Source organism: Microbacterium lushaniae, from assembly GCF_008727775.1.
Classification (GTDB): domain Bacteria; phylum Actinomycetota; class Actinomycetes; order Actinomycetales; family Microbacteriaceae; genus Microbacterium; species Microbacterium lushaniae.
This window is the reverse complement of the sequence record NZ_CP044232.1, coordinates 3,502,669-3,560,339: the sequence shown is the minus strand read 5'-3', so window position 1 is coordinate 3,560,339 and position 57,671 is coordinate 3,502,669. Positions and strand designations below refer to the sequence as shown.

Sequence of the window (57,671 nt, the reverse complement as noted above, 5' to 3'; positions counted from 1 at the left end):
CTCGGCGCCGGAGAGCAACGTTCTGTGCAGGTCACGAAAGCCCTGACGACGGAGGAGCAGGTGATCCTCGTCACGTCGGGCATAACCGGTCTCGAGACGAAGCGCGACAACCAGGACTTCTTCGGGTGGTTCGACATCCCCTTCAGTGACCGGGAGATGTTCATCCAGTACGACTTCGACGCGAAGTTCGGCATCGAAGGTCAGGACGTGCGGATCGAGCCGACCGGCGACAAGCAGTACACCGTGTCGATCCCCGACTTCGTCTTCCTCGGTTACGAGAACCCCGAGTTCAGCGTGGCGACCGAGTCCAACGGGATCCTCAGCTGGACGACGCCGCAGATCGACACCATCGCCGCCGTCGAGGAGATCCTGACCGAGGAGGTCATCTCCGAGCACCTTGAGGGCGTCCGCCCGCTGCTCGAGGTGCAGGCGACGACGTTCTACGAGCGCATCGTCTCCAGCATTGACCCCGACGTCGTGCTCACCTTCGAGTTCGCCGCCAACTGAGCCTCACTGCAGAGGAACGAGAGAGCCATGACCACCGAACCGACAGCCAAGCCCACCGAGAGCACCCCGACACCCCCGCTCGACGAGAAACCCTTCCTAGACGCCCGCGCTGAGGCGAAGTCGCGCTACGGACGCTTCAACCTCGCCATCATCGGCAGCTCCGGGGTGGGCAAGTCCTCCCTTGTGAACGCGGTGTTCGGCCGCGATTGGGCGAAGGTCGGCACCGGGCTGCCGGTCACCCGTGGGGTGCAGTACTACCACGATGAGTCCCTCGGCATCTGGGACGTCGAAGGCTTCGAGATCGGGTCGAAGCTGTCGCCCGCGGTACAGCTGCGCGGCCACCTGAAGATCATCTCGGAAAGACCCGCGAACGAGCAGATCTCAGTCGTGTGGTACTGCGTCAACGCCTCCTCGGCAAGGCTGCAGCAGCCCGAGATCGACATGATCCGCGAACTCGATGCGCAGGGTCTGCCCGTGGTCCTCGTGCTCACCAAGGTTGACTGGACGAAGAACCCCATCACGGGAAAGCGCGACGTTGCGCACGCCCTGAAGGAGTTCGTCGAGTGGCTCGAACAGCCGGTCGACGAGCGTGGAGAGCCGCTCGCCATCCCGTATGAGCGGGTCATCCTGACCTCCACCACGGATCGGCATGGGAAAGGCAAGGGGCATGGACTCGGTGAGCTCGTTGCGGAGACCCTCGCCCTGTCGCCCGAGAACGATCAGGATGCCTTTCGCATCGCGCAGCGCCTCAACCTCCCCTGGAAGCGGGAGCTCGCCCGACCCGTCATCACAGCAGCCGCGACGGCCGCAGCTGCTGCAGCCGCGGTTCCGATTCCGGTGGCGGACGCCGTGGCGCTCGCGCCGATCCAGCTCGGAATGATGGGCCGGATCGCCGCGATCTACGACCTGGAGATGAAGACGATGATGTCGGCGGGGGCCATTGCTCAGCTGGGCGTGCAGTTCACCGGGCAGGCCCTGGCCAGGAGCGCCTTCAAGTTCATCCCGGGCGCCGGCAGCGTCATCGGAGCCTCCGTCGCCTTTGCGCTGACCGTGGCGACGGGCGAAGGCTGGATGCGTCTCTGCGAGCAGGTGCACACGGGCAAGCTCGATATCGCCAAGGTGTCCGAATCGTGGGGCGATTACGCTCCTGGATTCCTCGACATCATCCGCAAGATGACGATCGAAAAGGCCGCCGGTGGCGCGGGAGGCGGTCGGTGAGCACCCTGACCGAGGCCGATTGGGAGCAGGATGCGCTCGACCTCCTCGCCGAGCCGCTCGACTGGCGGCCGCTGCGTGGTGAGGACATCGCACCGGGCACCGGTGAGCGCGATACCTGGGACGACCTCCTCATCCGTCCTCGCCTGCTCGACGCGCTGCGCCGACTGAACCCGGGCGTCCCGGCGCACTACCTGCAACAGGCGGCGGCCGAGATCGCCTCGCCCACCTCGCAGGACGCGATCACCGAGAACCACCGCATCCATCAGTACCTCGTCGGCGGATACCCGATGAGCTACCTCGATGCCGAGGGCGTGGAGCACAGCCCGCGCCTGCGTGTGCTGAGCACTGATCCCGCCGAGAACGACTGGCTCGCCGTGAACCAGGTGACCCTCCGCCGGGGCGACCTGCACCGGCGGTTCGACATCGTGCTGTTCGTCAACGGGATGCCGCTGAGCATCCTCGAGCTGAAGCGTGCGGGGTCGGCATCCACCGGGGTCGCCCCTGCCCACGCGCAGCTGCAGACCTACCTGCGCGAGTTCGCGATGGCGTTCCGGTTCTGCGTGCTCACGCTCGCGAGCGACGGCCTGGATGCCAAGTACGGGACGCCGTTCACCCCGCTGAACCACTTCGCCCCGTGGAACGTCGACGACGACGGTGCGCCCCTCGCGCAACCGCGCTTCGAGGATGGCGCATCGGTCCAGCCCATCGACGACGCGCTCAACGGCCTTTACAACCAGGAGCGCTTCCTCCAGCTCGCCCGCAACTTCACCGCGTTCGACGAGAGTGCCGACGGGCTCACCAAGCGGATCGCCAAGCCGCACCAGTACTTTGCCGTCACGAAGGCCGTCGGCTCGACGGTGCAGGCGGTCGAGACCAACGGCAAGGCCGGCGTCGTGTGGCACACGCAGGGGTCGGGCAAGTCCATGGAGATGGAGCTGTACACGAACCTCGTGTCGCGGCATCCGAAGCTCAAGAACCCCACGGTCATCGTCGTCACCGACCGCACCGAGCTCGACGGGCAGCTGTTCCAGACCTTCGACCAGAGTCTGCTGCTCGCGGAGAAGCCCGTGCAGGTGCGCGAGCGCGCCCAGTTGCGTGACGAGCTGAGCAATCGCATCACGGGCGGCATCTACTTCACCACGCTGCAGAAGTTCGGCCTGACCGAGTCCGAGAAGCTGGCCGGCAGGCAGCATCCGCTCCTCACCGACCGCCGCAACGTGATCGTCGTCGTCGACGAGGCGCACCGCAGTCACTACGACGATCTCGACGGCTACGCGCGACACCTGCGCGACGCGCTGCCGAACGCGACGCTCATCGCCTTCACGGGCACGCCGATCTCGTTCGCCGAGCGCGACACCCGCGCCGTCTTCGGCGATTACATCGACATCTACGACCTCAGCCGCGCCGTCGAGGACGGGGCGACCGTCCCGGTGTACTTCGAGCCGCGGCTCATCAAGGTGTCGTTCGCCGACGGGGTGGCGCAGGAGGACATCGACCGCGTCGCCGACGAGGTCACAGTCGGCCTCGACGACACCGAGCGGGCGCGGCTGGAGGCCTCCGTCGCCGTTGTGAACGCGGTCTACGGCGCACCGGAGCGCATCGAGGCGCTCGCCGCCGATCTGGTGCGGCACTGGGAGGAACGCCGCGAGCGCATGAAGGAGTTCGTGCAGTCGCCGGGCAAGGCGCTCATCGTGGGCGGCACCCGCGAGATCTGCGCGCGGCTCTACGACGCGATCATCGCGCTCCGCCCCGACTGGCACTCCGACGCACTGGATGCCGGACGGGTCAAGGTCGTCTACTCCGGATCGGCGACCGACCAGCCGCCGGTGAGCGACCACGTGCGCCGCAACTCGGAGAACAAGGCCATCAAGGCGCGGCTGAAGGATGCCGATGACAAGCTCGAACTGGTGATCGTCAAGGACATGATGCTCACCGGGTTCGACGCGCCGCCCCTGCACACGCTCTACCTCGATCGGCCGCTGAAGGGCGCGTTGCTCATGCAGACGCTGGCGCGCGTGAACCGGACGTTCCGCGGCAAGCAGGACGGCCTGCTTGTGGCGTACGCGCCGCTCGCCGACAACCTCGCTCAGGCCCTCTCCGAGTACACGGCCACGGACCAGGCGAACATGCCGGTGGGTCGGGACGTCGATGAGGCGGTCGCCATCGCCACGGAACTCGTGGCGCAGATCCGCGAGATGCTCGCCGACTGCGACTGGCGGGCGACCGCTGCGAAGGGCGGCTCCCGCGCGTGGCGGGACGCGGCCACCCAGACGACGGACTTCCTGCGCAAGCCAACGAACCCGCTCAATGCTGAAGAGCTCGGGCCGGAGCGACTCTCGTCGCGGTTCCGGTCGGCGGCCGCGCGGCTGGCGCGGGCGTGGGCCCTGGCATCCGGCCGTGACGGACTCGCGGAGCTGCACGACGAGATCGCCTTCTACGAAGAAGTGCGCGTGTGGATGGCGAAGTACGACGCCGCCGATCGGCAGGCGCGGGACGAGCCGATCCCCGAGGAGATCTCGCGGCTGCTGAGCTCCCTGGTCGCCGATTCGATCGCGCCGGGGGATGTGCTCGACATCTACGAGGCGGCCGGCCTGCCGCGTCTCGCCCTCGACGACTTGGGGCCGGAGTATCTCGCGAAGGCGCAGTCGGCGCCCAACCCGCACCTCGCCATCGAGGCGCTGCGGAAGTCGCTGGCCGACGCCGGCTCTACGGTCACGCACGGGAACATCGTCCGCCAGCGGGCGTTTTCGGAGCGGATCGCCGAGATCATGAACCGCTACACGAACCAGCAGCTCACCTCGGCCGAGGTCATCGCCGAGCTCGTCGAACTCGCCAAGGATGTCGCCGCGGAGGCATCCCGCGGTTCGCACTTCTCGCCGCCGCTGTCGAACGACGAGCTCGCCTTCTACGACGCCGTCGCCGCGAACGAGTCGGCCGTCGACGTGCACGGCGACGACGTGCTGGCGGAGATCGCGCGAGAGCTCGTGGCCGTGATGCGACGCGACGTGCGCACCGACTGGACCGTGCGCGACGACGTTCGGGCGAAGCTGCGGTCGTCGATCAAGCGGCTGCTCGTGAAGTACAAGTACCCGCCCGACAAGCAGCCAGAGGCGATCAAGCTCGTGATGGAACAGATGGAAGCGATGGCGCCGCGTTACGCGGACGAGCGTGGGCGGTAGGCGGGGCCCTCGCCTGCAGACACATTGGGGGACGTGAAGTGGCAATTGGATATCGCGCAATCCTGTGTCTGGCACCAGATGAGGACGCGGTTGCGGTCGCGGAATCACAACTTCGGTCGTGGCTCAGCGAGAAGAAGAACCGCAGGAGCAGCGCGGCGGAGCTGGCCGACTGGGATGGGCCGGGGGTGCATGATCTCGGTGGTGGCTCAGAACTTGTGGTCGTGCATGCAGCGGAGAGTCTCGACCAGAGTCGGAGGAGGCTCTATCGTCTCCGCGAGCAGAACCGGCATGGAGTTTGGACGGTGTCCCTCTATGCGATCTCAGCCCCGCAGGCGCGCCGCTATACACAGTCGCTAGTGATCGAAGCCGGTGTCGACGACGTCCCCACCCCAACGGCAGTCACAAGGGTGGACACGCCTCGGCTCGCGCGGCAGATTCTCGAAACCACCAACACGAGGGACGGGGACACCCCTCTATACGGGGTTCCCCTGGTGATCCGTTCCTCTGACATCGAAGAAGTGTGGCAGTCGATCGTGGATCCGGCACGAACCGCCAGCGTCATCGTCGCGCCGGCTCTGGATGGAGCGCATCTAGATCGTTGGCGCCAGATCGTCACCAGTCTGACGAAGCAGAGCGTGGGAGTGGCAACCACGTTCGTGATGGATCCAGAGGCGACGGAGCTCCTAGCGATGCGTCTACCGCCGTCACATCGCGTTGAGCGAGGTGTCGTTCGTACCTTCGCGCCGCAAGTGGACCTCGACTCGGCCGCGGACTCGATCCGACATCGGATGCTCGGTCCCGCCACATTGGCGCGTGCCATCGACGGGACCCGCGTGGCGACCCCGCTCGTGAACAGGCACGCGGAATCGACACGCCTTCGCTTCATCCAGCGGGACCTTCCCCCAGATGTGCGTCGCTCCCTCGAAATTCTGGCCCGCGCCGATCTCGTCAGTGAGCGTGCTCAGGAAGTCCGCCGGCGGATCGCCCAACCGACCCCGTCGTCGGTGCCGGAGCCAACTCTTGACGAAGTTCCATCGTCCCTGGAACGAAACCGGGAAGCAGCCATCGAGCCCGGGTTGATGACCCGGCTCAGGGCGCTGCTGAAGCGGTGGATCGGCTCCGAAAAGGTGAGTGAGGTGGCCGTCGAGAGACTAGACAGTCTGCTCACAGCATCCGCAGCGGAGCTATCCGTTGCCACCGAGCAAATCGACGGTGCCATCGCCGACATCGAGATGAAGGACGCCGAGCTTCGTGAGCTCCGGTCCAGCGCCGAGGAGCTTTCGTTCGACCTCGCTGTCTCGGACGAGCAACTTCGGAGTCTCGAGCGTGAAGTGCAGATTCTCCGACGTCGCCTCGTCGAGGCTGATCTGGCTACACAAACGCACGTGGAGCCGGTCGAGTCGATCTGGAACCCGCCATACGACATCGCGGAACTCATCGCACGTATTACGCCTGGAGACGAGGCGCACCTAGCGGTTTCCCGCGTCGTGTTCACCGGAGATGTCGACAGGGCACTGGAGATCGACGTGCGAGAGAAGACCCCGCGGTACGCGTATGCGTTCTGGGACTACATCCATGTCCTGTACGACTATGCGGAAGGAAAGGTCGATGGGAGGATCACGAGCGGGCTGCATGCGTATCTCAAAGCGGACGCGCTCGACGGGCATAAGTGCCCGCCCGATCGACATGCCCCCACTGAAAGCGATTCCGTGCTGAATCGCCCGGAGTGGCGTGCGGAGCGAGTGCTTCCGGTCCCGCAGGAGGTATCGAACACTGGCAAGGTGCTGATGGACGCGCACTTCAAGCCAACGTGGCGGGATTCGTTCGCACCACGCATGCATTACTTCGATGACACAGCACGCACCGGCAAGATCTACATCGGCTACATCGGTCGTCACCTGAAGAACACGAAGAGCTAGACAGTCGGTGGGCGGAGCGAGGGTAATACGACGGTTCAGCGACTGCTGGGCCGCGGGGCCGGGACCGGGGATGGCTGTGCATAGATTCAACGAGGAGCGCGATGTCCGCATTTGATGCACGAGCGCAGATCGAGAAGGCGCTCATCATCCTGAGCGATGGGCTGGAGCCGCACGTTGCTTCGCGGTTCCACGAGCTCGCGCCCTCGGTCGCGGACTGGACAGACATCATCCGACACAAGGACAACCAGGCCGGACGTGCATACGCCCGCTACAACCCCAGGGACCTTTCGTTGATCCTTCGGGCGTTCACCGAATCGTTCGGCTCCATCGGGTACCCGTTTGCAAGCCTCCTCAACCGGCAGGCCCAAAACTGTGCGAGCGAACTTCGCAATGTGCGGAACAAGCGGGCGCACAACGAGGAGTTCTCGACCGCTGAAACCTATCGCGCACTCGACTGTGCGGAGATTCTCCTGCGCGCGCTCCAAGCTGGTGAGCCGGCCGGCCGGATGGACGAGCTCAAGACGGCGGTCATCGCTGCCATGGCAGCCGAGAGCCGAGTCTCCTTCGGGGGCCAACAGAGCCAAGTCGAGGCGACGACCGGCGACGTTCGGGGCTCAGGCGAGGACGCCCACGCATCGAAGTCAGACGTCGACCCCCCGGTTTTCGCGGAGCTTATTCCGATGGTTCCCCGCGCGACCGCGCACATCTCAGTGAGCTCACTGCCTATCCTCAGCTACGCACACGCCCGCAACTCGATCGCGATCGTCGACGAAGTAACGATCGACTATCGGGGCGAGGAGATGCGCGGAGCCTCGGTCGAGGTCGAAGCGATCTGCAGGCTTGGATCACTTGGCGACCCGAAGGTGGTCATCGTCGATCTCGACGGGACACGACCGGTCACGCTACGGAATGCCGATCTCGTGCTCGATCCCGCACGCATGCTCACCGTGGAACATCCGACGCAGGGGGTCGTTCGGGTGACCCTTCGTGATGCAGCGGGTGCCGTCATCACGTACCAGGACGCGGAGGTGGAAGTCCTCGCCGCCAACCAGTGGCGTGCCAACCCGCCGCAGCTCGGTGTCGAGCTGCTCGCCTCCTTCGTGCAGCCGAACTCGCCCGCCATCGCGCCGCTCCTGGTCCAAGCATCCGACCTGCTGCAGGCGAAGACGGGGAACCCGGATCTCGACGGTTACCAGCAGGTCTCCCGCGAGCGGGTGGACGCGATCGTCGAGGCCATCTACGAAAGCATGCGGGCTCGAGACATCCGTTACGCGGAGCCTCCCGCCAGCTGGGGACTCGAGGGGCAGAAGGTGCGCACCCCCGCTGAGGTTCTCGAGGGCCGTCTCGGTACCTGTCTCGACACGACTGTCACGCTTGCGGCGGCGCTCGAAGAAGCCGGAATCAACTCGACGCTGTGGTTGACCTCCGGGCACATCTTCCTCGGATACTGGCGAGACGACGCGAGCCTTGACGGGCCTGCTCAGATGGATGCTGCAGAAGCAGTCAACTACGTTGGCATCGGCCAGATCGAAGTCGTCGAGACGACGTTCTTGACCGGGGGAGCGACCTCGAAGCCCTTTGCGGACGCCCGGCGCCATCACCACACGACGACGCTCGCTGGCGACGCTTCAGCAGTGCTCGGGATCACCGACGTCAAGCAGGCGCGCTTGGCCCGCATCTACCCGCTGCCGAGCCGGGTGGTGGGTGAGGCCGGTGACGTGCAGGTGGTCGAGTATGCCATCGCGCCGACGCCGGCAGCGCTGCACTACACCCCATCAGCCGACGCGATAGCGGGCGGCGTGGCACGAGACGTACCCCCTCGCGTTGCACAGTGGAAGAACGCGCTTCTCGACCTCAGCTTGCGGAACAGGCTCATCAACTACGGCGACAAGTCCGGTTACCCCGTCGCCGTCCCGCAGCCGTCGCTGGCCGCGTTCGAAGACATGGTCAACAACGGCACCGCGGTCACGCTCGTGCCCAACGATCGCATCCCCACGGTCGACGGCAGTCGCGGCATCCGATACGGGCAGGACCTTCCGGAGACTGCGCGCGCAGGGATGCTCGCCGAACGGAAGCAGGTCTTCGTCGGGGTTACAGAAGCGACCTACGTCCCCAGACTGCGCGCGCTCGCGTACAAGGCGCGGACGATCGTTGAGGAAACCGGCGCCAACAACCTGTATCTGGCGTTCGGGATGCTCCGCTGGACGTTCAACGACCGCGAACTCCGCTCCCCGCTCGTGCTCATCCCGGTGACCCTCGAGTCGGTCGGCGGTGGCAAGACCTTCCGTCTCAGAGTTGACGAAGCAGGGGAATCCACCCCGAACTACTGTCTCCTTGAGAAACTCCGGTTGAGCTTCGGGCTCATCATCCCGGGCCTCGCGAACCCGGCGAAGGACGAGTCGGGAATCGACCTCCCCGCAGCGTTCGCCGCGACGCGGCAGGCGCTCGCGGCCGCCCGGCTCTCATTCACGGTCGAAGACACGGTGGATCTCTCGATCCTGCAGTTCGCGAAGTATCGACTCTGGAAAGACCTCGACGAGAACTGGACGGAGTTCGCTGGCAACCCTCTCGTCAACCACCTCATCCAAACCCCGACCGCCGAGTTCGTCGATCCTGTTCCGGAGCAGCCCGACGTCGATCTCGACGCGCTCAGCAACGCCGTCCCCGTACCGGCGGATTCGTCGCAGCTGCAAGCGGTTGCCGAGGCTGAAGCGGGCCGCACGTTCGTTCTCGAGGGGCCGCCAGGAACCGGGAAATCGCAGACGATCACCAACTTGCTGGCGCATTCCCTCGCGAACGGCAAGCGCGTGCTGTTCGTCGCTGAGAAGCGGGCGGCCCTCGACGTCGTCAAGAGCAGGCTGGACGCGGTGGGGCTCGGCCCCTTCTCGCTCGACCTGCACGACAAGGGGGCACGGCCCGCGGCCATGCGGGCTCAGATCCGCGCCGCGATCGATGCCGTCGCCCGACCGGATGGAGCCGCACTCAAAGCAGACAGGGAGACAGCGGCGACCAGTCGCGGATCGCTCAAGCGCTACGCCCAGCGACTGCACGAACCTAATGCCGCTGGCCTCTCGATGTACTCCGCGCGTGCGCAACTGCTCGCGTCGGCCGGAGGTATCGAGGCGCTAGCGATCCCCGCGACGCTCGTCGCGGCAACGTCTGAAGAGCAATTCGAAAGCCTGCGTGACACCCTGCGCACGCTTCCCGAGACGGCAGATCTCGCTCACCCCGCTCCGCTGCATCCGTGGGGCTTCGTGACGGCGACGGCGGTCAACCCGATCGATACAAAGGCGCTCCACTCCGCCGCGCGTGAGTTCGACGCTGCCCTCTCCGACGTCCTTGCTCGTCAAGCTGATATGGAGCTGCTGACCCACGCATCGACACCGGCTCATCTCGATCGCTGGGCTTCACTGGCGAAGGCGCCGCGGTACCCGCTCGACGCCATCGACGATGTCCACGCCCGCAACACGGCTGGAGAGATCACCGCCCTGCAGGGACGGCTCAACGCGAGCAACGTCGAGCGCACTTGGTTCGCATCGGTAGGACCCGAAGCGCTCGATGGGGATGTCCGTGCGGTGTATCAATCGGCGGTCGCAGCCGACGCTTCGGGGTTCTTCGGTCGCCGCAAGCGGCAGCGCGCGGCGCTCGCCGGGTTCGGCCCGGCGCTGCGAACCGACGCCCGGAGCTTCCCCGCCCGCGAGGTGACACCGCTGACAGCCGAGGTCGTCCGGGCCGCAGACGAGGTCGACTCGCTCCGCTCCGCGCTGTCCGCACTTCCGCTCCCACTGGTTTCGCCCCAATGGAACCCGTACCTTCGCGAGGGTATTGAGCATGCGAAGACCACTCTCGAGTGGGCTGCGTGGCTGGGCTCTCAGCTGGCGGCAGGCGGGGATAGCGCCGAGCTTCGATCTGCGCTCCGCAGGTACTACTCGGGGACTCCCGCTGATCCAGACCTCGCAGCAGCACTCGGCCGGCTGGCGACGGCATGGCGCGCTCTCGCGGGTACGAGTGGCATCGCGGATTCCCTGGCCGATGGTGCGGGGGTCTTCTCCGCTTGGGCCGGTGACAAGCCGTTCTTCGAAGCGTGGCGAGTCACCGCAGGCGCCCGCAATCTCGTGACGACGGAGCCGGTCTCCCTCGACCGGTGGATCGCTTTCCAACGTAATCTTGAACCCCTGCTTCGCTTCGGTTTGTCGGACGCCCATGCCGCGCTCCTCACGGGCGCGGTCCCCGCGGATCTCGCCACGCTCGCATTCGACAAGGGCATCGCTCTGGCCTCCATTGCGGAACGCGCAGACTCGCAGGCGATGGCCGCTTTCGACGTTCACGCTCATAACCGATCCATCGACCGGTTCACGTCGAGTGCTGCAGCCATCCGCAATGCTCTGCCCAAGTGGATTCCAGCCGAGATCATGGCGAGGCGTCGGATCGACCCCGCCTACGAGGGCGGAATGATGGGTGAGCTGAAGCGCCAGCTAGCCCGGCAACGCGGCGGCATGAGCGTCCGCTCGCTCTTCAAGCACTATGGCGACCTCATCACGCAGATCGCGCCTTGTGTCCTCATGAGCCCCGAATCGGTGGCCCGTTTCTTCCCCGCGAAGGCGAAGATGTTCGACATCGTCGTCTTCGATGAAGCCTCCCAGATCCGAGTGGCGGATGCGGTGGGGGCGATGGGCCGCGGGGCATCGGTCGTGGTCGTCGGGGACAGCAAGCAGATGCCGCCCTCCAGCTTCGCCGAGGCGAGCGGCGACATCGATGCCGATGCTTCTTCCGTCGCCGACACTGTTGCAGACGAGGAGTCAATTCTGACCGAGTGCGTGCAGGCACGCGTCCCGCGTCAGTGGCTGTCGTGGCATTACCGCAGCCAGGACGAGGCGCTCATCACCTTCAGCAACCATGCGTACTACGACAGTCGGCTCTCATCGTTCCCCGCGCCGTGGCCTGTGACTGGATCCGCTGGCAACACTGACCACGGGATTTCCCTCGTTCGAGTCGACGGGCGGTTCAACCGTTCCGGGCGAGGGAAGGAACTTCGGACAAACCGCGCTGAGGCTGAAGCGATCGTTCGGGAAGTCGCGCAGCGTTTCAACGCGTCTAAGGATGAGACGCCATCACTCGGAATCATCACCTTCAACGCTCAACAGCGCGCGCTGATCGAGACCCTCCTCCGAGAGGCGCCGGACGCCAGGATCGCACAGGCGCTCGATGAAAGAGACGGCCTCTTCGTGAAGAACCTCGAGAACGTGCAGGGCGATGAACGTGACACGATTCTGTTCTCCGTCGCCTTCAGCGCGAACGACCGGGGCATCATCCCGCTCAACTTCGGGCCGCTGTCCCGCGCCGGCGGAGAACGGCGACTCAACGTCGCGATCACCCGTGCCCGCCGCCAAGTGATCCTGTTCGCAAGCTTCGACCCGTCCGAGCTGCGTGCCGAAGAGACGGCGTCTGTCGGAATCAAACACCTGAAGGGATACCTGGAGCTCGCCGGATCCGGCGTCGAATCGACAACGGACAGCGCACATCGAGAACGCCTGATCGACCGTCATCGAGACGAGATCGCCGACGAACTGCGCTACCGGGGGTTCGCGGTTCAAACCGATATCGGGCTGTCGGAGTTCCGGGTCGACATCTCGATCGCCGACGCGGCCGAGCCTGATCAGCCTCTTGTCGCGGTCCTTCTCGACGGTGAGAGCTGGCGTGCGCGCCGCACCGTCGCAGACCGGGACGGGCTCCCCGTCGAGGTGTTGAAGGGACTCATGAAGTGGCCCGGCGTCGAACGGGTGTGGCTCCCGGAGTGGCTCCAACAGCGGGACGAAACGCTCGCGCGTCTGACGACCGCCGTGGTGAACGCGGGCGCAACTCTGAGAAGGGCGAAGACTGCGGCGCCCACTCCCGCGTCGTCCACAGTGATTCGCCCGGCAGAGTCTTCCATCCCGGCGCATGCAGAGGATCCGATGACGCTCCGCGCGAAGCCCACTCAGGTCGCAAGTGGGCCCACAGGAGCCGTACTCCGGCATCCTCGCCTGCGCCAATACACCGAGTGGGAACCCAAGCGATTCGGGACCAAGGAGACACTCGACCGCTTGCCGGGCGCAGTCGCCGCAGACCAGGTGCGCTCTGTCCTGGGGGAGATCATTCAGAAGGAGGGGCCCATCCACAAGACGCGGCTCGCCCGCCTTGCGGCGGAATCCTTCGGCTTGAATCGCCTCGCCCCAGCACGTGCAGAGGCGATCCTTCGATGCCTGCCTCCCGAGTATGTGCGCCTCTCTGATCAGTGGTGCGCTTGGCCAGCGGGTATTGATCCGCTCGCTTGGCGCGATGTCCGCCGCAGCCAGCCGGGCGACGGGCGAAACCTGGACCATGTGCCTCTCGTGGAGATCGCGAACGCGATGGCTGTGGTGGCCGAGTTGGGTGGCGGTATGAGCGAGGATGAGCTCAAGCGACAGGCGCTGGCGCTATTTGGTGGCAAGCGCCTTACAGAGGGCGTCTCAGCGCGTCTGGCTGCGGGCCTACAGCGGGGACTCGACACCGGGCGGATCGAGCGTGACGAGCGAGGGATGTTCCGGGCCGTCCACGGACTCTAGCGGGCTGGCGAACTGAGTTTCGGGAGGCGGGCTTGGGGCAGCTCCGGCAGTTGTTCGCTTAGCCATCTTCCAGGGGGACTACGTCGTACGACCCGTCCTGGTTCTGAGCGAGCCGGCCACCGAACGCGGCGAAGAGCGCGTGTGTCATCCGTTCATTGGGCGCCAAGTTCCGGTGCGTATCGAGCGCGGCCACCGCACGGGTCACGGACTCGTCGTTTGTCGCGTTCGTGATGACGGTTTCCACTCCGACGCGGACACCCGTGTCAAAGCGCTGTATTGCTTCTGCCTCGGAGATCGCTCGACGGGTCATGCTGTCCACGAGATCGCGAATCGTCCGATAGCTCACGCCGTGAGCGTAGTGCGGAGCGGGTCGTCATGTTAGCGAACCCGCAGGTTGACTCGGTTATGGCGGAATCATCCGTAGACATCGCCGCGACATCTAGCCGGACGAGGCGAGGCGACGCGGCGTGGATTTGTCTCAGGAACCGCGAGAAAGTCTCATCCTGCTTGAGAACTCACACTAAGGATCCCAGCCCGGGGGCCCAGGAGGCCCGGAGCCCTCAGTCCGAGGTAACTCTGGAAAGTCCGGTTTACCTCTGGAAGTGACAGATGGAGGGGCTGACGGGAATCGAACCCGCGCTATCTGCTTGGGAAGCAGAAGTTCTGCCATTGAACTACAGCCCCGCGGCCTTTCGGCGCCTCGCCAGCATAACAGCGGATCCACGTCGTCCCACCGCGAGACTGCATCCTGCTGACGAGACCGCGACATGATGTCGCGGTCTCGCCGGTGGTGTGCGGTCTCGCGGTGGGGGCGGGGGTCGGGGCGCGGCACGCGGTCGGGACGGCGGCACGCGGTCGGGGCGGGGGCACGCGGTCGGGGCGGGGGCACGCGGTCGGGGCGGGGCACGCCGGACGACGCGGGCGGACGGACGCGGGCGGACGGCGGCGGCGTGCGGACGGACGGCGGCGGCGCGCGGGCGGACGGACGGCGGCGGCGGCGGGCGGACGGACGGCGGGCGCGCGCGGGCGGCGCGGACGCGGCGGGCGCACGCGAGGCGGACGGGCGCGCGGGGCGGGGGCGGGCGGCCCTAGGCTGGGCGCGTGCTGCTCTCCGACCGTGACATCATCCGCGAACTCGACTCCGGACGGATCGGACTCGCCCCATCCGACGGCGCCATGGTGCAGCCGTCCAGCGTCGACGTGCGCCTGGACCGCTACTTCCGCCTCTTCGACAACCACAAGTACCCCTTCATCGACCCGGCCGAGGACCAGCCCGAGCTCACGCGCCTCATCGAGGTCGCCCCGGACGAGCCGTTCATCCTGCACCCGGGCGAGTTCGCGCTCGGATCGACGTACGAGCAGATCACGCTGCCCGACGACGTCGCCGCGCGCCTGGAGGGGAAGTCGTCCCTCGGCCGGCTCGGACTCCTCACGCACTCGACCGCCGGATTCATCGACCCCGGTTTCTCCGGCCACGTCACCCTCGAGCTCTCCAACGTCGCGACGCTGCCCATCAAGCTGTGGCCGGGCATGAAGATCGGCCAGCTGTGCTTCTTCCGGCTGTCCTCGCCCGCCGAGAACCCCTACGGCTCGGGACCGTACGGCAACCGGTACCAGGGCCAGCGCGGGCCGACCGCATCCCGGTCGTTCATGAACTTCCACCGCACCGACGTCGGCGTGAGCGACGCCGGATCGCGCGGGCGCTGAGCCCGACGGCGTCTTCGGCGCGGGCGGGACCAAAGACTCCTGTCCGCTGACGGGATGCGGCGCACACTGGCACTGCTGTGGCACCGGTCGCAGCCGAAGACGTCAGGAGAACCGCCATGGAGGCCGCAGTCGTCTCATCCTTCACTTCGCCCGTCACGGTCGAGGACATCCCCATCCCCGAACCCGGTCCCGGGCAGGTGCTCGTCCACATCGAGACCTGCGGACTGTGTCACACCGACATCCACGCGGCGCACGGCGACTGGCCGGTCAAGCCCGGGCTGCCGTTCACGCCCGGTCATGAGGGCATCGGCAGCGTCGAGAAGCACGGCCCCGGCGTGGAATCCCCGCCCATCGGCCAGCGCGTCGCGCTCGCGTGGCTGGGCAGCGCGTGCGGATCGTGCCGGTACTGCGAGACCGGCCGGGAGAACCTGTGCGAGTCGCAGGAGAACACCGGCTACTCCATCGACGGCGGGTGGGCGGAGTACGCCGTGGCGGATGCCCGCTTCGCCGTGCCGGTGCCCGACGAGGTGTCGTCGCTGGATGCCGCGCCGCTCGCGTGCGCGGGTGTGACGACGTACGCGGCCATCAAGAACGCGCACGTCGTCCCCTCCGAGCGGGTGGCGATCGTGGGCATCGGCGGTCTCGGACACCTCGCGGTGCAGTACGCGCGTCTGGTCGGCGCCGAGGTCATCGCCGTCGACGTGTCCGACGAGAAGCTGCAGCTGGCGAAGGAGCTCGGCGCCGACCACGTGGTCAACGCCGCCACCCAGGATCAGGCCGAGGCGATCCAGGCCCTCGGCGGGGCGGATGTCGTGATCGTCCTCGCCGTCGCGCAGTCGGTGTTCGACCAGTCGTTCCGCAGCCTCAATCGCGGCGGCCGGATGGTGCTCGTCTCGCTGCCCGAGGGCACCACGCTCACCGTGCCGGTCTTCGACACCGTGCTCAAGGGCATCCAGATCATCGGATCGATCGTCGGGACCCGGCAGGACCTGCACGAGGTCTTCCGACTGCACGCGCTGGGTCGCACCCGCGTGATCGCCGAGACGCGGCGGCTCGCGGATGCGGCCGAGTCGATCGAGGAAGTGCTGCGAGGTTCCGTCCCGGCACGGCTCGTGTTCGACCTGACCGGCGGCGCCTCCGCGTAGCGCTCGACGCACACCGGCCCGAGCCGGGTGGTGCCGCTGCCGCGTCCGTGGGGCACGCGGCAGCGGTGCCGCTCATGCGACCGGGTGGGATGCGGCTGCGCGGCCGCCCTGCGCGAAACCGGCCGCGAAGCCCCGCTCGAACGCGGTGTCGGCGTCATGGTCGCCCGCGAAGCGGTGCTCGGCGCAGGGGTGGTCCATCCGACCGTCGTGGCGATGAGGGCCGAATCCGTGACGGCCGAAGTGGCCGCCGGGGCCGAAGCCGTGGCCGGGCCACCCGCCGGGGCCGAAGCCGCGACCGGATCGCTCGCCGGGGCCGAAGCCGCGACCGGATCGCTCGCCGGGGCCGAAGCCGCGACCGAGGTGGCCGCCGGGTCCGAAACCGCCGCGCCGGCCGAACCCGCGGTCCGCGGGCGGGACGGGCCGGGTCTCGTCCCATCCCAGCTCGCGGGCGATGGCCTCGAGCGATGCCATCGTGGTGGCGAAGTCCTCGGGGGGCACGGCGGCGGAGACGCGTTCGCGGATGCCGTCGACGACGGCGCCCAGCCGCTCGCGGGCGGCACGTCCGGAGTCGGTGAGAGCCCAGCCGTCGTCGGTCTCCTCGATCCAGCCGCGGTCGGCGAGCCGGCGCACACGGCCGCCCCGGCGGGCGAGCCGCTGCGCGAGCCACGGGGCGGTGCGGCGGCCGTCCACGGCATTCAGCAGCATCCAGTCGCGCCGGGAGAGGTCATCGTCGGCGAGGGCGTCGGCGAAGGCGCCGTCGAGCAGGTGATCGACGGTGCGCAGCCAGAACCCGAGCGGGCGGTCGGCCGGCGAGTCGGGGGAGGTGTCAGGGGTGTCCATGGGGGTGTCCTTTCGAGGGTGGCCGTGAGGCCGCGTAACGCATGTCATGTGACAAGCAAGTGCATGTACTCTGACATGCGATTCCGACACATGTCAAGTGGCATGTAAATTGTCCTTGTGACTTCCGTTGATCCGGCTGACGACATCGCCGCCGCTCTCGCCCGCCTCCGGGCCGGACGCGGACCATGGCCGCAGGGCGAGCCGGGCCGTGAGCCGCATCTCCGACACCAGCCGCACGGAGGGATCCATCCGGGCGGACGCGGCGCGCCGCCGTGGGCGGGCGGGCGCGGCGGCCCACCGTGGGCGGGCGGACCCGGGCGGATGGGGGCGCCCGCGCGCATGCGGCTGCTGGATGCCGTGGCCGCCGCATCCCACCCCCTGAGCGTGAGCGAGGCGGCGGAGGCGATCGGCGTCGATCAGCCGCGAGCGTCACGCCTCATCCAGCAGGCCGTCGACCTCGGACTCGCCCGCCGCGAGCCCGATCCCGCCGACGCCCGCCGTGCGCGCGTGGCGCTCACGGATGCCGGCGAGGCGCTCGTGCGCAGCGTGCGCGGGGAGCGGCGCGACGCCGTCCGCGCGGCCCTCGAGGGCTTCAGCGACCAGGAGCGGTCAGAGCTCGCGCGGCTGCTCGCCAAGCTCGCCGACGCCTGGCCCACCCGCTGACCAGCGCCGTCGCGGCACCGCCCGCCGCCGTAGCCGGCACCGCCCGGGTCAGGTGAGGACGTCCTGGCGGGCGCGCACGGGGAGGAGGAGCAGGAGGCCCGCGGCCAGCACGACCATGATGCCCAGGATGCCGAAGTAGGGGGCGCCGAAGATCGAGATGAAGACCGCGAACAGGGTCGGGGCGAGGAACGACACCGCCCGCCCGGTCGTCGCGTAGAGGCCGAACACCTCGCCCTCCCGCCCCGGCGGGATGATGCGGGCGAGGAACGTGCGTGAGGCCGACTGGGCCGGTCCGACGAACAGGCACAGCGCCAGCCCCGCGGTCCAGAACACGATCTGCCCGCCGTCGTGGAGGAGGAAGACCAGCATCCCCGACACGAGCAGGCCGATGAGGGCCGTCACGATGACGGGCTTGGGGCCGAGGCGATCATCCAGGGCTCCGACGGCGATCGTGGAGATGCCGGCGACGACGTTGGCGGCGATGGCGAAGAGGATCACGTCACCGGGGGAGAAGCCGAACACGGATGCGGCGATCACGCCGCCGAACGTGAACACCCCGGCCAGCCCGTCGCGGAAGACGGCGCTGGCGAGGAGGAACCACACGGTGTGCCGCGACTCGCGCCACAGCCGGGCGATGTCGCGGCCGAGCCGCGCGTAAGACGCGAAGAACCCGACCTTCTCGCGTCGGAGGCCCGCCCCGCGGTACTCCGGCACGGCGAACAGTACCGGCAGTGCGAAGATCCCGAACCAGGCCGCTGAGGCGAGCATGGCCAGCCGCACGGGCCACCCGTCCACGTCGGGGATGCCGAACAGTCCCTGGATGAAGCCGAGGTACACGATCAGCAGCAGCACGATGCCGCCGAGGTAGCCCATGCCCCATCCGAAGCCGCTGACCCGCCCGATCGAGCGGGGGGTGGACACCTGGGAGAGCATCGCGTTGTAGTTGACGCCGGCGAACTCGAAGAAGACGTTGCCCGCTGCGACGAGGAACAGTCCGAGCCACAGGAAGGACGGATCGGGCGCGACGAACGCCATGGCGGCGGTCAGCGCCACCACCACGTACGTGTTCACGGCCAGCCAGAGCTTCCGACGCCCCGAGGTGTCGGAGCGCTGGCCGGTGACGGGTGCGAGGATCGCCACGAGCACCCCGGCGGCCGCGAGAGCCCATCCGAGCTGCGCCTCCACCTCGCCCGAGGGCCCGAAGCGCTCCCCGGTGAGGTAGACGGTGAACACGAAGGTCGTCACGACGGCGTTGAATGCCGCGGAGCCCCAGTCCCACAGGCCCCAGGCCACCACGGCGCGGCGTGTGCCGCCGGGGTGCGCGGCGACGGATTCCGTGACAGGAGAAGAGGACATGTCTGCCACGGTGGGCCCTTCGGTGAACATCCGGTTGCCGACCGGGGGAAGGCGACGGCTCCCATGCCGCATCCCCAGGCTAATCGCCCGCCGCGCCGCGGTGGTGGAACGCCCCGCGGACGAAAACTTGAGCCGGGACATATCAAGTTCACTTGACACAACAAGGCCCCGGAGTTAGCGTTGAGTCATCGCGGCTCAACCTGACGCCGCACACAGATTTGTGAAAACCGAGCCGCAGCACTCCCGCGGCTCATACGAAGGAGAGAGACCAATATGCCCCGTGCAGTGGGAATCGACCTCGGTACGACCAACTCGGTCGTGAGCGTCCTCGAAGGCGGCGAGCCGAAGGTCATCGCCAACGCGGAAGGGTTCCGCACGACCCCTTCCGTCGTGGCCTACACGAAGGACGGCGAGGTGCTGGTCGGCGAGACCGCCAAGCGCCAGGCCGTCACGAACGTCGACCGCACCGTCGCGAGCGTCAAGCGCCACATGGGCACCACCTGGACCTTCGACGTCGACGGCAAGAAGTGGACGCCGCAGGAGATCTCCGCCCGCATCCTCCAGAAGCTCAAGCGGGATGCCGAGGAGTACCTGGGTGACGCCGTCACCGACGCGGTCATCACCGTCCCGGCGTACTTCAACGACGCCGAGCGTCAGGCCACGAAGGAAGCCGGCGAGATCGCGGGTCTGAACGTCCTGCGCATCATCAACGAGCCCACCGCCGCCGCGCTCGCGTACGGCCTGGACAAGGGCAAGGAGGACGAGCTCATCCTCGTCTTCGACCTCGGTGGCGGAACGTTCGACGTCTCGCTGCTCGAGGTGGGCAAGGACGACGACTTCTCCACGATCCAGGTGCGCTCCACCGCTGGTGACAACCGCCTCGGCGGTGACGACTGGGACCAGCGCCTGGTCGAGTACCTCATCAAGCAGTTCAAGGACACCACGGGCGTGGACGTCTCCGGTGACAAGATCGCGCTGCAGCGCCTCAAGGAGGCTGCCGAGCAGGCGAAGAAGGAGCTGTCCAGCTCCACGTCGACCAGCGTCAACCTGCCGTACCTGTCCCTGACGGATTCGGGCCCGGTGTCGCTGAGCGAGACCATCACGCGCGCCAAGTTCGAGGACCTCACCAAGGACCTGCTCGACCGCACGAAGAAGCCCTTCGAAGACGTCATCCGCGAGGCCGGCGTCAAGGTCGAAGACATCGCGCACGTCGTCCTCGTGGGCGGCTCCACGCGTATGCCCGCCGTCGCCGAGCTCGTCAAGCGCGAGGCCGGCAAGGAGGCCAACAAGGGCGTCAACCCGGATGAGGTCGTCGCCGTCGGCGCCGCGCTCCAGGCCGGCGTGCTGAAGGGCGAGCGCAAGGACGTCCTCCTCATCGATGTCACCCCCCTGAGCCTCGGCATCGAGACCAAGGGCGGCATCATGACCAAGCTCATCGAGCGCAACACCGCCATCCCCACCAAGCGGAGCGAAACCTTCACCACCGCCGACGACAACCAGCCGTCCGTGGCGATCCAGGTCTTCCAGGGCGAGCGCGAGTTCACCCGCGACAACAAGCCGCTGGGCACGTTCGAGCTGACCGGCATCGCGCCGGCTCCGCGCGGCATCCCGCAGGTCGAGGTCACCTTCGACATCGACGCCAACGGCATCGTGCACGTCTCGGCGAAGGACAAGGGCACCGGCAAGGAGCAGTCGATGACCATCACGGGCGGCTCGTCGCTGCCCAAGGAGGACATCGACCGGATGGTGCGCGAGGCCGAGGAGCACGCCGCCGAGGACAAGAAGCGCCGCGAGTCGGCAGAGACCCGCAACCAGGCGGAGACCCTCGCGTACTCGGTGGAGAAGCTCATCAAGGACAACGACGACAAGCTCCCCGGCGAGGTGAAGACCTCGGTGCAGGCCGACGTCGACGCGCTCAAGTCGGCGCTCGCCGGTGACGACGACGACGCGGTGAAGACCGCGTTCGACAAGCTCAGCCAGAGCCAGAGCCAGATCGGCGAAGCGATCTACCAGTCCTCGCAGGCCGCGGGCGCGAACCCCGACCCGGCCGCCAACGAGCCCGGGGCGGGCACCGTGCCCAACCCGGAGGAGGACGTCATCGACGCTGAAGTGGTCGATGACGAGGACGACAAGAAGTAAGCAGGGATCATGACGAACAAGGACGACGCAACGTTTCCCGAGCCGGAAGACGCACGGGGCCAGGGCGCCGCTCCTGACGAGACGACGGGGTCGGATGCCGATGCATCCGGCCCCGCGCCGTCGGGCGAGGCCGGCGCACAGGACGACCTGACCATCGACGACATCCTGGGAACCGAGCAGACGGCCGATGCCGCTGCAGAGGACCTGCGCTCCCCCTCGGAGCGTGCCGAAGAGCTCGAGTCGGCCCTCGTGACCGACCTCAAGCGCCTGCAGGCGGAGTACGCCAACTACCGGCGGCGCACCGAAGAGCAGCGCGAACGCGAGATCGAGCGCGCGCAGGGCGAGGCCGCCAAGGGGCTTCTGCCGGTGCTCGACGACCTGGACCGTGCCGCTCAGCACGGCGACCTCCTGCCCGGGACGCCGTTCGCCGCGATCGGCGACAAGGTGCGCGCCGTGGCCGAGCGCCTGGGCGTGGTGGCCTACGGGAAGGCCGGCGAGCCGTTCGACCCGCAGCAGCACGAGGCGATCTTCCAGGCACCGACCCCGGGCGCCTCCGAGCCCACCATCCTCGAGGTCGTGGAGGTCGGGTATCGCCTGGGCTCGGTGGAGCTTCGACCGGCCAAGGTCGTCGTCGCCGTCGCGGCTGATCCTTCGACCAGCTCAGGGGACTAACACGCATGGCCAGTCAGGACTGGTTCGACAAGGACTTCTACAAGGTGCTCGGTGTCGGTAAGGACGTCAGCGAAGCCGACTTGAAGAAGACCTACCGCAAGCTCGCCCGCAAGTACCACCCGGACTCCAACCCCGGCGACGCCAAGGCCGAGGCGATGTTCAAGGAGGTCAGCGAGGCTTACGCCGTGCTGAGCGATCCCGAGCAGCGCGCGGAGTACGACCAGATCCGCGCCATGGGCTCCGGTGCCCGCTTCACGGCGGGCGGCTCCGACGCCGGCGGCTTCGAAGACGTCTTCAGCATGTTCGGGCAGGGCCGGGGCGCTCGCGCCCGGAACACCGAGGCGGGATTCGACGACTTCTTCACGATGTTCGACCAGGGCGGCGCGAACTTCGGCTCGGGTCGCTTCGGTCAGCCGAGCGGCGGCTTCCGCGGCTTCGGTGGCCCGCAGCGCGGCACGGACGTGACCGCGCGCACCACGATCGACTTCGTCACGGCCACCAAGGGCGAGACGATCTCGCTGCAGGGCGAGGACGGCAAGCCGTTCAAGGTGAAGATCCCCGCCGGCGTGTCCGACGGCCAGAAGATCCGGCTGCGCGGACGAGGCCGCCCCTCTCCGGACGGCGGCGAGCCGGGCGACATCGTCGTGCAGGTGGCGGTGCGGCCGCATCCGGTCTTCACGCGAGAGGGCCTGAACCTTCGGGTGACGGTACCCGTGACCTTCACGGAGGCGGCCCTCGGGGCCACCATCGAGGTGCCCACCCTGGGCGGTGACCCGGTGAAGCTGCGTGTGGCACCGGGTACGCCATCCGGGCGCGTGCTGCGCGTGAAGGGTCGTGGAGTGCAGACCGCCAAGGGCACCGGAGACCTCCTGGCCGAAGTGCAGGTCGTCGTGCCGTCGCATCTTGACGGCGCCGCCCGCGAGGCGCTGGAGAAGTTCTCGGAGCTCGAACCGAAGGAGAATCCGCGCGCCGACCTCATGTCCAAGGCGCGGGGCTGAGATGACCGAGATCAGGAGATTCGCCCAATTCAGGACAGATGCCGCATGGCGCGTCCTGAACTCGGCGAATCTCCTGATTTCGTACGGGGGTGAGAACAATGGCTGAGCACGAGATCGACGAGGATGCGCCGATATTCGCGATCGCGGTGGCAGCCGAGCTGTCCAACATGCACCCCCAGACACTGCGGCAGTACGACCGCATCGGCCTGGTCGTCCCCGCCCGCACTCAGGGCGGCTCGCGCCGCTACTCGGCGCGCCACGTCCAGCAGTTGCGCGAAGTCGCGCGCCTGTCCGGCGAGGGCATGAGCCTTCCGGCGATCGCGCGCCTCCTCGCGCTCGAGGAACAGGTGCATTCCCTGTCCCGTCGAGTGTCGGAGCTCGAACGACAGCTCATGAACGAACGCGAGTCGCGTCCGGGTGCCCGCGTGTTCGCGGCCGGGGCGACCGGCGCCGTCGTGCCGCTTCGCCACGGCGTGCGCGTGCGGCGCGCGACCGACGTCGTGCTCTGGCGTCCCCGGCACCAGCTGCCGCAGCCCCCTCGGGACGACGAGGACTGAGCCGCCACGCGGCGGTGATCGCGGCGATTCTCCGAGCGCGGATGCTGAAATCGATTTCTCTCCCGTCGTCGAATTCCCGTTTCGTGCGGCCGTTGCGCCGATGAGGGGCCGCGGGGCGACCGCCAGGGCCGACAGGACGCCCGATCGATCGTCATGCTCTGATGGATTGCAGATGAAATCGATTTCGTCTAGTGTGGCCCCGACGAGCGCATGACGTCCGGCTCCGAACCGGCGATTGCTCGGCACCAAGACCGACCACGGAGGTCGGATACAGCGAATGACTCATCGACGAGTCGGCTCCTGAGGAGGAAGTCATGAAGCGGACGACATCGCGCAGCCGTCGTGGCGCGGTCATTGCGATCAGTGCTCTCGGCATCGGCGCACTGCTGGCCGGGTGTGGAGCCAGCGGCGGCGGCGACAGCGGCGACGGCGGTGTCGCGACGGTTCAGTTCTGGCACCGCACGTTCACCCCCGCGGAGAACGAGTGGTACGCCGACATCGTCAAGCAGTTCAATGACTCGCAGGATGAGATCAAGGTCGTCGCCACGGAGGTGCCGGCGGACGCGTGGGACCAGAAGATGAAGTCCGCTCAGGCTGCCGGCAAGGCACCTGACGTGTACACGCACCCCGGTGCGATCCAGGACGCCGTCAACGCCGGGCAGCTGCACGAGCTGAACGGGATCGTCTCCGACGAGGCGCTCGGCGAGATCATCGACGCTGCGAAGCCGGTGTCCGCGGTCGGCGACACCTACTACGCCTACCCGCTGCTGCTCGAGCCGCAGACCGTGCTGTTCTGGAACAAGGACATGCTCTCCGCGGCGGGCCTCGATCCCGAGACCGGGCCCACGACGTGGAGCGAGCTGCTGGATATGTGCGCGGCCATCCAGCCCACCCTCGGTGACGGCCAGTACTGCATCTCGCCGGCCAGCGACGCGCCGACCTTCGCGTGGTCGACCGTCGGCCAGCAGTACAACTTCGCCGGTCACACGGCGCTCACCTCCGACTGGAGCGCGCCCGACATCGACGACGACGGGTACCGCGAGCTGATGAACAGCTACAAGTCGCTGTGGGACGAGGGCTACATGCCCAAGCAGGCCCTGGCCGCCTACGTCGAGGGCCAGGACTTCGGCGAGGAGAAGGTGGCCTTCAAGGTCTCCGGCTCGTGGATGATGTCGGAGATCGGCTCGGACTTCCCCGACCTCCTCGGTGCGACCGGCATCGGCGCCTTCCCGAACGCCGACTCCGCGACCGGTGACACCGCGACGACCCTCGGCAACTTCAAGTGGGTCGTGGACGCAAAGTCCAAGAACCCCGAAGCCGCCGGCGCCTTCCTCGAGTGGGCCATCGGTGGCGACGCCGAGAACCTCGTGCCGTTCTTCGTCAATACGCAGTTCACGAAGGTCCCCGTGCGTGACGCGGTGCAGGAGGCCGTGGCCGCCGACCCGGCGGCGGCGGATGCGCCGTGGTCGGGCGTCATCGTGAACGACATCGCACCTACGGCCATCCCCGAGCCCACCTACCCGTGGGACGTCTCGCTGGCCGTCGGCACCGCGATGGAGTCGGCCATGAAGGGTGCCGCATCGGTGGATGACGCGATCAAGACCGCGAGCGATGCGATCTCGACCGTCATCCAGCGCGACGACCTGCCCAGCAAGGCGCCGAAGGACTGACCTCACCCAGACCCGGGGGCCGAACGCATCGGCCCCCGGGTCGCCGGTGTGAGCACGAGGAGGTGCAGCGTGACCGCGACGCAGACGATGATGACCGAGACCGAGCCGATGATCACGCCCGGGCGGCGACCCCGGGACGGCGGCAGTCGTACGAAGTACCGGGACAGCAGGATCGCCTATCTGCTCATCCTGCCGGCGGTCGTCCTGCTCGGGATCTTCGTCGCGTGGCCGGCGGTCTATGCGACGTTCCTGTCGTTCCAGGACTGGAGCTTCTACAAAGACCCCGAATTCGTCGGCTGGCGCAACTTCACCAACGTCCTGAGCGACCGGCTGTTCTGGGCAGCGATCGGCCGCGGCTTCGCGTTCGTCGCGATGACCGTCCCGCCGATGCTCATCCTGGCGTTCTTCTTCGCCAGCCTCGTCGTGAGCGTCTCGCGCCGGTTCGCCGGGCTGCTGAAGGTGAGCATCTACATCCCGACGATCATCTCGGCGGTCATCACCTCGATCATCTTCGCGCTGATCTACAACTACTCCGGCGGCCTGCTCAACGCGACGCTGTCCCTGTTCGGCATCGACCCGATCGCGTGGATCGGCGACCCGGCGTGGGCGCTCCTGGCCATCGCGATCCCCGCGATCTGGCTGGGGATGGGCCTGACCTCGCTCATCATGGTCGCGGCCATGGTCGACGTGCCGACCGAGTACTACGAGGCGGCGGCGATGGAGGGCGCCGACTGGTGGCAGAAGACGCGGTACATCACGATCCCGCAGATGAAGAACGTGCTGCTGTATCTCCTGATCACCGGATTCGTCGCGGCCATCCAGCAGTTCGAGCTGCCCCTCGTGATGACCGGCGGCGGGCCGCTGGATTCCACGACGCTGCCGAACCTGTTCATCTTCAATCACTTCCGCAACGACATCAACGTCGGCTACTCCATCGCGGCAGCGCTGCTGCTGTTCGTGGTGCTGGGGTCGGTCTCGGCGCTGGTCTTCAGATTCGTCAACTCCGAGAGGCTGGTCGACTGATGGCCGTCGCATCCCCTGCCCTCCCGACGCGTCACGTCACCCGCGACGCGCGGTGGTGGCTGTTCGCGATCGGCAAAGCGATCATCGGGGCGGTCTTCGTCCTGGCGGCCCTCTTTCCGCTCGCGTGGATGGTCATCGCCGGCTTCAAGTCGCGCACCGAGGTCGTGCAGACGCCGTTCCAGTTCTTCCCCGAAGTGTGGCTGTGGGAGAACTACGCGCAGATCCTCGCCGACCCGACCTTCACCCGCACGATGCTGTGGACCTTCCTCGGCGCGGTGCTGTTCACGGTGCTCGCCCTGACGGTCAACTCGCTCGCGGCATACGCCTTCGCGCGCCTGGACTTCCGCTTCAAGCGCACGCTGTGGGTCATCGTCATCACGACGATGTTCATCCCCGGCATGACGATCCTGCTGACGAGCTTCATCGTCGTGACGAACCTGCAGATGCTCGACACGCTGGCCGTCCTCGTCATACCAGGAGCCGCCAGCGCGGGGACCATCTTCTTCATCCGGCAGTTCTACCTGAGCATCCCCTCGAGCCTCGAGGAGGCGGCGATGCTCGACGGCTGCGGTCGCGTCCGTATCTTCGTCAACGTCTTCCTGCCCCTGTCGAAGCCGCCGTTCGTGGTGATGGGGATCACGGCGTTCCTGGCCTACTGGAACTCCTACGTGTGGCCGATCCTCACGGTCACCTCGCCCGACCAGTTCGTCGTGCAGCAGTACCTCGCGACGTTCCGCTCGGAGCGCGCGACCGAGCTCGGCCTGCTCATGGCGGGATCCACCCTCGCGGCGGCGCCGGTGATCATCCTCTTCCTGATCTTCCAGCGCCAGATCATCGGCAACATCAAGATGGCCGGCCTCAAGTAACCGCGACGCGGAAAGCGACGCAGGCGAGGCGACCCGAGGAGGACCGTGCTGCTCCTCGTCACCGGCGCCAGTGCGGCCGGGAAGTCCACCACCCTTGCTGCACTGACCGATGCGGCCTGGGGTCTGCCGCTCGAGTGCGCCGACTTCGACAGCGTGGGGGTGCCGCCCGACGCCGATACCGCGTGGCGGCACGCCGCAGTCGAGCAGTGGGTGCAGAGGGCGGTATCGCTTCAGACGAGCGGCGTGCACCTCGTGCTGTTCGGTCAGGCGGCGATGGGAGAGCTCTTTGCCGCACCCTCGGCGGATCGCCTCGACGGAGTCGAGGTGTGTCTGCTGCACTGCTCGGCGGCCGTTCGCGCCGAGCGCCTTCGACGGCGCGGATATGCGGAAGCGGACATCGTGCACCACATGCGGTTCGGCGAGTGGTTCCTGCGGCACACCCTCGATCCCGCCGACGGCGCCGAGGTGATCCGCCTCGACAGCGCCGCCGGGATGCGGTGGGGTCGGTGGGCGGACTGGTCGAAGGGTGATCCTCGCTGGGCGGCCGAAGTCATCGGCACCGATGCGCTGCAGCCGCGGGAGGTCGCCGCCCGGGTGGAGGCCTGGGTGCGCGACGCCGTCACCCGTGCGCGGCCGTCGCCGCTTCGATGAGCCGGACGTCCGTGATGGGGCCGGGAGCGGCCGGCCCGGAGCAGCGTGCCCGCGGACCGGCCGCCCGCATCACCGCCGGATCAAGGCGATGTCGTCGGCCTGCAGCCAGATGTCCCCGCCGTTCGTCCACACCCCGGCGAAGACCTGCACGTCCTCGTGGGCGCCGCTGTTGAAGTCCACGGTGAACTTCGTCCAGGGGCCGACCGAGATGAAATGGGCCTCGCCGATCACCTGGCCGTCCAGCGAGCGTGCGCCGAAGAACCCGGCGTCGCTGTTGATCGACGTGCGCACGAATCCGGTGAGCCGGTAGTCGGTTCCCGGTTGCACGTCGACGTCCTGCCAGATGTTGCGCCAGCCGGAGTTGAAGCGCACGAACGCGTTGCGGTCACCCGAGAACGACTCCGGGGGAGCGGTGTCGATTCCGCAATTCGGCGTGCAGCCCCACGTGCCGTTCGTGCCGTCGCCCACCGTCGTGCCTCGCTCGAAGCTCGGGTTGGCGACGAGGTTCGGGTTGACGATGACCCCGTCCCGGTCGATCTGCATGCGCATGAGATACGTGTTGTACGGACTCCACTGCGACATCGCGAAGTACATCACGCCGTCGGCGCTCCACGGGTGGAAGTAGCCGCCGTACAGACCCGGATAGTCCGCGGAGCTCGCAACCACCTGCGGCCCGGTCCAGGGCCCCTCGGGCTTCTTCGCGGTGTGCATGACGATGTCTTCGCCCGACAGGGTCATCAGCAGGAACCGCTTGCTGAACTCGTCGTAGTGCACCGACAGCTCGCTGGCCGGGGCGTCGATCACGGGAACCGCGTCGGCCTCGGACTTCGACCACCGCCGGCCGTCCCAGTAGCGGTAGGCGCCCTTGTCGAGCATCTTCCGAGGCGAGACCTTGGCCACGTGCACTGCGCCCTGGCGTCCGTTGGGGGTGCCGAAGACGTAGACGTCGCCGCCCTTTCGGACGTAGGCCTGCATCTGGAACGGATTCGTCCCCTCGGCGTCGTTCTCCCACTTCGTCGAGGAGACCGTCCAGTTCTCACCGTCGTCGTCGGAATAGGCGATCCCGGCGTAGTTGGTGTCCCAGTAGCCCGGCTCGCCCCACTGGCGCACCGACATGAACCCCATGTATTGACGGTCGCCCACCGAGATCCCCGCCGTGGGGATCGTGGTCATCTCGTCGCCGCTGACCTTCTTGGACGGGATCAACTCTTTGGCGATGCCGTGGGGGGACTGCGGGGCGCTCTCGAAGAGCATCCCGTCGGAGAGGTCGCGGTCGCTCGAGCGCACCAGCACGTTGCTGCGCCAGTTGCCGTTGGGGCCCGACCCTCCGCCGGGCCCCACCCAGCCGTTGCCGAAGGTGTCACCGAACGCCGTGAGGATGCGTCCGTCGCCGTCATCCCACATGACGCCCAGGTCCGTCGCCTTGATGTCCCATCGCCCCCACGTGTTGTTCGGGGCATCGGGGCCGGTCAGCTTCTCCACCACCGTCACCGGTGTCGGGGCATCCGTCGCCAGCGCCGGGCCGACCCCGCCGACGGCGAGCACCCCCGCCATGGCCAGCCCGGTGATCGCCGTCCCTGCTGCCGCTCTTCTCCGAGGCCTCATCGCACTCTCCTTCTCTCCTCGCCTGGTCCGCTCCGTCAGCGGACGCGTCTGCGCCGTCGAACCCCGGATGCCGCTGTCACTCGTCCAGACCGAGGTGCAGGGGTCGCAGGCCGAACCAGTACGACGACATCCCCGCCGGAGCGCAGGGGCACACGTTGGACTGCACCCAGGCGCTGCGGTTGTCCTCGGACAGGAACTTCGAGGGGATCGACGTGCCGTAGCCGCCGAAGCGCTCCTCGGTCCACGGGTACGGGCCGAAGTCCTCGGAGAGGAACAGCTCCCACGGACCCCACGGCGCGGGGGCTTCGTAGAACTCGAAGGTGAGCTCGGTCCACGATGTGTAGACGTATCGCCCGAGCGCCGGCAGGAACGTCACGCCGCCCTGTGAGAGGACGCTGAGGTTCTGCGCCCCGACCGTCTGTCCCGGCTCCGCCGCCGATGAGTCCGTCGGGTGCTGCCGCCGCTCGTCGACGAGGACAGGGCGTTTGCGCGCGATGTCGGGGGTCCACGTCGGCGCGGAGTCGCCGGGCTCGCCGGCGTAGAACTCCCATGTGGCCGCGTCCTGCACCGACGCCAGCGGGACCCGTGCCAGGAAGAGCTCGGTGGGGTCGGGCACCGAGTCGTCGAAGGAGTCGCGCCAATTGCCGTCGAGGCCGTACGCGTAGGCATACCCCGGATCGGGTGCGTGCCGGCCGGCCTTCCCGTAGTCGGCGAACCAGATCGTCGTGAAGACGCCGTCGCCGAACATCGGGGTCGCCGTGTCCCACGTCCAGGTCTCGCCGTGGTCGTCGCTGCGGGCGATCGTCGCGGCCGGGGCCTGGTTGAAGTCGAGCCGCAGATCCTGGACGGCGAGATAGATCGCCTCGTCGGTGCACAGCATCCCGGTGGGCTTGCGGGTGAACTGCGCACCCGACCACACCTGGCCGACCGCGTCGCCGCCGGCGAGGAACTCGCCCTCCACGCCCGCCCCGTCCTCGGGTGAGCCGGTGATGCGATTGACCGCGATGTCGAAGAAGTCGAAGCCGAATCCGCCGCCGTCGCCGTTCGCGGCGTAGAGCGCGTCGTCCTCGCCCCAGCAGCTGGGCCACAGGTCTCCGTCGGAGACGCCCACCACCGTCACCGCATCCGCGACCTCTCCGCGCAGGGGGGTGTCGGCCGACGGCCGCTCGGGCGTCGCCGAGCAGGCCGCCAGCGCGACGGCCACGGCGAAGAGTCCCGTCACGGCGACGCGCGGCGCCTTCACGGCCTCAGTCCTGCGGCGCGCGCGGAGGGGTGGCGCCGATGTCGGGCACGGGGGCCGGCCCTAGGTGGACCTCCATGTCGTCGGCGGTCGGTGACTTCGGCCGGCGCGCGGTGGGCCGGTCGAGGTAGAACATCGCCGTGGAGGCGATGTCATCGCGCAGCGGCAGGTAGCGCCATCCGCTGCGCCATCCGAGCGCCTGGATGTCGACCTTCGGCACTCCGGAGGAGAAGAAGATCGGGTCCAGGAGGTGCCACCGGTACATGCCGAAACGCTGCTGGCTGACGTAGAGCCCGTCGGGGCGGATGACCTGCGGCATCCCCAGGTACGGGGTGGAGAACGCGGTGTATCCCTGACCGGGGATGTCGAAGTTCCACGCGCCGCCGAAGTAGTCCTCGGTGCCGGTGCCGCAGATCGTCGGGTAGTCGGTGTCGCCGTCGAGATAGAACTTGATCTCGCCCTCGCCCCACCAGCCGTTGGAGTTGACGCCCCACGCGATGTACGTGCCGACGTACTGACCCTGTCCCTCGATGCCCTCGAGGATCGTGTGCGGGACGAGTTCGCCGAGCGGGTTGGAGCGCCGCCACTGCGCGTGGAAGTACCCGTCGCCGGTGTAGTCCCCGCCGATCTCGTAGGTGATCTGGAAGTACACCCGCACATCGACGACGGAGGTGTTCTCGAGCGTCAGGCGCGCTCCGTCGCGGAACGGCATGGGCCAGTACGAGTTGAAGCCGCCGTGCGGATTCGCCGCGATCGGCTGCGAGTTCACCTGGGCGAACACGCCCCATCCGTTGCAGAAGAAGTCACCGTATGGAACTTCGACGGCGGGCTCGTCGGCGCCGTCCCAGTACGCCCGCAGGACGAGGGTGCGCCAGTTGTCGGTGTGGGTGGTGATCCAGATGTGCGTGATCTTGCCCGCGCCCTCGATCGCGGCCAGATCCAACGTCTCACCGGCTTTTATGTCCACGCTCGGGGAGATCTTCCACCCGGGTCCGAGATCGCGCGCGCTGGCGGCGCCCGTGCCTTCCGTGGCGCGGCCGCCTCCGCCTACCGAACCGTCGAAGTTCTCGGGGGAGATGGATCGGGTCTGCAGCGGCCGCAGGCCGGAGATGGATGAGAGATCGGGCGCGGGTACGCGTGGTGCATTCATCGGGCGGGACATCCTCGTCTCGGTACGCGGGGGCGTCGAAGCAGCGGTGATCGCTTGGAATCGATTTCAACACGCTACTGTTGCCTCACGGCGAAAGTCAACGCACGCCGCGGGACGAGGATGGGGTGAGATGGCCACGATCTACGAGGTGGCGAAGCTCGCGGGTGTCTCGCCCGCGACGGTCTCCCGCGTCTTCAACGGCATGGGGGTGTCGGACTCCAAGACGCTCGCCGTACGGGATGCTGCGCGCCAGCTCAACTTCACCCCCAATCGCACCGCGCGGACGCTGCGGCGCCAGGCGTCGGAAGTCATCGCCCTCGTCATCCCCGACATCGAGAACCCGTACTTCACCGAGATGGCGCGCGGGGTGGAGGACGTCGCATCCCAGGCCGGATACTCCGTCGTCCTGTGCAACACCGACTCCGAGATCGAGAAGGAAGCGACCTACCTGCAGATCGCGATCGCCGAGCACATGGCGGGCGTCATCCTGGCGGCGGCATCCGATCACTCCAACCTCGACGATCTCCTGGCGACAGGGCGACCGGTGGTCGCGGTCGACCGCGGCACCGGCTACGACATCGACGGCGTGGTCATGGCCAACCGCACGGCCGGTCAGGCGGCGACCGAGAACCTCGTGCAGGCCGGCTACCGCCGCATCGCCTGCATCACGGGTCCGCAGCACATCGAAACGGCGTACGAGCGTGCCGAGGGGTGGCGTGCCGTCGTCGCGCGTCACTTCCCGGGTGGAACGTCCGAGGAGCTGCTGCGGTATTCCACGTTCCGCGTTGACGGCGGTCGCGCGGCGATGGAGGAGCTCCTGGCGCTGCCCGAGCCGCCCGATGCCATCGTCGCGGCGAACAACCTGCTCGGCGTCGGCGCGATCCAGGTCCTCACCGAGCACGCGCTGACCCCGCCCAAGATCGGCGTGGCCGTCGTCGGCTCGCTGCCGTTCACGACGCTGTCACCCAACGCCGTCACCGTGGTGCGCCTTCCTGCGCGCCACATGGGCGTCACGGCCGCCAAGATGCTGCTCGAGCGCATCAACGGCGACGATCAGCCCGCGCGGACCGTCGTCCTGCGCAACGAGGTGCAGCCGGCGCGCGGCGGCGGCGCCGCCTGAGACCGACTCGTCCCGCGTCTCGCCCGCGGCGGTGATGCGCGCGCGTCGTCACGACTTCGCATCGGTTGATCATGAAATCGATTTCGTCTACAGTGAACGCGGTACGGCGGACGCGGCTCGTCCGTCGCCGCGATCGAGGAGGATCCGATGCCCGTCCGCTCCACGCTCGGCGTCGATGCCGCACGCACCGCGCGCCGGGCCCGTGCCATCCCGCACACGGCGCAGCGGGCGGCCTTCCCCCTGGGCGGACTGGGTACCGGGAACGTGTCGCTGGGCTCCCGCGGGGAGCTCCGGGACTGGGAGCTGGAGAACCTTCCCGACAAGGGGCGGTTCAACCCCTACTCGTTCTTCGCGATCCACGCCGCCCCGCAGGGCGGGGCCCCGGTGACCCGCGTGCTCGAAGCGCGCCTCACCGGCCGCCACGACGGGGATGCCGGCTACCCCTTCGAACGGCTCGCCGGCCTGCCGCGGCTGCAGTCGGCGACGATGCACGGGGAGTATCCGGTCGTCGACATCGACTTCACCGACGACGTCCTCCCCGTGGAGGTGTCACTTCGCGCCTTCACCCCCCTCGTCCCCCTCGATGCCGACGCCTCCGGCATCCCCGCCGCGGTGCTGCGCTACACCGTCACCAACCCCGGCGACCGCTCCGTCGCCGTGACGGTCGTCGGCAGCGTGAGCCACACCGCCGGCCGGGGCGAGGGTCCTTTCGGCATGCGCGCCGCGCAGACGGTGCGGTGGCGCGACGAGGGCGGCGTGCGCGGCCTGGACTTCGGTATCCGTCTGCCCGAGGACGACCCCGGCTACGGCACCCTCAGCCTCACCACGACGGATGCGGCGACCACCGTGAAGCCCCAGTGGGTGACCGGATTCTGGCCCGACGGCCCGCGCCTGTTCTGGAACGACCTGTCGGAGGACGGGCGGCTCGACCCGGAACCGCGGCTCACCCTGGAGGACCGTCCGCGCGGCCTGTTCGCCGACTCGGCTCCCCAGGACGCCTCCGCACCCATGACGGAGGACGAGCTGTTCGACCGGCTCCCGCGCCTCCGCACAGGGTCGCTCGGCATCGTCCACGACATCGCCCCCGGGCGCAGTCGCGAGTTCGAGTTCGTGCTGGCGTGGAGCTTCCCGAACCGGCGACGCGGGTGGCGGGGGCGCATCGTGTTCGACGACCCGCATGAGGACGAGGTCGTCCGCAACCATCACGCGCTGCTGTGGCCCGACGCATGGGCGGCGGCGACCCACCTGCACCGCACGCTGCCGGACCTGGAGGCCGCCACGCTCGCCTTCGTGGAGACGCTCTACGGCGGCACGATCGACCCGGTCGTGGCGGATGCGGTGGGCGCGAACATCGCCGCGGCCCGCTCCACCACCGCTTTCGTCGTCGAGACGCCGAACGCGGAACTGGGGGACGGGCCGGTCTTCGCCGCGTGGGAGGGATCCTTCGACCACTCCGGCTCGTGCGAGGGGACCTGCACCCACGTGTGGTCGTACGCCCAGACGATGGCGTGGCTCTTCCCGTCGCTCGAGCGCAGCGCGCGACGTGTGGAATACCTGCTGGAGACGGATGCGGCGGGGGCCCAGAAGTTCCGGTCCAACCGCGTTTTCGGGGGCCCGTCGTGGTTCATGGGGCCCGCCGTCGACGGGCAGCTCGGCACGCTCCTGCGGCTGTACCGGGAGTGGCGGTTCTGCGGCGACGACGACTTCCTCCTCGAACTGTGGCCGGCCGCGGTCCGCTCCCTCGAGCACGCGGTCGATCGCTGGGATCGCGACGGGGACGGGCTGCTCGACGGTGAGCTGCACAACACCTACGACATCGAGTTCCACGGCGTCGAACCGCTGGCGAACGGGTTGTTCGCCGCGGCCCTGCGGGCAGGAGCCCGGATGGCCGACCATCTCGGCGACGCCGCGCGCGCATCGCAGTGGCGGGAGCGCGCCGACCGCGTCGCCGACGGCATGGACGACGTGCTGTGGAACGGGGAGTACTACCGCCAGGTCGTCGACGACGTCGACGCGCACCGGTACCAGTACGGCGACGGGGTCCTCTCCGACCAGCTCCTGGGGCAGTTCCACGCCTGGATCAACGGGCTGGGCGACCTGCTCCCACGCCCTCGGCTCCGCAGCGCGCTGGGCGCCGTGGTCACCCACAACTTCCGCGAAGACCTGAGCGCGCACGAGAGCACGCAGCGGGTGTACGCGCTCAACGATGAGGGTGGGCTTCTGCTCGCGTCCTGGCCACGCGGCGGGCGGCCGGCCATCCCCTTCGTCTACTCCGACGAGGTGTGGACCGGCGTCGAGCATCAGGTGGCCGCATCCCTCGTCTACGCCGGCCTTCCGGAGCAGGCGCTGCGGATCGAGCGGGCCGTGCGCGAGCGCTACGCCGGCGACGCGCGCAACCCGTGGAACGAGATCGAGTGCGGCAACCACTACGCGCGGTCGCTCGCATCCTGGGCGCTGCTGCTCGCCTTCAGCGGCGTGCAGTGGGATGCGCCCACCCGCACGCTCTCCTTCGACCCCGTCGGTGACGAGCCCTTCCGCTCGCTGTTCACCACCGGGACGGCGTGGGGGCGCGTCGAGGTCGACGGCGCGACGCTCGTGCTGCACGTGCACGGCGGCACCCTCGAGCTCGACGGGCTCCTGCTGCGCGGGCGCGAACTGCCGCTCTCCCCCGACACGTCCGCGCCGGAGACCCCCGTTCGTCTCCGTCTCGAAGCCGGATCCAGCCACACCGCCAACGCATCCCACGCCCGTCAGCTAGTCGAGGACAACGCATGAGCACCTACACCCTGCCCGCACCCGTGACGCGCCCGAAGGGCGAACCGAAGACCGCCTACCTCATCGCGAGCGGCGACCTCCGGGAGTCGGCCAACGTCGCCGGGTGGCCCACCCAGGCCGCCATGGAGGCGGCGGTGACGCGCGCGTTCGAGTCGCTCGGGTGGAGTGTCGTCCGTGCCAACGACGTCGACCCCGCCACCGGGCACGGCTTCATCTCCAGCCAGCGGATGGGCCTGGAGGTCTTCACGCGCATCCCGGTGGATGCTCCGCTCATCGTCGCCGAAGCGGTGTGGCAGTACTCCCACCACGTCCTCCCCGGGCTCCGCACCCATGAGGGCCCCATCCTCACCGTCGCGAACTTCGCGGGGGACTGGCCGGGTCTCGTCGGCCTTCTCGGCCTGAACGCGGGACTGACGAAGATGGGCAAGGAGTACTCCAGCATCTGGTCGGTCGACTTCTCCGACGAGTGGTTCGCGGAGGGGATCCGCCAGTGGTGCGACACCGGGCGCATCACCCACGACGCCTCCCACGTCCGCCCGCTCCCCGATCTCCCCGACACCGAAGAGGTGCAGCTCGGGCGTGCCCTCGGCGACCAGCTGCTCGGGGAGAAGGCGCTCATCGGCGTCTTCGACGAGGGCTGCATGGGCATGTACAACGCCATCTTCGACGACGAGCTGCTCAATCCGGTCGGGATCTACAAGGAGCGGCTGTCGCAGTCGGCGCTGTACGCCGAGATGCTGCGCGTGCCCGACGAGGAGGCCGACGCCGCCTACGAGTGGCTGCTCTCCCACGGCATGACCTTCCGGCTGGGGGAGGACGAGTCCACCGAACTCACGCGCGGCCAGGTGCAGTGGCAGATGAAGATGTACATCGCCGCGCTGCGGATCGCGGACGACTTCGGGGTGGACGCCATCGGCATCCAGTACCAGCAGGGGCTGAAGGATCTCGTGCCGGCGTCGGATCTGGCCGAAGGGATGCTGAACTCCACCGAGCGCCCGCCGGTGCGCTCCCGCGACGGCGCGCGCGAGCTGTTCGCCGGCCGCCCGCTGCCGCACTTCAACGAGGCGGACGAAGGCGTCGCCGTGGACGCCCTGGTCACCGACCGCGTGTGGAGCGCCATGGGACTCGTCTCCGACAACACCCTCCACGACGTGCGATGGGGCGAGGACTACGACGGGCAGTTCGTCTGGGTGTACGAGATCTCCGGATCGGTTCCCGCCTCGCACCTGGGCGGATGGGACCGTGCGGAGGGCTGGCGCCAGGACCCGGTGTTCTTCCCCGCCGGCGGCTCGACCGTCAACGGCGTGTCGCGGCCGGGCGCGCTGGTCGTCTCCCGTGTGTTCATCGCCGACGGTATCTTGCAGGTCGACATCCTCCGCGCGACGGCGGTCGAGCTGCCTGCCGAGGAGACCGAGCGCCGCAAGGCCGCCACGAACCCGGAATGGCCGATCGCGCACGTGGTGCTGCACGACGTCTCACGCGATCAGTTCATGGCGCGCCACAAGGCCAACCACGCGCAGGTCGTCTACGCCCCCGACGCCGAGACCGCCGACAAGGCGCTCATCGCCAAGGCGGCGATGTTCGACCGGATGGGCGTCAAGGTCAACCTGATCGGCCGCGTCTCCGGGATCTGAGCGGGTCGGCCCTGCCCGCGGCGGTGCGCCGTCCTGGAGTGCGGGCATGGCGGAGGGTGACGATCACGCGACCCCACGCCGCAAGCACGCGACCGCGCTCCGCGGGCACGCGCGGCCGCGGCGAGACGGACCGCGCGCGACGATTTGGCCGTGGTCGTCATCCCGGCCCTCCGCCCCGTGGCTGCTCGGCGCCCTCACGCGCATCACCTCGTTCACGCGGTCGGCGGAAGCTCCCTCCGCGCGACGCTGCTCATCTACGGCGCCGGGGCGGCGCTCCTGCTGATCTGGCAGACCGCGCTCGTGGTGCGCTGATCCGCCCGCTGCGCGAGCTTCAGGCGGGGGGCAGGCGCAGGATCGTTCCGGACTCGTCGACGGCGAGATCGTCCACGACGCGCAGCGTGCGCGCGATCGCGTCGACGGCACCGAGCACCGTGCCGACCCGCTCGCGGTCCGAGCACACCGCCGTCAGGGTCACGAACGCCGAGCCGGTGTCCCACGTGTAGCTGGCGAACGGCGGCGTGCGCGGGTCGGCGGGCAGATCCATCACGAGCTTCTCCCCGACCCCCAGGTGCGGGTTGGGGAAGTCCTCCGTGTCGTCGTACTCCATCGGCATCATCGCCCGCGCCGTGCGCAGCTGCGGCGTCGCCTCCTGCAGCTGCGCCATCGCGACGAGCAGTTCGGGGTCGTCCTTCCACACCCACACCAGCACGCGGCCGTCCGCGCGACGGAGGAGGAGGGGAGCCGCCTGGCTCATCGCCCACGCGAGGAACCCGCTCCCCGGGCGCTCGACGGCGCCGACCGCGCGGTTCGCCTGGCCGAGCAGCATGCGGATGGCCGCCTTGCGGTGGCGCCGGCCGCGGAACCCCAAGGATCCGGTCACGGGCACCCACACGGCGGGGTCGGCGTCGGCCTGCAGTCGCGGCATGCCCCCAGGCTATGTCGATTCTCCCGCCACGCGCTCGCCGTGGCGCTTCCCAGGTGAGGGGAGGGGCCTCCGGTACGATGACAGGGCGCATGCACCGCACCGTGCGACCCCTACCGCCGCACAGATAGGCAGCCACCCGACGTGACCACCCCTGCGACGCCTGACAGTCCCGACGCCGCCCCTCGCCTCACCGTCCTGGTGGGCTGCGACACCTTCGCCCCCGACATCAACGGTGCCGCCCGCTTCGCCGAGCGCCTCTCCGCCGGACTCGTCGAGCGCGGCCACGACGTGCACGTCATGGCGCCCAACACCGCGTACCGCCGCTCGCGTCCGGGCACCGAGGTCGTCGAGGGGCAGCCGATGACGCTGCACCGCCTGCCGTCGGTCCGCTGGCCCCCGCACGACTGGCTGCGGTTCGTCTGGCCGTGGCGCTCCAAGCACTACGCACGCAAGGTGCTGGATGCGGTCAAGCCCGACGTCGTGCACATCCAGTCGCACATCGTGATCGGCCGGGGACTGGCCCGCGAGGCGCGCAAGCGGGGCATCCCCATCGTCGCCACCAATCATGTGATGGCCGAGAACATCCTCGACTTCACGACACTGCCCGACGCGCTCAACCAGGTCGTCGTCAAGCTCGCGTGGGCCGACGCGAAGCGCACCTTCGCCCTCACCCGGGCGGTGACGACCCCCACGCGCAAGGCGGCCGACTTCCTCGAGTCGACGATCGACATCCACGGCGTGATCCCGGTGAGCTGCGGCATCGATCGCCGCAACTACACCCCCCGCCTCGCCCCCCGCGAGTCCAACCGCATCCTCTTCGTCGGGCGCCTGACGTCGGAGAAGGGCATCGACGTGCTCCTGAACGCCGTCGCGCAGCTGGATCCGTCGCTGGATGTCACCCTCGACATCGTCGGCGGCGGAGACCAGCGCAAGAACCTCGAGCACCTCGCCGAGCAGCTGGGGATCGGCGGTCGCGTGACCTTCCACGGGCACGCCAGCGAAGACGACCTGCGCTCGCTGTATTCGCGTGCGAGCGTCTTCGCGATCGCCTCGATCGCCGAACTGCAGTCCATCGCGACGATGGAGGCGATGGCTTCGGGTCTGCCGGTGGTCGCCGCCGACGCCGTGGCCCTGCCGCACCTCGTGCACGACGGCGAGAACGGGTACCTGTTCGAGCCGGGCGACGCCGCCGAGATGTCCGCGCGCCTGACCGACGTGCTCACCGCCGATGCGGAGGAGTTCCTGCGCATGCAGCAGGCGTCGCTGGACGGCGTGATGGTGCACGACATCGAGCGCACGCTCGACACGTTCGAGGCCCTGTACCGCGGCACGCCCCTGCCGGAGTAGCCCGTGCACGTCGTGATGTTCGGCGACCAGCACGTCGAGTCATCCGGTGGCGCGCAGGTGTCGATGCGCCTGCAGCGCCGTTTCCTCGAGCGCGCCGGACACACCGTCACGATCGTCGCCCCGCGGATGCACGCACGCGCCACCCCTGACGCGGCCTACGTCGACCTGCCCTCGCTCCCGGTCACGCTCGACCGGGAGTATTCGATGAGCCTTCCCGGTGCCCGCACCGACCGATTCGTGGATGCGGCGATGTCACGCCGCCCGCCGGTGGACGTCGTGCACGTGCAGGCGGACTTCTGGGGCGCCCTCATCGGGCACCGCTTCGCCCGCCGCCACGGCCTGCCGGTCGTGCACACGATGCACAACCGGGTCGACGTCGGGATCGCCGCCGTCGCTCCCTTCCCCGCCGTCGTCCTGCGCGTGCTCAACGCGTGGGCGCGACGCGTGCTCGGGGTCAGCTCCCGTGCGCCGGGCTCCGGCTCCGACGGCTGGTCGTATCTGCGGCTCCTCGCCGGCGGAGTCGACGCGGTGACGGCCCCTTCTGCGCACTTCGCCCGTCGGCTCGAGACGCACGGGGTCTACCCCACCGTCGACGTCGTGTGGAACGGCATCGACGACGACGTGCTCGACGCCGCCGCGACGCCACCGGCCGGGCGCGCTCCTGGCCGCCCGCGGCTGGTGTGGGTGGGCCGGATGAGCGCGGAGAAGAGGCTCCTGCCCTTCCTCGAGGCTGTCGCCGTCTCCGGCATCACCGCCGACGTCGAGGTCATCGGAGGGGGCGGTCAGGCGCGGGCGGCGCGCCGGCTCGTGCGTCGGCGCCGCCCCGCCGCATCCGTCGTCTTCACCGGCCGCCTGCCCTACCCCGAGACCCTGCGGCGGATCGCCGCGGCGGATGCGGTGGTGCAGACCTCGATCGGATTCGAGACGCAGGGCATGACGGTGTTCGAGGCGGCGTCGCTGGGCACCCCGGCCGTTGTGAGCGACGCCGACATCGCCGGCGAGCTCGGCTCGGGCGCGTGGACGGTCGCGGATGCGTCGGCGACGGCTCTGGCCGCGACTCTCCGGCAGGCCGCCGACGACATCACCTCCGGCACGGCCCCCGCGCCCGAGGCGCGGATCCGGGAGCTGTTCCGCCAGTCCTCCCGCACGGCAGCGATGGTGGAGGTCTACCAGCGGGCCATCGCCGGACGCAGCGTCAGAGGAAGAGGCTGAGGGCGGCGGGATACAGCAGGGCCCACACGATCGTGGAGACCAGGAGTGCGACACCGATGCCTGTGCCTACCCCGGCCAGGGCCTGAGGCCGACCGCGCCGGGTGAGCCCGACGACCCCGAGGGCCACCGCAACGATGGAAAGAATGCCCTGCACGAGGTTGCCCGCGACGCCGATGATGCTCAGAGCGTCACCTGTGCCCCCGAGGGCGGCGGCCTGCAGGATCATCTGCAGGAGCAGGGAGAGCAGCAGCACCGCGCCGACCACGATCGAGGCCAGCCCGTACGGGTTGCCGCGCGCGGCGGAGGCCGGTGCGGCGGAGCCCGGTGCGGCGTAGGCCGCGGGAGCCGGATACCCGGCGGGGGCGCGGTGGGCCTGAGGTGCGGAATCGGCGGGGGACTGCGGTGAAACCGGTGGAGTGGTCACTGTGCCTCGTCTCTCGGGGTCCCGAGTCTACGGGGACCGTTCCGCGATCCGCTCACACGTGCGCGTGGACGCGTATCCGCCGAGGCGCGGCGAAGACGTGTGGGGGCCGGGCCGCGGCCGTGGCGGCATCCGGAAGGGAGGCCGGCCGCTCCGGCGCGGGAGCGGAACGCTCCGGCACGCGGCACGGCACGGTGGGGGCGGCCCGGTAACCGTCGCGGCCCAGGCCGCCGACGGTGGCGAAGATCCCCGCCGCCGCGAGGGCGGTGGTGGCGATCAGGAGAAGGATCATGGCAGGAAACCTACGCTTGCGCTCTGCCTGCCAACAGTGGCAGAGTGGCCACGACCCGAACGATTCCTGCCACCCCCTGAGGAGCCCCATGAAGACCGTCGCGGTGATCGTGCAAGACGGATTCGCCCCGTTCGAATTCGGCGTCGCGTGCGAGGCCTTCGGACTGGATCGGACGGCCGACGGCATCCCCAACTTCGACTTCCGCGTCGTCACCCCCGACCCCGGTGCCGTCGCATCCAAGATCGGTTTCTCGATCAATGTCGACAACGACCTGTCCTTCGCCTACGAGGCCGATCTCGTCGTGGTGTCGCCGACGCCGCGGGAGTACTGGACGCACGTCGACGAACGTGTGCTCGACGTCGTGCGGCAGGCCGTCGCGCGCGAGGCATGGGTGCTCAGCGTGTGCAGCGGATCGTTCATCCTCGCCGCCGCGGGTGTGCTCAACGGGCGCCGGGCGACCACCCACTGGATGTACGCGCAGATGATGGCCGAGATGTACCCCGGCGTCGACGTGGATCCCGATGTGCTGTACGTCCAGGACGGCCGCATCATCACCAGCGCCGGTACGGCTGCGGGCCTCGACGCGTGCCTGCACCTCCTGCGGCAGGAACTGGGTGCGGAGATGACCAACACGATCGCCCGGCGGATGGTCGTCCCGCCGCAGCGCGACGGCGGCCAGGCCCAGTTCATCAACAAGCCGCTTCCCGTGGTGGCCTCGCTGTCGCTCGCGCCGGTCAGTGACTGGATGCTGCAGAACCTCCGCGCCGATCTCTCGGTCGATCAGCTCGCTGCGAAGGCGCACATGTCGCCTCGCACCTTCGCACGCCGGTTCAAGGCCGACTTCGGCGCGACGCCCGCGGCGTGGCTTTCGCGGCAGCGCATCCTGCACGCGCAGCGGCTGCTGGAGAAGACCGACCTGGGCCTGGACCGGATCGCGTACGAGAGCGGCTTCGGTTCGGCGGCGGTACTGCGGCAGAACTTCGCCCGCACCCTCGGTGTCACCCCCACGGCATACCGGTCCCGCTTCCGGCACGTGGCTGCGGAACAGGCCGCCTGACCGGGCCGCGCCCTTCTGCGCGGGGCGCGCGGCCGTGCGCGGGGCGCGGCCGTGTCCGCCCTGCCGGCGGCGGGATGGTGCGCGGTCGTTCCCCGCGCTCCCTCGAGTCAGTCCTGCGAGTCACTCCCGCGCAAGCCCGAACTCTTCCAAGCCCGAACTCCTCAAGATCGGTGCCCTCGGGGTCGTGGGGGGTGGTTTTCGCCGCATCCGCGCGCGGATTTGAGGAGTTCGGTCCTGCGGCGACGCGCGAGCGGGATGGTGCGCGGTCGTTCCCCGCGCTCCCTCGTGCCAGTCCCGCGCAAGCCCGAACTCCTCAAGACCGGTGCCCTCGGCGTCGTGGGGGGTGGCTTTCGCCGCATCCACGCGCGGATTTGAGGAGTTCGGTCCGGCGGCGATGCGCGAGCGGAGGGGCCGAGGTCGTGGCGGCGGCGGTCGAGAGGCACGGATCCCCCGTGCCGGCTTCGGACTGGCGCGTCCCTGCGCCGGCACGCGGGGTCGCACGCATCCCCTCGCACCCGCCGCGTGTCTGTCCAGCCCCGCGCCCGAACTCCTCGAGAGCGGCGCCTGGGGGTCCGGCGGGGCGGGTTCGCGCCAGATCCGGGCGCGGATTTGAGGAGTTCGGTATCGGTGGCGCATCGAGGGCGGGAGCCGTCGGCTGCCGGTGTCGGTCGCGCCGCTGCCGGCGTCGGTCGCGCCCGTGCTGATGTCCGTCGCGTGAGTGCTGCTGGCCCCGGCAGCGCGAGCGGTGCCGGGGCCAGGGCGGCTACTGCGTCGCGCGGTCGCGCAGCGCGTCGAGGTCGACGGGCGCGCCAGCCGCCTTCTGGCGCAGCGCGTCGGCATCGGCGCCCTCCACCGTCGACGTGTCGAACGCGAACGTGATGACGGCGGCGGCCAGCGCGTCGGAGTTGACGTCGAGCGCGATGCGGTTGACGTTGCCCTTCAACTGATGCCGGTAGGCCCTTTCGAGCTGCTTGTAGAGAGTGCGATCAGCGCCCTGTCCGGTGAGGTTGTCGCACGGCTGGTGGTAGCACGGATCGTACGCGACGCCGGCGAGGCCGCCGTAGCGCGCCGCCTCCTCCTCGGTCTTGATCTCCTCGGCGCCGGTGAACAGCCCGCCCGCGGGGATGCCGACCGCGATGAACGGGCCGTAGTCGGAGCGACCGGAGAAATCGGTGTCCTGATAGGGGAGGTCCTTCGAGGTGTAGAACTGCTCGAAGACGTCCTCGATCTCGGCGGACCCGGGCGGGATGAAGCCCGGTTCGGCGGTGCCGCCGGAGTTGTCGCCGTCGTACACGCCGGTGAAATAGTTCGGCGAGCCGATCATGTCGAAGTTCAGGTACAGCGCGATCTGACCGAGCTGCTCCTCGGCGAGATTCGCGACGTAATACTCCGAACCGAGCAGGCCCTCCTCCTCGGCGCCCCACCACGCGAACCGCACGGTGTTGGTCGGCTTGACCCGCTTCATCTGGATCGCCGTCTCCAGCAGGCCCGCGCTGCCGGTGCCGTTGTCGTTGATGCCCGCGCCGTCCTGCACGCTGTCCAGGTGCGCGCCGGCCATCACGACGTTCGAGTCATCGCCGGTGCCCGTCTCGGCGAGCACGTTGTACGTCGTGCGCTCCTCGGCGAAGTAGTCCACCGTGACCGTCACGATCGCGCCGGGCGTGGACGCGAGATCCTCGCCCACGGGAGAGGACGCGAACACCGCGGGGATGGTGAGACCGGTCGCGTCGCCGATCATGCCGACCAAGCCCGGCCGGCCGTCGTTGGCGACGATGACGCCCGCCGCGCCGGCGTTCTGGGCGTTGAGCGCCTTGAGCGAGAAATCGCACGTTCCGCGCTGCACGAGGGCGATGCCCCCGACGGGGAAGCCGGTGAAGTCCTCCGGTTCGCAACCGCTCGTGCTCGAGCCGTCGGCCGGGAAGGGGGTCACGAGGTCGACGGGGACGAGGGCGCCGGTGGCCGACCCCTCCGGGCTGCCGGTGTCGAACGAGTTGCGCAGGAAGTCGGTGCCCTCCGCCCACGTCGTCGCCGGATCCTGGCGGCTGAGGGCGCTGTTCTCCTCCGTATAGGTGAAGGGGAACTCCTGCACCTCGGGGGCGTAGCCGGCCCGCTCGAGCTGCTTCACGACATAGTCGACGGATGCCTCGTAGCCGGGGCGCCCGGCGGCCCGGTCGCCATAGGAGTCGGCGATCCGCTGGAAATGCTTCAGGTGCCTGAGGACGTTGTTGACCTTGACGGCTTTGGTCAGGGTTTCGACGGTGTCGGCGTCGCGGGCCGCGAACGCCGGAGTGGCGATCCCGCCCGCACCCACCATCGCCGCCGCCGCGATCACGGCGGCCAGTCTGCGCTTCGTGAACGACATGCATGTTCCTTCCCGTGGCTCGGCGCCCCCATTGGCGCCGACGCGCAGAACGCTAACCGCGCCCGCCGCGCGCCGGTAGGGGCCTTTGTGCTCGGGCGGCATTGCCGCATCGCGCGATGTCGGATAAACTTGAGCCACAGCGACTCAAGTTTCGCGGACGGACTTCAAGGAGACACATGAACGCCACCCCGCAGCCCGGGCAGGAGGAGTCCCAGAGCGCCCTCGAGCAGTTCGGGATCAACCTCACCGACCGCGCCCGCCAGGGCAAGCTCGACCCCGTGATCGGTCGAGACAGCGAGATCCGGCGCGTGAGCCAGGTGCTCACCCGTCGCACGAAGAACAACCCCGTGCTCATCGGCGAGCCCGGCGTCGGCAAGACGGCCGTCGTGGAGGGGCTCGCGCAGCGCATCGTCGCCGGCGACGTCGCCGAGAGCCTCAAGGACAAGGAACTCGTCGCGCTCGACATCTCCGCCCTCGTGGCCGGCGCGATGTACCGCGGCCAGTTCGAAGAGCGACTCAAGAGCGTGCTGAAGGAGATCACCGAATCCGACGGCCGCGTGATCACCTTCATCGACGAGCTGCACGTGTTGATGGGGGCCGGCGGCGGAGAGGGTTCGGTCGCCGCATCCAACATGCTCAAGCCCATGCTCGCCCGCGGCGAGCTGCGCATGATCGGCGCCACCACCCTCGACGAGTACCGGGAGTTCATCGAGAAGGATGCCGCGCTCGAACGCCGCTTCCAGCAGGTGTACGTGGGCGAGCCGAGCGTCGAAGACACCGTGGCGATCCTGCGCGGACTCAAGGAGCGCTACGAGGCCCACCACAAGGTCGCGATCGCGGATGCGGCGCTCGTGGCGGCCGCATCGCTGTCGAACCGGTACATCCCCTCGCGCCAGCTCCCCGACAAGGCCATCGACCTCATCGACGAGGCGGCCTCGCGTCTGCGGATGGAGATCGACTCCGCGCCGCTGGAGATCGACGAGCTGCGCCGTCACGTCGACCGGCTGAAGCTCGAGGAGCTCGCACTGAAGAAGGAGAAGGACGACGCGTCCAAGGAGCGCCTCGCGGCGTTGCGCGAGACCCTCGCCGGCGAGCAGGCCCGCCTGAACGAACTGCAGGCCCGGTGGGAGCGTGAGCGCTCCTCCCTGAACCGCGTCGGTGACCTGAAGACCCGGCTGGACGCTGCGCGCGTCGAGGCCGAGCGCGCGCAGCGCGAGGGTGACCTCGAGCGGGCCTCGCGCCTGCTGTACGCCGAGATCCCGGCGCTGGAGCGCGAACTCATGACCGCCGAGCGGGAGGAGACCGAGGGCGAGCGCATGGTCGGCGACCAGGTCACCGAGGAGGACATCGCCGAGGTCATCGCGGCGTGGACCGGCATCCCCGTGGGCAAGCTCATGCAGGGCGAGACGGAGAAGCTCCTGCACCTGGAGTCCGAGCTGGGTAAGCGCCTGATCGGGCAGAAGGAGGCCGTCAAAGCCGTCTCCGACGCCATCCGCCGCTCGCGCGCGGGGATCAGCGATCCGCACCGGCCGGTCGGCTCGTTCATGTTCCTCGGCCCCACCGGTGTCGGAAAGACCGAGCTGGCGAAGGCCCTGGCGGAGTTCCTCTTCGACGACGAGCACGCCATGGTGCGCATCGACATGTCGGAGTACGGCGAGAAGCACTCGGTGTCGCGTCTGGTCGGCGCCCCTCCCGGGTACGTCGGCTACGAGCAGGGCGGACAGCTGACGGAGGCCGTGCGCCGGCGCCCGTACAGCGTCGTTCTCCTCGACGAGATCGAGAAGGCCCACCCCGAGGTGTTCGACGTGCTGCTGCAGGTGATGGATGACGGACGCCTCACCGACGGCCAGGGTCGCACGGTCGACTTCACGAACGTCATCCTGATCCTCACCTCCAACCTCGGCTCGCCGATCCTCATCGACCCGACGCTGTCGGCCGAGCAGAAGCGCGAGCAGGTGCAGGCGCTGGTGCGGCAGGCGTTCAAGCCGGAGTTCATCAACCGGCTCGACGACATCGTGATCTTCCACGTGCTCAGCGAGGACGACCTCGCCCAGATCGTCGAACTCGCCGTCGACGCCCTGCAGCGGCGTCTGCGCGAGCGCCGGCTCACCCTGGCGGTGACCCCCGACGCGCGGGCCTGGCTGGCCGAGCGCGGATACGACCCGGTGTTCGGCGCGCGGCCGCTGCGCCGCCTCATCCAGTCGGAGATCCAGGACCGCCTGGCCATGGCGATCCTGGCCGGGCGCGTGCGCGACGGCGACGTCGTGCGCGTTGACGTGGCCGCCGACGGGTCGAGCCTCGTGCTCACCGCCGACGGCGCGCCCACGCCCCCCGACATGTCCGACGACGACGAGGCGATCGAGGCCGTCCTGGACGACTGACGCCCGTCGAGACACCGCATTCCGGCCGAGGCACGCGGCATCGCGTGGTGTTCCGGACGGGATGTGGTGTCTCGAGCGCACGGTAGCGTCGGGGGATGCGGCGGATGCGGGTGATTCGGGCTCTGTGGGGCTCGACGCATCCCGGCCCCACCCTCGTGGTCACGGCGCTGTCACTCGCGCTGGGTCTGACCGCCGGGCTCGAGCCGTGGCGCCTCGTGCTGCTGGTGGTCGCCGTCTTCAGCGGCCAGGTGTCGGTGGGGCTGTCGAACGACGCCATCGACGCCGCCCGTGATGAAGCGGTCGGGCGCCGCGACAAGCCCATCGCCGCCGGCGTCGTCTCCGCCGGCGGCGCGCTCGGCGTGGCGGTCGGGGCGGTCGTCGTGGCGCTCGTTCTGTCCGCACCGCTGGGGGTGGGGATGCTGGCCGCCCACGCCGTCGCCCTCGCTGCGGCATGGGCGTACAACGCCGGACTCAAGGCCACGGCGTTCTCGATCGTGCCCTTCGTGGTGAGCTTCGGGCTGTTCCCGTCCTTCGCGACGCTGTCGCTGCCCGGCGGCGCTCCGGCGCCGACGTGGGCGGGCATCGCGGGGGCGGCGCTGGGCGCCGCCGTGCACCTCACCAACGTGCTCCCCGACCTCGACGACGATCGAGTAACCGGCATCCGCGGCCTGCCGCACCGGCTGGGCGCACGGGTGAGTGCCGTCGTCGCGGCGGCGGGGGTCGTCATCGGGGCGCTCGCTGTTCTCGCGGGCTCCTCCGGCGGGGAGCTCGCCCGTGTGCCGGTCATCGGCTGGGTCTTCTTCGCGGCCGCCGCCGCGGTGGCCGTGACGACCCTCGTTCGGGTGCTCGTGCGTCCGCCCGATCGCACGGTGTTCCGCCTCGTGATGCTCGCCGCCCTCCTTCTGGCCGCTCAGCTGGTGGCCACCGGATCCGCTCTGACCGCCTGACCCGCCGCTCCGCGACTCCGGGGCGCGATACGCCGGCGTCGGGCCCGCCCGACCAGACGCGCGCCTGCACGCGGGGTGCCGAGCGTGGGAACGCGATCGGCGGATCCTCCTCGGCTGGTTGAGCGCAGCTTCGTCCTCGGCCGGGGCAGAGGCGACTGCGCCGGCGCGGACGGCGCCAGCGGTCTAGTGCAGCTTGACCGGGGGGACCTGGCACACCTGCATCGCGGAGAGGTTGACCACCATCGCGGTGAACATCTCCTCGGCCGCCGTGCCGGTCGCCCACACGTACACCCACACCTGCGTCCTGATGTCGGGACCGAGCGTGAGGTACACCGGCGCGAGCGGAACCGACCCGAACGTCCCCGGCACCGGCGGGCTCGCGGCATCGGCGACGTCACCTTCGCCGTGAACCCCCTGGAAGAACGTGCCGAGGCCGGCCGTCGGGTTGTACGGGAGGTCCTCGCCTCGGATCTGGAAGAGCTGCACCTGCCGGGAGAGGGTGAGATCCCCGTTCTGATACGCGCAGATGCCGAGCCCGCCGGCCGTCCGCACACCTCGCTGGTCCGCTCCGACGCTCATGGAGGTGTACACGTAGCTGCCGACCGGTTTGAACGTCACGGACATCTGCTGTTCAGCCGACAGGTACACCCCCAGCGCCCCACTGGTCGAGCCGTCCGACGGGCCCATCGTGGTGATGCTGCCGTCGGACTTCAGCGGCATGCTGGAATTGTTGCTCGACCAGCTGGTGTCGAAGGGGATGCCGATGGTCCGGCAGCGCCGGAGCGCCTCGATGACTCCTGGCCTCTCTCGGACGAGGATGTCCAGGACCGAGGCCCATCTCGATGTGGTGAACCCGCCGAAGCTCCCGCCGGCAAGGTCCACGTCCAGGGCGTTGCGTTCAATGGTGTGGGCGGCATAGTCCGCGAAGCTGCGTGTGTCGGCTTCCACGTCGCTCTCGTCCAGGGTGGGCCGTCGGAGCCCAAGGCCCTCTCCGGTGAGGGCGAATCGTTCGAACGTCTCACGCAACTGCGCTGCGGAGACGGTTTCGTCAGGCATCGTTCCATCCTTCGTGTCGGGGTTCGCGCGACGCCGGCGGCGGCCGTCTTCGTGGGATGGCCGGAGCCAGCGAGCAGAGGCATGTCCCGCGCGCCCGCGGCTGCGATGGCGGTGCGTCAGCGAGCCGGTCACACCCCAGAATGCGCGGCTTTGCCGCACATGATCCTCCCGGTCGGGGTCATGTTCAAGACACCCCCCGGCGGGCCCGCCGCTACTGCTCTGCGCCGCGTACCTCGGCGGTTCGGCAACGACCGGGGCGTGCGCACCGGCGCCGCGCTCACGGCGTAGCGGGGCGTCTCACGCGTCGCGGTCGAAGCCCATCGCGTACGCGTGCGCCAGGAGCGTGCCGGCCGGCGTGGCCAGGGCCGCGCGCATCGCGGTGCGCCGCACGGCATCCATGCGCGCCGAGGCGGGACGGCCGAGGAACGTGTTCATGCTCGCGATGGCTCCCGACACGCGCGCCGACGCCCGGCGACGCCGCTCCCACCGCGCCAGGTCGGCATCCGGCGCTTCGCCCGAGCGCACCCACCGGGCCACGAGCGGCGCAAGGGTCACCGCATCCAGCAGGCCCAGATTCATCCCCTGCCCGCCCATGGGGCTCACCTCGTGCGCGGCGTCGCCGACGGCCAACAGGGCGCCGCGGCGCATGCGCGGGGCGACCGTGCGGCGGATGGCGAAGCCGTCGGCGGCGCCGATCTCCTCCGCGGCGGCGTGCTCGCCGCGCGCGTGCAGCGCCGCGCGCAAGACCGCCGCGCGTGCGGCGGGATCGTCCAGGCCGGATGGCGCGGGGGTGACGTATCGGCGCTGTCCGTCCGGCAGCGGGAACGACTCCAGCACGCCCTCGCGGTCCAGGTGCACGACGGCGTACTCCGGGCCGCCCGTGCCGACGTCGGCCATGACGTACCGATCCGGGTAAGGCTGGATGCGCACGGCCTCGGGCCGGTACAGCAGTGCCCGGGAGCGCGGCCCGCCGGCGAGCACGACCACCCGCGCGGCCAGTTCCGCCTCGCCGGACTCCGTCCGGAACACCACGGCCGGACGCCCGCCGCCGCGCAGCGCCGTGACCTCGCCGATGATCGGCGCCGGAGCATCCGCCGCCAGTGCCCGGTGCGTCGCCGGCTGCGGCAGCGTCGCGACGAACGGGAAGCGCCGGGAGAGCCGGTCGAAACGCACGACGCCGAGCACGCGTCCGCCCGAGCGGGCCTGCCCGCGGGAGACGCGCTGCGCCTGAGCCAGCAGGCGCTCCGTGGCACCGGATTCCTCCAGCGCGGCCAGCACCGGCGCGTGCACGCCGATGGCGCGCGACCCCTCGGACGGGTCGGCGCGCCGCTCCACGACGGCGACGTCGACACCGCGGCGGGCGAGTTCGGCCGACAGCAGCGTTCCCACCGGGCCGGCGCCGACGACGATGACCTCAGGCATCGCCGCGCGCCTCCGCGAGCACCCGGAAGGGAGCCGGCTGCGACACGTGCCACCCGTCGCCGAGGGTGCGCTCCAGCTCCTCCCGGCGGTAGCTGCGGCGGATGGAGCGGAGCCCGTCGGTGCGCAGGAACGTGCCCGGCGCCAGCGGCGTGATCCCGACGGCGTACAGGCCGTACGCCACCGGGCTGCGGGCGATGTCGCTGTGCACCGCGATGCCGCGCGAGAGCGCCCGCGAGTCGGCCATGAACGACGCGAGCGATGAGGCGTCGAGGTGGTGCAGGACATGGTTGGACACCACGGCGTCGTACCGCTCGCCCGCGTCCACGAGCGCGCGCGAGTCGATGCACACGAACCGCACGCCGGAGCGCTCACGCGCGGCGGCTGCGGCGTGCGCCCGCGGATCGGGATCGGCGCCGGTGACGGAGATCTCGAGCCCGTCGCGCCGGGCGAGCGCCACCAGTCGCTCGGCGAGGTCGCCGCCGCCCGACCCCAGATCCAGCACGCGGGCCGGCCGGCCCAGCCCGCTCAAGTGGGGCCGCAGGGTCGTCCGCCACACCGTGCCCCACCCCGAGACGAGGCGGTTCACGACGCCGAACCGCCGGTAGGTCGCCGCGAGCAGCCCCGGGTCGCACGCCGGGTCGTCCATGAGCTCGGTCAGCGCGGCGTCGCGTTCGCGCAGATTCATCGCGCCGCGAGCGCGGGCTGACGAGCGTCGGCGGGATGCTGCGGGGCCGCCGCATCCCGCACCGTCAGCCGGGCGGATTCCACCGTGAGGCCGGGGCCGAACGCCAGGGCCCCGATGCGCTGGCCGTCGGGCCGGGTGTCGTCCTCGAGGATCGCCCGCAGGATGAACAGCACCGTCGCGCTGGACATGTTGCCGTAGTCGCGGAGCACCTGACGCGAGGCCGCGAGGGCGTCGGGGGCGAGGCCGAGCCCGCTCTCGACGCGGTCGAGGATGCTGCGGCCGCCGGGGTGCACGGCCCACGCGTCCACCGCATCCGGCCCGCCGAACACGTCATCCACGATCGCGCGGACCTCCCGCCCCACGATGCGCGGAACCTCCGCGGTGAGGGTCATCTCGAATCCGGCGTCGCCGACGGTCCACATCATGTCGCGCTCGCCCTGGTCGCTCAGGCGCGTCGCGAATCCGCCGAGGTCGAGTCGGCGTGGCCGCCGCCCGGGCCGGCCCGACACCACGGCGGCGGCGGCGCCGTCGGCGAAGACGGAGGCGGCCACGATCTGCTCGGGGTCGTCGGAGCTGCGGATGTGCAGCGAGCAGAGCTCGACGGAGGAGATGAGGACGACGGCGTCGGGTTCGGCGGCGACGATGCGCGACGCCATCCGCAGTGCCGGCATCGCGGCGGCGCATCCGATGAAGCCGAGGTGGTCACGCTCGACGGCCGGGTTCAGGCCCAGGTCGCGCACCAGGAGTGCATCGGGACCGGGGGCGAAGAGCCCGGTGCACGACACCGTGATGACATGCGTCACCTCCGCGGGGTCGACGTCGGCGGAGGCGAGGGCGGCACGCGCGGCGGCGGCGAACAGCGGCGGCGCGGCGCGGCGGAACTCGTCGTTGCGGGCGCCGGTGGAGGGGGAGAGGAGCCGGCCCCCGGACTGCACGTGCAGCCCGGACGCACCGCCGCCCAGTTCGGCCAGCACCGTGTGGCGCGTCTGGATCGCCGAGGCCGCGAACGCGGCGGTGATGATCCGCCGGGCGCGCCGGTCGATATCGGGCTGTGCGGCCATCATCTCGCGCACCTCGTCCTGAGCGAGACGCGTCGGAGGCAGAGCGGTTCCGAGGCCGAGGATGCTGGCGGTCATGGTTCACTCTAGGCACCTCCACCCGTGAGTGGGCCGGGGCTGGTGAGGCGCGGTATGCCGTGCTAATCAGCGGGACGCAGCGCGCAGAACTCAGGAAAAATCGGGGCGTCGGGGCATCCGGAGGCGGGTGGGTGGCGGTTTCTCCTGAGTTCTGCGCGGCCGGCACCGCGGCCGGCGTCCTCTGGACAGCGGCGGCGGGGAGGCGGACGATCGGGAGCGGGCGGCCGCACGCGCCGCGAAGGAGGCAGCATGTTCGACCCGACGTCCGCGTACAGCGGCTTCTCGGTGGATGACATCGACGCGGCGCGCGCGTTCTACCGCGACACGCTCGGGCTCGAGGTCGTCGACGACGAGATGGGATTCCTCGAACTCCTCCTCGAATCCGGCGGCCACGTGCTGGTGTACGCCAAACCCAACCATGAGCCGGCGAGCTTCACGATCCTGAACTTCCCCGTCGCAGACATCGAGTCGGCCGTCGACGATCTCAACGCGCGGGGCGTCGTGACGAAGATCTACGACGATGCGGAGTTCCCGACCGACTCCCGCGGCATCATGCGGGAGGGCGGGCCGCTCATCGCGTGGTTCCGCGACCCGGCGGGCAACGTGCTGTCGGTGCTGCAGGCCGAGGAGCAGTAAGCCGCGCTACGAGCGGCTCAGGGCGCCGTCCGGATGCCGCGGCCACGAGTCGGGGCGCTCACTGCCGGCGGGGTACTCGTCCAGCGGCACCTCGCCCGCGCGCCACGCGTCCCGCACCGGCTGCACGATCCGCCAGCACTCCTCGGCGGCATCCCCGCGGACGGCCAGGGTGGCATCGCCGTCGAGGATCCCCGACAGCACCTCGGCGTAGGCCTTCAGGGCTCCCTCGCCCAGCTCCGCCTGCAGCACCGCGCGCTCGAGCTCGAAAGGATCGTCGCCGCCGTTGAGGTTCAGTTCCAGCGCCACGCGGTCGGGGCCGAGCGAGAAGCGCAGCACCGACGGTTCGGTGCTGCCGGTCAGGCCGTCGGGCAGATGCCGCACCGGGCGGAAGCGGACGATGACCTCCCGGTCGGCGTCGTCCATGGCCTTCCCCGAGCGAAGGGTGATCGGCACGCCCCGCCAGCGGTCGGTGCGCACCTCGCACACCAGCTCGGCGAGGGTCTCGGTCTGATTCGCCGCATCCACCCCCGGCTCGTCCACATACGCGGGGAGGTCGCGGTCGCCGATCGAGCCCGCCGTGTAGCGGGCGCGGCGCGAGGAGGTCTTCGGATCGTCGTCCCACACGTGCGTGGCGCGCAGCACCGCCGCGGTGGCCTCGCGGAAGTCTCTCTCGTCCAAGGTCGCGGGCGGATCCATCGCGAGGATGGCGAGCACCTGCAGCAGGTGACTCTGGATCATGTCCACCAGCGCGCCGGCGCGATCGTAATAGCCTGCCCGGCCTTCCAGGCCGAGCGTCTCGTCGTAGCGGATGAGGACCGACTCGATGTGCTCGGCCGACCACACCGGCTCGATCAGACGGTTGGCGAGCCGGATGCCGACGAGGTTGAGGGTCGTGGACCGCCCGAGGAAGTGGTCGATGCGGAACACCTGCGACTCCGGGACGATCTGCTGCACGGTCTCGTTCAATCGCCGGGCGCTCGCTTCGTCGCTGCCGAACGGCTTCTCCAGGGCGAGGATGAGGCCCTCCGGCACCTCCACCCGGGTGAGCGCCGCGCACGCGCGTTCGGCGATGGCCGGCGGGACGGCGAAGTACAGGGCGATGCGGCCCTCGCCGCCGGCCAGCAGTGCGGTCAGGTCGTCCGGGTCGGTGATGTCGGCACGGGTGTAGGTGGTGGTGGCGACCGCGTCGAAGGCGTCAGCGGAGTCGGTGGTGGCGAAGGCGGCGCGGACGATCTCGCGCCACGCCTGGTCGTCCAGGTCGTCGATGCCGGCGCCGCGCAGGTGGATGGGGCGGTCGGGCTCGCGCGTGAGCAGCTGCCCGAGAGCGGGAAGCAGCAGGCGGGAGGTGAGATCGCCGGATGCTCCGAGGATGAGAAGGGTCGTGGTCTCCGCCGCCATGGGCACACCATAGCGATCGGGAGGGGAGGCGCCGACCCCTTGCGCCTCCCCTCCCGATGCGTTCGTCTCAGCCGCGCAGCGCCTCGGCGAGCTTGACCCGCGCGCCCATCCGCAGCAGCGAGTTCTGGTAGATCCGGGCGCCGACCCAGATCGCGGCCACGCACGTGGCCATCAGGATCACCAGCGACACGATCGGCTCCCACCACTGGGCCTCGCCGAGGTACTGCCGCAGCGGCATCCCGACCGGCGCCGAGAACGGCACGTACGACATGATGCCGAGCACGAGCGGGTTGTCGTTGAAGAAGATCACCAGGAAGTACGGCGCCATGATCAGCATCGTCAGCGGCGTCGTGGTGGCGCCGATGTCCTCCTGGCGCGAGACCATCGCGCCGGCCGCGGCGAACAGCGCCGCCAGCAGGACGAAGCCGAAGAAGAAGAACACCGCGAACCACAGCAGCGGCGCCCCCAGGCCCGCGAGCACCTCGGTCTGCCCCGTGATCGACAGGCCCACCACGGCGATCGCTGCGAGCGCGATGATCTGAGCCATCGCCAGGATCGTGTTGCCCACGACCTTGCCGGCCAGGAGGGAGCGCACCGGGATGGCGGAGATGAGGATCTCCACGACGCGCGTCTGCTTCTCCTCCACGACGCTCGTCGCGATCGTGGAGCCGAAGATGGATGCCGCCATCAGGAAGACGATGCCGAAACCGAGCGCCACGAAGTAACGCAGGATGCCGTCCATCCCGCCGGTCGGGTCGAGCAGCTCGACCGTCGGCGACTGGCTGAGCATCGCCATGAGCCCGCTGGGGACGCCGTCGTCGGCGACGATCTTGAAGTCGAACCCGCTGCCGGAGTCGTCGGGCAGGAGGGCCGCGTCGACGGTGCCGTCGGCCACGAGCGCGGTCGCCGCATCCGCGTCGTCCGCGACGGTGACGTCGAGTCCTTCCAGGCCCTCGACGTCGCGCTCGGTCTGGCTCGTGACGGCCACCGGGATGCCCTCGTCGGCGCTGTTGGCGGCCGCGAAGCCGCCCCACAGCACGGAGGCGAGAGCGGCGATCAGGAGGATCGCGGAGGAGATGACGAAGGCCTTGCTGCGCAGCTTCGAGCCGATCTCCCGCTCGGCGACGAGCCACGCGCTCTGCCATTCGCTGGGGGATGAGGGTGCGGTGCTCATTGGATGACCTCCTTGAAGATCTCGGCGAGGGTGGGGCGCTGCGGGGCGAAGCTGGCGACGTCGCCGCGCTCGACGGCGTGGCGGAGCACGCGCTGCGCGGCCTCGTCGTCGTCGGCTTCGAACAGGGCGTAGCCGCCGGCGAAGTCGACCACCGTGATGCCGGGCTGCTCGCGCACCCAGCCGGCGTCGCCGGCCGAGACGAGCTCGAAGCGGCGACCCGAGTGCTCTGTGCGCAGCGCGTCGCGGGATCCGGCGGCACGGATGCGGCCGCCCGCGATGATCACGAGGTCATCGCACAGCCGCTCCACGACGTCGAGCTGGTGCGAGGAGAACAGCACGGCCGAGCCGGCCGCGGCGCGCTCCTGCAGCACGGCGGCCACGACGTCGACGGCCAGGGGGTCCAGGCCCGAGAACGGCTCATCCAGGATGAGCACCTCCGGGTCGTGCACGAGCGCCGCGGCGATCTGGGCGCGCTGCTGGTTGCCCAGCGACAGCGTCTCGACCAGGTCGTTCAGGCGCTCGGAGAGTCCGAGCCGGTCCAGCAGCGCCTCGGCCCTGGACGTCGCCTCCGCCTTGCCGAAACCGTGCAGCCGAGCGAGGTAGGCGATCTGCTCGCCGACCTTCATCTTCGGGTACAGGCCGCGCTCCTCCGGCATGTACCCGAAGCGGCGCCGATCAGAGGTCGTGACCTCACGCCCCTCCAGCAGCACGCGGCCGGCGTCCTTCGCGAGCACGCCGAGCGCGATCCGCATCGTGGTGGTCTTGCCGGCGCCGTTGCCGCCGACGAAGCCGGTGAGGCGCCCCGGGGCGATCTCGAAGCTCACGTCGTCGAGCACGCGGCGACCGCCGTAGCTCTTGGTGATGCCCTCCAACTGGAGCACGTGTCCTCCTCCTTCGGCACCCGTCGGGCACCTCACCACTCACGCTACGGAGAGCATCACCGCCTCACATCCGCCCCCGGGCGGGTTCTCGTCCTCCCCCGCGAGGGGGAGGAGGGTGCACAGGATCAGGAGCGGCCGGGCATGTTCAGGTCTTCGGGGTCGACGTCGACGTCGCCGACGTCGTCCGGCCCGCCCGTGCCGGGGACGGCGCGGATGTCGTCGGGATCGATGTCGTCGTCGATGGTGTCGGGAAGGGGGTCGTCCTGCTTGTGCTGCGTGTCGGACTCGCTCGCCGGGCTGTACGACATGTCCTTGCGGACGGCCTGGCTCTCGGGGAGGGCTTCTCCGGCTGCCGCCGCGCGCTCGCCGTCCGCATCCGGCCTGCTGTTGTCATCATCGGTCTTCATGCGTCCGAGGCTAGGTGCGGAGGATCGCCCGCCATGGGCCTTGACAACGGTGCGCGACGGCGGCGCTCAGACCAGGCGGGACCGATGCGCGATCACGACGGCCTGCACGCGGTCGCGCGCGCCGAGCTTCTGCAGGACATTGGACACGTGCGTCTTGACGGTCGCCTCCCCGATGAACAGGCGCTCGGCGATCTCGGCGTTGCTGAGCGCGTCGGCCATCAGGCGGAGCACCTCCGCTTCGCGCTCGGTGAGGGGTTCGGCCAGGGTCACCGGCGGCCGCGCGGCCTCGGGCGCCGCCTCGGCGGGCTGCGAGAACCGCGCGATCACCCGCCGGGTCACCTCCGGCGCCAGCAGCGCGTCTCCGCCGGCGACCACGCGGACGGCGGAGACCAGCTGCTCGGGACCGGCGTTCTTCAGCAGGAATCCGCTGGCCCCCGCATCCAGTGCCGAGAACAGGTAGTCGTCGCGGTCGAACGTCGTCACGATGAGCACGGCCGCCGCCATCGCCGGGTCGGCGACGATCGCACGCGTGGCCTCCAGGCCGTCCATGTCGGGCATCTGCACGTCCATGCAGATCACGTCGGGAGCCAGGGCGGATGCTGCGGCAACCGCTTCCGCCCCCGTGGCGGCCTCGCCGACCACGACGATGTCGTCCTCGAGCGAGAGGATCGTGCGGAACCCCGCCCGCATCATGGCGTGATCGTCCACGAGGAG

General features: G+C 69.4%; 45 protein-coding genes and 1 tRNA gene (2 of these 46 only partly in view). 26 read left to right on the top strand and 20 right to left on the bottom strand.

What is annotated here, in order from left to right:
* The 5 genes from F6J85_RS17110 to F6J85_RS17090 all read left to right on the top strand — a co-directional run.
* Positions 1-507 carry the 3' portion of a hypothetical protein gene (locus tag F6J85_RS17110; RefSeq protein WP_150926928.1) on the top strand. It extends 150 nt beyond the left edge of the window, so 507 of the gene's 657 nt are visible here — the last part of the coding sequence; its start codon lies off the left edge, out of view; the stop codon is at positions 505-507.
* Positions 508-534: 27 nt separating this feature from the next.
* Entirely contained in the window at positions 535-1,725 is a 1,191-nt protein-coding gene (locus tag F6J85_RS17105) for a GTPase family protein (protein ID WP_150926926.1), read from the top strand.
* Positions 1,722-4,904 carry a type I restriction endonuclease subunit R gene (locus tag F6J85_RS17100; RefSeq protein WP_150926924.1) on the top strand — a complete coding sequence of 1,061 codons (3,183 nt, stop codon included), beginning with the start codon at positions 1,722-1,724 and terminating at the stop codon, positions 4,902-4,904. The genes F6J85_RS17105 and F6J85_RS17100 overlap by 4 nt, the downstream gene beginning before the upstream one ends.
* A gap of 38 nt (positions 4,905-4,942) precedes the next feature.
* Positions 4,943-6,823 carry a GumC domain-containing protein gene (locus tag F6J85_RS17095; protein ID WP_150926922.1) on the top strand — a complete coding sequence of 627 codons (1,881 nt, stop codon included), beginning with the start codon at positions 4,943-4,945 and terminating at the stop codon, positions 6,821-6,823.
* Between the two features lie 101 nt (positions 6,824-6,924).
* The gene (locus F6J85_RS17090) at positions 6,925-13,407 is read left to right on the top strand and encodes a DUF3320 domain-containing protein (RefSeq protein ID WP_191906677.1); all 6,483 of its coding nucleotides are present in this window, start codon (positions 6,925-6,927) and stop codon (positions 13,405-13,407) included.
* Between the two features lie 58 nt (positions 13,408-13,465).
* Here the strand turns inward: F6J85_RS17090 and F6J85_RS17085 are convergent, their stop codons facing one another.
* On the bottom strand, positions 13,466-13,753 hold the full coding sequence (locus tag F6J85_RS17085; protein WP_150926920.1) for a hypothetical protein: 288 nt from the start codon (positions 13,751-13,753) through the stop codon (positions 13,466-13,468).
* A gap of 264 nt (positions 13,754-14,017) precedes the next feature.
* Positions 14,018-14,091: transfer RNA gene (locus tag F6J85_RS17080), tRNA-Gly, on the bottom strand.
* Positions 14,092-14,508: 417 nt separating this feature from the next.
* Here F6J85_RS17080 and dcd point away from each other — a divergent pair.
* Both dcd and F6J85_RS17070 read left to right on the top strand, forming a co-directional pair.
* Positions 14,509-15,114, top strand: coding sequence for a dCTP deaminase (gene dcd / locus F6J85_RS17075; RefSeq protein WP_150926918.1), 606 nt, complete (start codon positions 14,509-14,511; stop codon positions 15,112-15,114).
* Positions 15,115-15,230: 116 nt separating this feature from the next.
* Entirely contained in the window at positions 15,231-16,259 is a 1,029-nt protein-coding gene (locus F6J85_RS17070; protein WP_150926916.1) for a zinc-dependent alcohol dehydrogenase, read from the top strand.
* A 72-nt stretch (positions 16,260-16,331) separates the two neighbouring features.
* Here F6J85_RS17070 and F6J85_RS17065 read toward each other — a convergent pair whose 3' ends face one another.
* Positions 16,332-17,099, bottom strand: coding sequence for a hypothetical protein (locus F6J85_RS17065; protein WP_150926914.1), 768 nt, complete (start codon positions 17,097-17,099; stop codon positions 16,332-16,334).
* Positions 17,100-17,420: 321 nt separating this feature from the next.
* Between F6J85_RS17065 and F6J85_RS17060 the strand changes: the two genes are divergently transcribed.
* Positions 17,421-17,762 (top strand): MarR family winged helix-turn-helix transcriptional regulator, encoded by a 342-nt coding sequence (locus tag F6J85_RS17060; RefSeq protein ID WP_238707001.1) that lies wholly within the window; start codon positions 17,421-17,423, stop codon positions 17,760-17,762.
* A 48-nt stretch (positions 17,763-17,810) separates the two neighbouring features.
* Here F6J85_RS17060 and F6J85_RS17055 read toward each other — a convergent pair whose 3' ends face one another.
* On the bottom strand, positions 17,811-19,118 hold the full coding sequence (locus F6J85_RS17055; RefSeq protein ID WP_191906676.1) for an MFS transporter: 1,308 nt from the start codon (positions 19,116-19,118) through the stop codon (positions 17,811-17,813).
* Positions 19,119-19,391: 273 nt separating this feature from the next.
* Here F6J85_RS17055 and dnaK point away from each other — a divergent pair, with 273 nt between their 5' ends.
* From dnaK to F6J85_RS17015, 8 genes are all read left to right on the top strand, one after another.
* Positions 19,392-21,257 (top strand): molecular chaperone DnaK, encoded by a 1,866-nt coding sequence (gene dnaK, locus F6J85_RS17050; RefSeq protein ID WP_150922095.1) that lies wholly within the window; start codon positions 19,392-19,394, stop codon positions 21,255-21,257.
* A 9-nt stretch (positions 21,258-21,266) separates the two neighbouring features.
* Positions 21,267-21,929 carry a nucleotide exchange factor GrpE gene (locus tag F6J85_RS17045; protein WP_150922096.1) on the top strand — a complete coding sequence of 221 codons (663 nt, stop codon included), beginning with the start codon at positions 21,267-21,269 and terminating at the stop codon, positions 21,927-21,929.
* 5 nt (positions 21,930-21,934) lie between these two features.
* Positions 21,935-22,927 carry a DnaJ C-terminal domain-containing protein gene (locus F6J85_RS17040; RefSeq protein ID WP_150922097.1) on the top strand — a complete coding sequence of 331 codons (993 nt, stop codon included), beginning with the start codon at positions 21,935-21,937 and terminating at the stop codon, positions 22,925-22,927.
* 98 nt (positions 22,928-23,025) lie between these two features.
* Entirely contained in the window at positions 23,026-23,484 is a 459-nt protein-coding gene (locus F6J85_RS17035) for a heat shock protein transcriptional repressor HspR (protein ID WP_150926910.1), read from the top strand.
* A 314-nt stretch (positions 23,485-23,798) separates the two neighbouring features.
* A complete protein-coding gene (locus tag F6J85_RS17030; RefSeq protein WP_150926908.1) occupies positions 23,799-25,154 on the top strand; it encodes an ABC transporter substrate-binding protein in 1,356 nt (451 codons plus the stop codon).
* Between the two features lie 69 nt (positions 25,155-25,223).
* Entirely contained in the window at positions 25,224-26,177 is a 954-nt protein-coding gene (locus F6J85_RS17025) for a carbohydrate ABC transporter permease (protein ID WP_238707000.1), read from the top strand.
* A complete protein-coding gene (locus F6J85_RS17020) occupies positions 26,177-27,043 on the top strand; it encodes a carbohydrate ABC transporter permease (protein WP_150926907.1) in 867 nt (288 codons plus the stop codon). The genes F6J85_RS17025 and F6J85_RS17020 overlap by 1 nt, the downstream gene beginning before the upstream one ends.
* Positions 27,044-27,088: 45 nt before the next feature.
* Positions 27,089-27,694 (top strand): DEAD/DEAH box helicase family protein, encoded by a 606-nt coding sequence (locus tag F6J85_RS17015; RefSeq protein ID WP_150926905.1) that lies wholly within the window; start codon positions 27,089-27,091, stop codon positions 27,692-27,694.
* Between the two features lie 69 nt (positions 27,695-27,763).
* Here the strand turns inward: F6J85_RS17015 and F6J85_RS17010 are convergent, their stop codons facing one another.
* From F6J85_RS17010 to F6J85_RS17000, 3 genes are all read right to left on the bottom strand, one after another.
* Positions 27,764-29,299 (bottom strand): DUF4185 domain-containing protein, encoded by a 1,536-nt coding sequence (locus F6J85_RS17010; RefSeq protein ID WP_150926903.1) that lies wholly within the window; start codon positions 29,297-29,299, stop codon positions 27,764-27,766.
* A 76-nt stretch (positions 29,300-29,375) separates the two neighbouring features.
* Positions 29,376-30,542: a DUF4185 domain-containing protein gene (locus tag F6J85_RS17005; protein ID WP_150926901.1), complete on the bottom strand. Its 1,167-nt coding sequence runs from the start codon at positions 30,540-30,542 to the stop codon at positions 29,376-29,378.
* Positions 30,543-30,546: 4 nt separating this feature from the next.
* The gene (locus F6J85_RS17000; RefSeq protein ID WP_150926899.1) at positions 30,547-31,689 is read right to left on the bottom strand and encodes a glycoside hydrolase family 172 protein; all 1,143 of its coding nucleotides are present in this window, start codon (positions 31,687-31,689) and stop codon (positions 30,547-30,549) included.
* Positions 31,690-31,819: 130 nt separating this feature from the next.
* Between F6J85_RS17000 and F6J85_RS16995 the strand changes: the two genes are divergently transcribed.
* The 4 genes from F6J85_RS16995 (at position 31,820) to F6J85_RS17780 (ending at position 37,530) form a co-directional block, all read left to right on the top strand.
* Positions 31,820-32,809 (top strand): LacI family DNA-binding transcriptional regulator, encoded by a 990-nt coding sequence (locus F6J85_RS16995; RefSeq protein ID WP_150921655.1) that lies wholly within the window; start codon positions 31,820-31,822, stop codon positions 32,807-32,809.
* A gap of 147 nt (positions 32,810-32,956) precedes the next feature.
* On the top strand, positions 32,957-35,584 hold the full coding sequence (locus tag F6J85_RS16990) for a GH116 family glycosyl hydrolase (RefSeq protein WP_150926897.1): 2,628 nt from the start codon (positions 32,957-32,959) through the stop codon (positions 35,582-35,584).
* Positions 35,581-37,218, top strand: coding sequence for a fucose isomerase (locus F6J85_RS16985; protein ID WP_150926895.1), 1,638 nt, complete (start codon positions 35,581-35,583; stop codon positions 37,216-37,218). The genes F6J85_RS16990 and F6J85_RS16985 overlap by 4 nt, the downstream gene beginning before the upstream one ends.
* Positions 37,219-37,368: 150 nt before the next feature.
* A complete protein-coding gene (locus F6J85_RS17780) occupies positions 37,369-37,530 on the top strand; it encodes a hypothetical protein (protein WP_191906675.1) in 162 nt (53 codons plus the stop codon).
* A gap of 19 nt (positions 37,531-37,549) precedes the next feature.
* On the opposite strand, the gene F6J85_RS16980 is transcribed toward F6J85_RS17780, so the two are convergent.
* Positions 37,550-38,143 carry a hypothetical protein gene (locus F6J85_RS16980; RefSeq protein WP_150922120.1) on the bottom strand — a complete coding sequence of 198 codons (594 nt, stop codon included), beginning with the start codon at positions 38,141-38,143 and terminating at the stop codon, positions 37,550-37,552.
* Between the two features lie 141 nt (positions 38,144-38,284).
* Between F6J85_RS16980 and F6J85_RS16975 the strand changes: the two genes are divergently transcribed.
* Both F6J85_RS16975 and F6J85_RS16970 read left to right on the top strand, forming a co-directional pair.
* Positions 38,285-39,490 (top strand): glycosyltransferase, encoded by a 1,206-nt coding sequence (locus F6J85_RS16975; RefSeq protein ID WP_150926894.1) that lies wholly within the window; start codon positions 38,285-38,287, stop codon positions 39,488-39,490.
* Positions 39,491-39,493: 3 nt separating this feature from the next.
* On the top strand, positions 39,494-40,702 hold the full coding sequence (locus tag F6J85_RS16970; protein ID WP_150926892.1) for a glycosyltransferase: 1,209 nt from the start codon (positions 39,494-39,496) through the stop codon (positions 40,700-40,702).
* On the opposite strand, the gene F6J85_RS16965 is transcribed toward F6J85_RS16970, so the two are convergent.
* Complete coding sequence (locus tag F6J85_RS16965; protein ID WP_150926890.1) at positions 40,686-41,126, bottom strand: hypothetical protein; 441 nt, start codon at positions 41,124-41,126, stop codon at positions 40,686-40,688. The genes F6J85_RS16970 and F6J85_RS16965 overlap by 17 nt on opposite strands.
* A 52-nt stretch (positions 41,127-41,178) precedes the next feature.
* Positions 41,179-41,415, bottom strand: a complete 237-nt coding sequence (locus F6J85_RS16960) for a hypothetical protein (RefSeq protein ID WP_150926888.1) — start codon at positions 41,413-41,415, stop codon at positions 41,179-41,181.
* A gap of 88 nt (positions 41,416-41,503) precedes the next feature.
* On the opposite strand from F6J85_RS16960, the gene F6J85_RS16955 reads away from it, so the two are divergent.
* Positions 41,504-42,472, top strand: coding sequence for a GlxA family transcriptional regulator (locus F6J85_RS16955; RefSeq protein WP_150926886.1), 969 nt, complete (start codon positions 41,504-41,506; stop codon positions 42,470-42,472).
* A gap of 763 nt (positions 42,473-43,235) precedes the next feature.
* Here F6J85_RS16955 and F6J85_RS16950 read toward each other — a convergent pair.
* A complete protein-coding gene (locus F6J85_RS16950; RefSeq protein WP_150926884.1) occupies positions 43,236-44,834 on the bottom strand; it encodes a M28 family peptidase in 1,599 nt (532 codons plus the stop codon).
* 176 nt (positions 44,835-45,010) lie between these two features.
* Here F6J85_RS16950 and F6J85_RS16945 point away from each other — a divergent pair, with 176 nt between their 5' ends.
* Together F6J85_RS16945 and F6J85_RS16940 are read left to right on the top strand one after the other, a co-directional pair.
* Positions 45,011-47,215 (top strand): ATP-dependent Clp protease ATP-binding subunit, encoded by a 2,205-nt coding sequence (locus tag F6J85_RS16945; protein ID WP_150926882.1) that lies wholly within the window; start codon positions 45,011-45,013, stop codon positions 47,213-47,215.
* Between the two features lie 104 nt (positions 47,216-47,319).
* Positions 47,320-48,162: a UbiA family prenyltransferase gene (locus F6J85_RS16940; RefSeq protein WP_150926880.1), complete on the top strand. Its 843-nt coding sequence runs from the start codon at positions 47,320-47,322 to the stop codon at positions 48,160-48,162.
* Between the two features lie 183 nt (positions 48,163-48,345).
* On the opposite strand, the gene F6J85_RS16935 is transcribed toward F6J85_RS16940, so the two are convergent.
* The 4 genes from F6J85_RS16935 to F6J85_RS16920 all read right to left on the bottom strand — a co-directional run bounded on the left by F6J85_RS16935 (position 48,346) and on the right by F6J85_RS16920 (position 52,461).
* Positions 48,346-49,218: a hypothetical protein gene (locus F6J85_RS16935; protein WP_150926878.1), complete on the bottom strand. Its 873-nt coding sequence runs from the start codon at positions 49,216-49,218 to the stop codon at positions 48,346-48,348.
* Positions 49,219-49,515: 297 nt separating this feature from the next.
* Positions 49,516-50,640 (bottom strand): FAD-dependent oxidoreductase, encoded by a 1,125-nt coding sequence (locus F6J85_RS16930; RefSeq protein WP_150926876.1) that lies wholly within the window; start codon positions 50,638-50,640, stop codon positions 49,516-49,518.
* The gene (locus F6J85_RS16925) at positions 50,633-51,325 is read right to left on the bottom strand and encodes a methyltransferase domain-containing protein (RefSeq protein ID WP_150926874.1); all 693 of its coding nucleotides are present in this window, start codon (positions 51,323-51,325) and stop codon (positions 50,633-50,635) included. The genes F6J85_RS16930 and F6J85_RS16925 overlap by 8 nt, the downstream gene beginning before the upstream one ends.
* A complete protein-coding gene (locus F6J85_RS16920; protein WP_150926872.1) occupies positions 51,322-52,461 on the bottom strand; it encodes a type III polyketide synthase in 1,140 nt (379 codons plus the stop codon). The genes F6J85_RS16925 and F6J85_RS16920 overlap by 4 nt, the downstream gene beginning before the upstream one ends.
* Positions 52,462-52,710: 249 nt before the next feature.
* Here F6J85_RS16920 and F6J85_RS16915 point away from each other — a divergent pair, with 249 nt between their 5' ends.
* Positions 52,711-53,097, top strand: a complete 387-nt coding sequence (locus F6J85_RS16915) for a VOC family protein (RefSeq protein ID WP_150926870.1) — start codon at positions 52,711-52,713, stop codon at positions 53,095-53,097.
* 6 nt (positions 53,098-53,103) lie between these two features.
* On the opposite strand, the gene F6J85_RS16910 is transcribed toward F6J85_RS16915, so the two are convergent.
* From F6J85_RS16910 to F6J85_RS16890, 5 genes are all read right to left on the bottom strand, one after another.
* Positions 53,104-54,495, bottom strand: a complete 1,392-nt coding sequence (locus F6J85_RS16910) for a glucose-6-phosphate dehydrogenase (protein WP_150926868.1) — start codon at positions 54,493-54,495, stop codon at positions 53,104-53,106.
* A gap of 67 nt (positions 54,496-54,562) precedes the next feature.
* On the bottom strand, positions 54,563-55,669 hold the full coding sequence (locus tag F6J85_RS16905; RefSeq protein ID WP_150926866.1) for an ABC transporter permease: 1,107 nt from the start codon (positions 55,667-55,669) through the stop codon (positions 54,563-54,565).
* Positions 55,666-56,550 (bottom strand): ABC transporter ATP-binding protein, encoded by an 885-nt coding sequence (locus F6J85_RS16900; RefSeq protein WP_150926864.1) that lies wholly within the window; start codon positions 56,548-56,550, stop codon positions 55,666-55,668. Before F6J85_RS16900 ends, F6J85_RS16905 begins: the two co-directional genes overlap by 4 nt.
* Positions 56,551-56,675: 125 nt before the next feature.
* Entirely contained in the window at positions 56,676-56,957 is a 282-nt protein-coding gene (locus F6J85_RS16895) for a hypothetical protein (protein ID WP_238706999.1), read from the bottom strand.
* A gap of 66 nt (positions 56,958-57,023) precedes the next feature.
* Positions 57,024-57,671, bottom strand: the 3' portion of a protein-coding gene (locus tag F6J85_RS16890; RefSeq protein WP_150926862.1) for a response regulator. It continues 18 nt past the right edge of the window; only the last 648 of its 666 coding nucleotides appear in the window; the start codon falls outside the window, past its right edge; its stop codon occupies positions 57,024-57,026.

Coding starts and splice junctions, on each gene's coding strand:
- F6J85_RS17105 (WP_150926926.1), top strand. CDS start 535: ATGACCACCGAACCGACAGCCAAGCCCACCGAGAGCACCCCGACACCC.
- F6J85_RS17090 (WP_191906677.1), top strand. CDS start 6,925: ATGTCCGCATTTGATGCACGAGCGCAGATCGAGAAGGCGCTCATCATC.
- F6J85_RS17070 (WP_150926916.1), top strand. CDS start 15,231: ATGGAGGCCGCAGTCGTCTCATCCTTCACTTCGCCCGTCACGGTCGAG.
- F6J85_RS17065 (WP_150926914.1), bottom strand. CDS start 17,099: ATGGACACCCCTGACACCTCCCCCGACTCGCCGGCCGACCGCCCGCTC.
- F6J85_RS17060 (WP_238707001.1), top strand. CDS start 17,421: ATGGGGGCGCCCGCGCGCATGCGGCTGCTGGATGCCGTGGCCGCCGCA.
- F6J85_RS17055 (WP_191906676.1), bottom strand. CDS start 19,118: ATGTCCTCTTCTCCTGTCACGGAATCCGTCGCCGCGCACCCCGGCGGC.
- dnaK (WP_150922095.1), top strand. CDS start 19,392: ATGCCCCGTGCAGTGGGAATCGACCTCGGTACGACCAACTCGGTCGTG.
- F6J85_RS17045 (WP_150922096.1), top strand. CDS start 21,267: ATGACGAACAAGGACGACGCAACGTTTCCCGAGCCGGAAGACGCACGG.
- F6J85_RS17040 (WP_150922097.1), top strand. CDS start 21,935: ATGGCCAGTCAGGACTGGTTCGACAAGGACTTCTACAAGGTGCTCGGT.
- F6J85_RS17035 (WP_150926910.1), top strand. CDS start 23,026: ATGGCTGAGCACGAGATCGACGAGGATGCGCCGATATTCGCGATCGCG.
- F6J85_RS17030 (WP_150926908.1), top strand. CDS start 23,799: ATGAAGCGGACGACATCGCGCAGCCGTCGTGGCGCGGTCATTGCGATC.
- F6J85_RS17020 (WP_150926907.1), top strand. CDS start 26,177: ATGGCCGTCGCATCCCCTGCCCTCCCGACGCGTCACGTCACCCGCGAC.
- F6J85_RS17010 (WP_150926903.1), bottom strand. CDS start 29,299: ATGAGGCCTCGGAGAAGAGCGGCAGCAGGGACGGCGATCACCGGGCTG.
- F6J85_RS17000 (WP_150926899.1), bottom strand. CDS start 31,689: ATGAATGCACCACGCGTACCCGCGCCCGATCTCTCATCCATCTCCGGC.
- F6J85_RS16995 (WP_150921655.1), top strand. CDS start 31,820: ATGGCCACGATCTACGAGGTGGCGAAGCTCGCGGGTGTCTCGCCCGCG.
- F6J85_RS16990 (WP_150926897.1), top strand. CDS start 32,957: ATGCCCGTCCGCTCCACGCTCGGCGTCGATGCCGCACGCACCGCGCGC.
- F6J85_RS16985 (WP_150926895.1), top strand. CDS start 35,581: ATGAGCACCTACACCCTGCCCGCACCCGTGACGCGCCCGAAGGGCGAA.
- F6J85_RS16980 (WP_150922120.1), bottom strand. CDS start 38,143: ATGCCGCGACTGCAGGCCGACGCCGACCCCGCCGTGTGGGTGCCCGTG.
- F6J85_RS16960 (WP_150926888.1), bottom strand. CDS start 41,415: ATGATCCTTCTCCTGATCGCCACCACCGCCCTCGCGGCGGCGGGGATC.
- F6J85_RS16955 (WP_150926886.1), top strand. CDS start 41,504: ATGAAGACCGTCGCGGTGATCGTGCAAGACGGATTCGCCCCGTTCGAA.
- F6J85_RS16950 (WP_150926884.1), bottom strand. CDS start 44,834: ATGTCGTTCACGAAGCGCAGACTGGCCGCCGTGATCGCGGCGGCGGCG.
- F6J85_RS16945 (WP_150926882.1), top strand. CDS start 45,011: ATGAACGCCACCCCGCAGCCCGGGCAGGAGGAGTCCCAGAGCGCCCTC.
- F6J85_RS16940 (WP_150926880.1), top strand. CDS start 47,320: ATGCGGGTGATTCGGGCTCTGTGGGGCTCGACGCATCCCGGCCCCACC.
- F6J85_RS16935 (WP_150926878.1), bottom strand. CDS start 49,218: ATGCCTGACGAAACCGTCTCCGCAGCGCAGTTGCGTGAGACGTTCGAA.
- F6J85_RS16930 (WP_150926876.1), bottom strand. CDS start 50,640: ATGCCTGAGGTCATCGTCGTCGGCGCCGGCCCGGTGGGAACGCTGCTG.
- F6J85_RS16925 (WP_150926874.1), bottom strand. CDS start 51,325: ATGAATCTGCGCGAACGCGACGCCGCGCTGACCGAGCTCATGGACGAC.
- F6J85_RS16920 (WP_150926872.1), bottom strand. CDS start 52,461: ATGACCGCCAGCATCCTCGGCCTCGGAACCGCTCTGCCTCCGACGCGT.
- F6J85_RS16915 (WP_150926870.1), top strand. CDS start 52,711: ATGTTCGACCCGACGTCCGCGTACAGCGGCTTCTCGGTGGATGACATC.
- F6J85_RS16910 (WP_150926868.1), bottom strand. CDS start 54,495: ATGGCGGCGGAGACCACGACCCTTCTCATCCTCGGAGCATCCGGCGAT.
- F6J85_RS16905 (WP_150926866.1), bottom strand. CDS start 55,669: ATGAGCACCGCACCCTCATCCCCCAGCGAATGGCAGAGCGCGTGGCTC.
- F6J85_RS16895 (WP_238706999.1), bottom strand. CDS start 56,957: ATGAAGACCGATGATGACAACAGCAGGCCGGATGCGGACGGCGAGCGC.